This window comes from Stenotrophomonas sp. Ps181 (genome assembly GCF_025697425.1).
Lineage (GTDB): Bacteria > Pseudomonadota > Gammaproteobacteria > Xanthomonadales > Xanthomonadaceae > Stenotrophomonas > Stenotrophomonas sepilia.
In genome coordinates this window covers 677,378-734,071 of the sequence record NZ_JAHWBI010000002.1, presented here as the reverse complement: position 1 = coordinate 734,071, position 56,694 = coordinate 677,378, and the positions used below count along the sequence as shown (strand labels likewise).

Sequence of the window (56,694 nt, the reverse complement as noted above, 5' to 3'; positions counted from 1 at the left end):
CGCCAGAAAGCTGGCCAGGATCGCTTGGGGCGTCTTCAAGAGCGGCCGGGACTTTGACCCGGCCATGCTGAAAGTGGGTCAAACCTGCTTCCAGCAGGCTTGACCACGAACATAGGATCTCGGCTCTACAGCAAGCAGGTCCCGCGAGCAGATCACTCCGCGCCATGCGTGGATGCATGCGTGCCAACCGAGGTTGGCACCTGCCTGAGGCGGTGGCCGTGGACGCCGGGGCATCACGCCCCGGATTCATCGGGCTTCACCCGGAACCACGCCGCGTACAACGCCGGCAGGAACACCAGGGTCAGCACCGTACCGACGATCAGGCCACCCATGATCGAGATCGCCATCGAGCCATAGAATGCGCTGCGCGACAGCGGAATCATCGCCAGCACGGCTGCCAGTGCGGTCAGCACGATCGGGCGGAAGCGGCGCACCGTGGCATCGATGATCGAATGCCAGCGGTCATGCCCGGCATCGATGTCCTGCTGGATCTGGTCGATCAGGATCACCGAGTTGCGCATGATCATGCCGGCCAGTGCGATCGTGCCCAGCAGCGCGACGAAGCCGAACGGCGCCCGGAACAGCAGCAGGAACAGCGTCGCGCCGATGATGCCCAGCGGCGCGGTCACCAGCACCATCGCTGCACGCGAGAAGCTGCGCAGCTGCAGCATCAGCAGCGTGGCCACCACCACCAGGAACAGCGGCATGCCGGCCTTGATTGAGTTCTGGCCACGCGCCGAATCCTCCACGGTACCGCCGGTTTCCAGCAGGTAACCACTGGGCAGCTCGGCACGGATGCCGTCCAGTGTGGGCAGGATCTGATGCACCACGTCCAGCGCCTGCATGCCATCACTGATGTCGGCGCGCACGGTCACCGTCGGCAACCGGTTGCGGTGCCAGATGATGCCGTCCTCGAAGCCGTACTCCATCGTCGCCACCTGCGACAGTGTGATGCTGCCACCGTTGGCGGTGGGCATCGACAGGCTGGACAGCAGCTCCAGCTGGTTGCGCTCATCGGCCGGCCCGCGCAGCAGCATCTCGATCTGGCGATTGCCCTCGCGATACACGCTTACCGATTGCCCGGCCAACGAACTGGACAGGAACTGGCTGACCTGGGCGCTGCTCACGCCCAGCGCGCGGGCGCGCTCCTGGTCGACCACCAGGCGCACCACCTTGCTCGGCTCGCTCCAGTCCAGGTTGACGTTCATCACGTGCGGGTTCTCCCGCACCTTGGCCTCGACCTGGCGCGCGATCGCCTGCACCTTCTCGATGTGCTCGCCGGAGATGCGCATCTGCACCGGATAGCCGACCGGCGGGCCGTTCTCCAGGCGGGTCACGCGCATCTGCACGTCCGGGAACTTCGGGATCACCTCGTGCAGCAGCCAGTCGCGGGTGCTTTCACGCGACGTGATGTCCTTGGCCAGCACCACGAACTGGGCGAAGTTGGTCGCCGGCAGCTGCTGGTCCAGCGGCAGGTAGAAGCGCGGCGAACCGGTGCCCACATAGGACACGTAGTTGGCAATGCCCTCGCGGCTGGACAGCAGCTTCTCCAGCTTCTCGGCCTGGGCCTGGGTCGAGCGCAGCGAGGCGCCCTCGGCCAGCTCGATGTCCACCATCAGTTCCGGCCGGGTCGAGTCCGGGAAGAACTGCTGCGGCACGAAGCGGAACATCATCAGCGAGAACACGAACAGGCCGATGGTCGCCGCGATCACCCACCAGCGATGCCGCAGGCAGGTATCGAGGAAGCGACGGAAGCTACGATAGAACGGGCGCTGGTACGGATCGTGGTCGTGCCCGTGCTGCGGCGGCGCGATCAGATTGGCCAGCGCCGGATAGCGGTCGGCCCACTGCTGGCGCTTGGCGTGCCAGCGCGCGGACAGGCTGCCCGGCTTCGGCGGCTGCGGATTGAACAGGTCCGGCAGCATCTTGTCGCCCAGGTAAGGGATGAACAGCACCGCTGCGATCCACGACACCACCAGCGCGATGGTCACCACCTGGAACAGCGAGCGGGTGTATTCACCGGTACTCGATGCCGCAGTGGCAATGGGCAGGAAGCCGGCCGCGGTGATCAGGGTGCCGGTCAGCATCGGGAACGCGGTCGACTCCCAGGCGAAACTGGCGGCGCGCAGGCGGTCGTAGCCCTGCTCCATCTTGGTGGCCATCATCTCCACCGCGATGATCGCATCGTCCACCAGCAGGCCCAGCGCCAGCACCAGTGCACCCAGCGAGATCTTGTGCAGGCCGATGTCGAAGTAGTGCATGACGAAGAAGGTCATCGCCAGCACCAGCGGAATGGTCACGCCCACCACCAGGCCGGTGCGCAGGCCCAGCGAGAAGAAGCTGACCAGCAGCACGATCACCACCGCCTCGGTCAGCACCTGCACGAACTCGCCGACCGACTCTTCCACCGATTGCGGCTGGTCGGACACCTTGCGCAGCTGCATGCCGGCCGGCAGGGTCTTCTGCAGGCGCTCGAACTCGGCATCGAGGTTGGCGCCGAGCTTGAGGATGTCACCGCCATCCTTCATCGCCACCGCCAAGCCGATCGCCTCTTCGCCCATGAAGCGCATCTTCGGCGACGCCGGATCGGCGAAGCCGCGCTTGACCTCGGCGATGTCGCCCAGGTGCACGGTGCGGTCGCCGGCGCGGATCGGGAACTGGCGGATCGCTTCGATGTCGTTGAACTGGCCGGTCACCCGCAGCTGCACGCGATCGGTGGCGGTCTCGAAGAAGCTGGTGCCGGTCACCGCATTCTGGTCGGCCAGCGCCTGCTGCACCTGCTGCATCGACACACCCAGCGTTGCCAGCCGGGTGTTGGACAGTTCGATCCACACCTTCTCGTCCTGCAGGCCGACCAGGTCGATCTTGCCGACATCGGGTACGCGCTGCAGTTCCAGCTGGATGCGGTCGGCGTAGTCGCGCATCACTGCGTAGTCGAAGCCCTTGCCGGTCAACGCATAGATGTTCCCGTAGGTGTCGCCGAACTCATCGTTGAAGAACGGGCCGACGATCTCGCGCGGCAGCGTCGGGCGGATGTCTCCCACGCGCTTGCGCACCTGGTACCACAGGTCCGGGATCTGCTTGGAACGCAGGCTGTCGCGCGCCATGAAGATGATCTGCGATTCGCCCGGGCGCGAGTACGAGCGGATGAACTCGTACTCGCCGGTATTCATCAGCGCCTTCTCGAGCGGCTCGGTCACCTGCCGCGAGACCTGCTCGGCGGTCGCCCCCGGCCACAATGTGCGCACCACCATCGCCTTGAAGGTGAACGGCGGGTCCTCGGACTGGCCCAGGTGCTTGTACGACCATGCGCCGATCAGCGCGAAGGCCAGCATCGCAAACAGCACCAGCGGGCGGTTGGACAACGCCCACTCGGAAAGATTGAAGCGGCGCACCGGCTTACTCCCTGGCCTTGGCGGCAGCGGCCGGCGTAGCCGGCTTCAGCACGGGACGGTTCTGCCGGTCCACGGCGATCACCGGCTGACCGGCCCGCAGCAGGTGGCCACCCGCAGCAACCACCCAGTCACCCCCGCTCACGCCCGACAGTACCGGTACCGTCTCGCTGCCAAACGCACCGGTGGTAACCGTTGCGGCCTTCAGCGTGCTGTTGGCCGGATCGACCACCCACACGCTGGCGGCACCATTGGCACCGCGCTGCAGCGCGCCGAGCGGCAGCTGCAGGGTGCCGTGGCGGCCGGCGCTGCTGTAGACGCGGGCACTCTGGCCCAGTTCGACGTCGGCCAGCGTATCGGCGGGCAGGCTCACCCGGGTCGCATAGGTGCGTGCCTGCGGATCGGCAGCGGCGGCGATCTCCCGGATCGTGCCCGGCAGGCGCTGGCCGGGGCGGTTCCACAACTCCACCTCGACCGGCTGGCCCACCGCATAGTCGCGGATGGTGGCCTCGGGCAGGTCGATCAGCACTTCGCGGCCACCGTCGGCGGCCAGGTTGAAAATGGTCTGCCCGGCGGACACCACCTGCCCGGCCTCGGCCTCGCGGCTGGCGATCACACCGTCGGCCGGCGCACGCAGCTGTGCGTAGCCGGCCTGGTTGCGCAGCACATCAAGGTTGGCGCGAGCGGCATTGGCCTGGCCCTGCGCGGCCTTGAACGCGGCGGACTGCTGGTCCAGCTGCGAGCGGCTGACCAGCTGCTGGTCGGCCAGCACCTGGTAACGCTTGAGGTCATCGCGGGCGCGCACCAGATCGGCTTCGGCTGCCGCCAGCTGTGCCTGCGAGGCACGGGCCTGCAGCGCGAAGTCGGCCACGTCCAGCTCGGCCAGCACGTCGCCCTTCTTCACCCGTTGCCCGGCATCGACGTGGCGCTTGACCAGGTTGCCGCCAACGCGGAACGACAGCGGACTTTCCTGTCGCGCACGCACCGTACCCGGGAACGCCGCCGGCGCCTGCCCGGCCTGCTCGCCGGGGTGAACCACCAGTACCGGCACGGCCGCCGCCGGCGCCTGTTCCTGCCCCGAACAGGCTGCCAGCGCAGCCATCCACACCATACCGCCCATCCAGCGCACGATCTTCATCGGTCAACGTCCTGAAAACGCAGGGTTGCAACTTAAGGAGGGAGCCGCGACTGCCGGCCCAATTTAATAAACCGGTCGGTATAGTATAAATATCGAACCGCTTGGTCTAGTATTGTCGCGATGAGTTCTCCCACTTCCCGCAAGCCGTCGGCCAAGCCCGCTGCCAAGGCCGCCGGACCCGGGCGCCCCAAGGACCTCGGCAAGCGCGCGGCGATCCTTGAAGCAGCCAAGGCACTGTTCATCGAACAGGGGTATACCGGCGTGAGCATGGACACCATCGCCGCTCAGGCCGGCGTCTCGAAGCTGACTGTGTACAGCCACTTCGGCGACAAGGAAACGCTGTTCTCCGAGGCGGTGCAGTCAAAGTGCATTGAAATGCTGCCCGACGCGTTGTTCGTAGCCGACGCGGACGGCCCGCTGCGCGACCAGCTGATCGGCATCGGTCTGGCCTTCTTTGAACTGATCACCTCCGACGCGGCGATCTCGATCCAGCGCATGATGATGGCGCCGGAGACCGACGAACGCCTGCGCGCGCTGTTCTGGAAAGCCGGCCCCGAGCGTACCTGCGAGGCGCTGGCCGATTTCCTGCGCGCCCGCGCCGAGCGCGGCGAACTGGATATCCCCGACTGTGCTCTGGCCGGCGAGCAGTTCCTGACCCTGGTCAAGGGCGAAGTGCACATGCATATGATGTGCGGCATGCCACTGTCACCCGTGGAATGCGACCCTCTTGCCCACGTGACCGCCAGCATCGACTTCTTCCTGCGCGCCTACGCGCCGCGAGGGGCCGGACCGGCTGAATAACCAAAACTGAACGAACCGGAGGTCGCGATGACTTCCGGCACTGCGACCCCGGCCCCCGGCAGCTGATGCTCTGGGCGCGCCGCCGGCCTCCGGCACCGGTAAAATGGCCGGCCCACTGCGCTGGATTTGAACCTCATGACGATTGATTACGCCCACGCCCGCGAACTGATGGTGGAACAGCAGATCCGTCCCTGGGACGTGCTGGACATCAAGGTGCTCGACGTCCTGGCCCGCCTGCCGCGCGAGGCCTTTGTCGCCGACGCACACCGGGCACTGGCCTACGCCGATGTCGAACTGCCGATCGGCCACGGCCAGAAGATGATGAAGCCGGTCATCGAGGGCCGTACCCTGCAGGCACTGGACCTGCAGCCGGGTGACGAAGTACTGGAAATCGGCACGGGCAGCGGCTTCCTGTCGGCCTGCATCGGCGCGCTGGCGCGCGATGTGCTGAGCCTGGAAATCGACCCGGAGCTGGCCGCCGCTGCGCGTGCCCGCCTGGACGCCTCCGGCCTGGGCAGCAACGTCCGCGTGGAAGTGGCCGATGCCCTGTCCTGGCAGACCGAACGCCGCTTTGACGTGATCTGTGTCACTGGTGCGGTCGACGTGGTGCCGTCACAGTTCGCCTCGTGGCTGCGTCCGGGTGGCCGCCTGTTCGTGATCCACGGCCGCTCGCCGGCGATGGAGGCCCTGCTGGTCAAGGCCGACGGCAGCTCCGAGTCCCTGTTCGAGACCGATATCGATTACCTGCGTGGTGCCGCCCCGGCCCCCCAGTTCCACCTCTGAGTCCAAGGAAGCCGCAATGATCCGCCGATCCCTCGCTGTTGCGCTGGCCACTGCCCTGCTGCCGTTGTCCGCCCATGCCGCCGACCTGCTGCAGGTCTACGAAATGGCCCGCAACGGCGATCCGCAGCTGTCGGCCGCCGAATCGACCCGGCTGTACGACAAGGAAGGCGCCGTGCAGGCGCGTGCCGCCCTGCTGCCGCAGATCAACGGCCAGGCCGCGCTGAACCGCACGCGCAGCGAGCCGAACGCCGACGCCAACTCCGGCTCGTTCACCAACAAGCGCCGCACCTACACGATCGACGGCAGCCAGACGCTGTTCAACTGGACCCAGATCAACAACCTGCGCTCGCAGCGTGAGCTGAGCAAGGCGGCGGACTTCACCCTCGAATCGGCCAACGACAACCTGATCGTGCGCACCTCGGCGGCCTACTTCAACGTGCTGGTGGCGATCGAATCGCTGAACGCCGCACAGACCAATGAAGCGGCCGCGAAGAAGCAGTTCGACTTCGCCGACAAGCGCCTGGAAGTGGGCCTGGCGCCGATCACCGACGTGCACGAAGCACGCGCCCAGTACGACCAGGCGCGCGCCAACACCATCATTGCGCAGAACACCCTGGCCGATAACTACCAGGCCCTGACCGAACTGACCGGCCAGCCGGTGACCAACCTGCGTGGCCTGCCGACGGACTTCCGCCCGGAAGTGCCGGCCAACCGCGGCAACATTGACGAGCTGGTGCAGCAGGCCACCACCCAGAATCCGGCGCTGAAGGCGCAGGAGCTGAAGGTCAGTGCCGCCGAAGCCGGCGTGCAGGCTGCCCGTGGTGGTCATTACCCGACCCTGTCGCTGGGCGGCAGCTGGGGCAAGAGCGCCACCTGGGGCGACAGCACCGGTGCCGGATCGCTGTCGCCGGATGCGCGCACCAACAGCATCGGCCTGACCTTGAGCGTGCCGATCTTCTCCGGTGGTGCCACCCAGTCCGGCGTGCGCCAGGCGCTGGCGCAGCGTGACATCGCCCAGGACGGCTACGAGCAGCAGAAGCGTGCCCTGGATCGCAATACCCGCAATGCCTACCAGACCCTGGTGCAGGGCATCAGCGAGGTGGAAGCGCGCCGCCTGGCGGTGGTCTCGGCGCAGAGCGCGTACGACGCTTCGCAGGTCGGCCTGGAAGTCGGTACCCGTACCGTGCTGGATGTGATCCAGAACCAGCGCATCCTGTTCTCGGCGCAGCTGGACTATGCCCAGGCCCGCTACACCTTCCTGCAGAACCGCCTGCTGCTGAGCCAGTCGCTGGGTGCGCTGGACGTGGCCGAACTGCAGGACGTCAATCGACTGCTGACCCAGGACGCGGGCAACCCGGCCACGACCACGCACTGAGTCGTCGCCCCTGCAACGAAAAAGCCACCCGCGAGGGTGGCTTTTTTGCAGGTGGTGCATCCACGCGCTCGTCCCCGGCGTGGCCCCACGAACCGTCAGCCCGGCCATGCGCGCAGGCGTTCCAACGCCGCAAGCACGCACAGCGCGGCTGCCAAGGGGGCCAGCATCGACATCATCAGCCCGCAGCCGGCTGCGCCTTGCCGGGTGTCATCCCGACGCCGCAGCACCGCCAGGCACAGCGCCGCCATCACCACCAGCGTCGCTGGACCCGGCAGCGCCGGCAAGGTGCCCTGCGGCAGCCACAGCACCAGCATCACCGCCGGCAGCCCAACCACCATTGCGCTCAGGCGCGTGCGGGATCGTCCCGCCGCGTCAGCTGCGCGGAGCCACAACGATGTGGCCAACCGGACGGCCAGCATCAGCAGTACCAACTGCAGGGCGGCCAGGCCCGCTGCACCGGCCAGGGGCAACAATGGCAGCATCCACTGCAGCTGGGGATGCACCTGCAGCGCCACGGCCAGTGGCCGGGTACTGGCGAGCGCGGAGAACTCGACCAGCCCGGCCTGCAATGCTGCCAGCACGATCAGCAGCAGCATCGCCAGCAACGAGACCAGCGCCAGCACCGCCGGCTGCCACATCGCGCCCTGGCGGCGCAGCGCAGGAAAGCCCAGTGCCAGGCCCACGCTGGCAAATATGCCCAGCAGCGGCACCGCAGCCGCCAGCACCCCCCCCAGCCCGAAGCGATATGGCGCCGTCGCCGGAGGCAGCCAGGGAACCCAATGCCCGTAGTGCACGTGACGCGCCGCCAGCGCCAGCAGCAGCACCCCCACACCGATCTTCACCGTCAGCAGCGCACAAGCCGCCAGGGCCACACCCCGCGGCGGCAGCAACGCGAGCGCGGTCAACATCAGCAGACCCACGGCCGCCGCTACCTGCACGGGCAGCCAGTCGTTGGCATGGAGGCCTCCGGTAGCCAGCACGGCATGTACATGGCGGGCCATGGACTGTGCCGCGCCCGCCGTGGTCGCCATCAGCTCAAGCAACAGGATCGCGCCCAGAACGACGGCCACCCGTGGCCCCCAGCTGGCGGCCAGCAGCCCGTACAGGCCATTGGCCACCGGCAGTCGCAGCACCAGATCCTGCAGGCAGCACAGCACCAGGCCAGCCCCCAGTGCGGCCAGCAACAGGCTCAGCACGATGGCGGGGCCCGCCTGTGCCGCCGTGTGCTGGCCCACCAGCGCGATCACACTGCCGCCCACCAGCAGCGTCAGTGCCACCACAGCCAGGTGGTCCATCCCCAAGCGCGCCCCACCGGTGCCGTCCCTGCCCCTGTCGCCGTCCATCGCAAGTTCCCTTGATATCCGCCCAAGCGCGGTCGACAGCAGGCTGGCAGCCTGCGTCGTCCTGCGGAATCGGAATCGGTGCTGCGTGCGCCACGATGTGATGGCAGGCACGCTGCCATCGGCAGGGTCGGTCCAGCAACGACAGAAAAATCGTCGCTAAGCAGAATTGATGAAGTTGATCACGACAACGCTGCGCAGCGCCGCCGACGCAGCAACGCCGGGATCACTCGCGCGGTGGTGGCAGATGCGGTGCGACCAGCGCAAGCGTGCGCTGCAGCGCGCCACGGCCATTGCTGACCAACGTGCAACCCGCACGCGCCATGTCTTCGCGGGCCTGCGCATCTTCAAGCAGATGCTGCAGCAGGTCGCCCACCGCCTGCGCATCTTCGCCGATCAGCAGCGCACCGGCCTCGCGCATGCGCCGGGAGATTTCCGCGAAGTTGTGCAGGTGCGGGCCGGTCACCGCCGCGGTTCCCATCGCAGCGGGCTCCAGCAGGTTGTGGCCACCGATGGCCTGCAGGCTGCCGCCGACGAAGGCGACCTGGGCGCAGGCGTAGAACGGCATCAGCTCGCCGAGGGTATCGATGACGAACACGTCTGTGGCGGCGTGCGGCCACTGGTCCACGCGGCGGGTCGCCACGCTCCAGCCCTGTTCGCGCGCCAGCGCTTCCACCTTCGCGAAACGTTCGGGATGGCGCGGTGCCCACAGCAGCAGCAGATCCGGATGCTGCTGGCGCAGGCGCCGGTGCAGGTCGATCACCGCCTGTTCTTCGCCATCATGGGTACTGGCGGCGATCCATACCGGGCGCGCGCCCGGCACCCGTGCATGGAACTGTTCGACGAAGCCCTGCACGTCCGGCGTGGTGATGTCGAACTTCAGGTTGCCCAGTGCCTGCACCTGGCCGGGCTCCGCCCCCAGCTGCACGAAGCGCTCGGCATCGTCCTGCGACTGCGCGGCCACGCAGGTGACGGTGCGCAGGGCGCGGCGGATCAATGCGGCCAGCAGCCGGTAGCCGCGCAGCGAACGCGCCGACAACCGGGCATTGAGGATGTAGACCGGAACACCACGGTCACGGCAGCCGAACAGCATGTTCGGCCACAACTCGGTTTCCAGGATCAGCGCCAGGCTGGGCTGGAAATGGCCGAGGAAGCGGTTGACGCTGCCCGGCACGTCGTACGGCAGGTAGACATGGTCCAGCGCGTCGCCCCAGAGCGCACGCACGCGCTCGGAGCCGGTCGGAGTGATGGTGGTGATGACCCAGCGGATGTCCGGGCGCTGCTGGCGAAGGGCATTGACCAGCGGCGCGGCGGCATTGACCTCGCCCACCGAGACCGCGTGCAGCCACACCCGCGGCTGGCCGGTCGGCTGCGGATAGGAGGCGTAGCGTTCGTCCCAGCGCCGGAAGTACTCACGGACCCGGAAGCCGCGCCAGACCAGGTGGTACACGGTGATCGGCAGCAGGATGTAGAGCACGACCGAGTACAGGCCGCGCAGGATCCATTCGACAGGGTCTTTACGCATGCGGCAAGGATACGGGAGCCCCCCGGGAAAGACACGCGGCCGCCTTGGTAGAATGGCCCCATGTCAGATGCCTCCACCGCCGTCCGCCCGTCGCTGCGCGATCCGCGCAACTGGCCGATGTTCGCCGCCATGCTCGGCGCCTTCGCCATCGCCCGCCTGCCGTGGATGCTGCAGCGCGCGCTGGGCCGGGGCGTCGGCTGGATCACCTGGCGCCTGCTCGGCAGCCGCCGCCGCGCCGCCGAGGTCAACCTGCAGCTGTGCTTCCCCGAGAAGGACGAAGCGTGGCGGCAGCGCCTGGTGCGCGACAGTTTCGATGCGCTGGGCGTCGGCGTGTTCGAGTGCATCCGCGCCTGGTGGGGCAGCATCGACAGCATCCGCCCGCAGGTACGGATCGAAGGCCTGGAACACCTGCGGCAGATGCAGGCCGAAGGCCGCGGCGTCCTGCTGGTCTCCGGCCACTTCATGACCCTGGAAATGTGCGGCCGCCTGCTGTGCGACTACGTCGATCTTTCAGGCATGTACCGCAAGCACAAGAACCCGGTGTACGAGTGGGCGGTGAAGTTCGGCCGCCTGCGCTATGCCAAGGCGATGTTCGCCAACGAGGACATCCGCGCGACCGTGCGCCACCTGAAGAAGGGCGGCTTCCTCTGGTACGCGCCAGACCAGGACATGCGGGGCAAGGACACCGTGTTCGTGCCGTTCTTCGGCCACACCGCTTCGACCATCACCGCCACCCATCAGTTGGCACGCATGACCGGCTGTGCGGTGATTCCGTACTTCCACCGTCGCGAAGGCGGAAAGTACTTCCTGAAGATCGGCGCGCCGCTGGAGAACTTCCCCAGCGAGGATGTGGAAGCCGATACCACCCGGGTCAACCAGGCCATCGAAGCGATGGTGCGAGAGGCTCCCGACCAGTACCTGTGGATCCACCGCCGCTTCAAGCGCCAGCCGGGCGGCCGGAGCGATTTCTACAAATAGCCGGATGCGGTGGAAGGGCCGGCGTCCTCGCGGTAGTCGCCAACCTTGGTTGGCGCCGGATGAACCGAGGCCGGTCCCGGGGAGCCCACCAAGGTTGGCAACTACTGCATCGGCGGAGATTCGTCCGATTCGCGGGCCAGCAGACTGCCGGCGAACAGGGCCGCCAGCAGCACGGTCAGGCCGCCCCAGAACGCGGAATAGAACGCCAGGTGCGTATTGAGCGGGAACACCGTGACCGCCAGCGCCAGCATCGCCGGTCGGGCCCGATCACGCGCAGCCGCCGGAGCATAGCGCCAGGCCCGCCAGGCCTGCGCCACCGCCGCCAACCACAGCAGCAGGCCCAGAACGCCGGTCTCGGCAAGGATTTCCAGCACGATCTGGTGGGCGTGCAACGCCGGTTGGTTGCCCCACACGGCGGGGCCCTCATCTGACACGCAGGCCGGATACGCATCGCGGAAGCCGCGCGCACCGACACCGTTGACCGGATGCCCCTCGATCATGCACACCGCCGCGGTCCAGATGCGCGCGCGGCCCGAAAGCGCCTCGTCAACGCCCTGCCCGTCTTCGTTCCATGCCTGTGCCGTGCGCGCAACACGCTCGCGCAGCTGCGGCACGCCCGCTGTCAGTGCGGCCGTGCCCAGCGCTGCCACCAGGGCCAGCAGCAGCAGCCGCTTCCAGCCGAACTGGCGCACGCCGCTGTAGGCCAGCACCAGCACAAAGGTGATCCACGAGGCGCGCGAGCCTGCCAGCAGCAGCACGCATCCCAGTGCGGCAGCGGCCAGCAACCACCCTGCATTGCCGAAACGCCGTGCCATCGGCAGCAGCAGGAACGGTGACAGGCTGGCCAGCACCTGGCCGAATTTCAGATTGCAGGGCCCAAGCGCGCCACTGAGGCGGTCGGCCAGTGCGGCTTCGTCGGCCGGGCACAACGCGTGGCCACTCACGGCCAGCTTCAGGTGTTCCAGCGACCAGAACCACGGGCTGGTGCCAGCCAGCGCCTGCACCAGCGCATCCAGCGTCCACGCGCCGGTGATCAGCGCCAGGCCACCGAAGGTCAGGCGCCGCCGTTCCGGCGTGGCCACCGCGATCGCCACCAGCCACATGAAGGGCAGGTAGCGCAGTCCGGCGGCCGCCTTGGTCCACGAGGCCGAAGGGTCGATCGCATCGATGGCCGAAAACGCCTGCGGCAGCCAGTAGCCGAGGAACAGGATCGAGGTCAGCGCCCACGCCGCCGTGCTCAACAGGTGCGGGCGGCGCTGCAGCCGGCGCATCACCATGCGCGCGGCAGCATAGAGCGCGCCAAGGCCCAGCACGGTTTCGGCAATGCCCGGCAGCGGCCACATCGCCACGTACGCCAGCACCCACCAGGGCGCCCAGCGCCCGGCACGGTCGTCGCGCACGATGGCCGCGGGGTCAGCCGGCGAGATCGGCATAGAGGCGGAGGGTATCGCGCTGCATGGCCTGCAGGGTAAACGGGATGCGGGTCGGCAGGGACGGCGGCTGCGCCAGCAGGGCCAGCGCACGTTCACCCAGCGCGCGCGCGTCGCCGAGCGGCACCGCACCGCTGGGCTGCAGCTGCTGCAGCAGTTCGCCGACGCCGCCATGGTCCCAGCCCAGCACCGGGCGGCCGACCGACAGCGCCTCGACCACGGTGCGGCCAAAGGCTTCCGGCTTGTCCGACAGCTGCAGCACCAGATCGCTGGCGGCGTAGGCCTGGGCGATGCGGACGGTAGGTGTGCTGATCTGTACGGCCTCGGCCACGCCCAGTACCGCGGCCTGGCGGCGCAGGTCAGCCACGTAGGCCTCGCGCCCGGGTTCGTCGGTGCCCAGCATCCACAGCTGGGCAGGCACGCCGGCGGCACGCACGTCGGCCAGCAGCTGCAGCGCGTGGGCGTGCCCCTTCAGCCGGGTGCCGCGCCCCGGCAGCAGCAGCAGCGGGCCTTCGACCTGGGCCAGCCACGGGTAGTCGGCCGCCAGGGCCAGCCGCGGGCGGCGGTCGGCGCGCGCCACGCGCGGGAACTGGCCGACATCCACACCCCGCGGTATGACCTGCAGGTTGCCTTCCGGCACCGTCGGGTAGTGGCGCTGCACGTAGGCGCGCACGGTGTTGGAGACGCAGATCACGCGTTCGCCACTGGTCATCACCGCGCTGTAGCGGCTGGGCGAGTTCAACCCGTGCACGGTGGTCACCCAATGCGGGCGCTGTGCGGCGGGCATGGCGCGGATCGCGTACAGGCCCAACCAGGCCGGCAGCCGCGAACGGGCATGCACGATGTCCGCGCCCACTTCGGCAAACAGCCGACGCAGGGTCGGCAGATGGCGCAGGGTCAGCACCGACTTCCGGCCGATGTCCAGGGTGAGGTGCTCGGCACCGCTGTCCAGCAGCGGCTGCACCAGGCGGCCACCGGCAGACACCACCAGCGCGCGATGGCCGGCGGCAACCAGGGCCGCAGCGATTTCCAGGGTCGAGCGCTCGACACCACCGGAGTGCAGCGCCGGCAGCAACTGCACCACGGTCAATCGGCGCATCGAAGGGGCCGCCGTTTAGTCGGCCAGCACGAACACGGAACCGCAGTACGGGCACTGCGCTTCGCCGTTGGGCTCGTCTTCGATCGGCAGGTACACGCGCGGATGCGAGTTCCACAGCGCCATTTCCGGGGTCGGGCAGCTCAACGGCAGATCGCTGCGGTGCACGGTGTAGCGCTTCTCGGCGTTGGCGGGCGCGGTGGCGGTATGGCTCATGGCGGATTCGGTGAACGGGTTGCGAGGCCCGTGATTCTAGCATCTGGGCCGCAACGACATTGCGCCGCAACGGGCCTCTACGCGCTCCTGCGAAGGTCGCGTAGCTGCGCGCGGCACGCGGCGCGATGGCCGCCACGGGAATTCTGCGGCTGTTCCGGCAGGTGGGCTCGCCAGAATCGGCTCCAGCGATATTTCCCGCATTTGGATCGAACTAAATGGCACTTGCCAGCGCGCGGCGGCTGTTGCAGGATCGGGCAAGGTCGCACCCCGACCCACCCAATCCAACCCGATCGCATGGCCCGCCCCCACCGGACCGGCATCGCCTCTTCCACTGCCAGCCTGGCGGGCGGAGCGATGCTGTCCGTGGTATCCGCCGATGCGGGTTCGCCCGCCGCCAGCCCTTCCGGGAGACCCTTGCATGACCCTGTCCGATCCGCGCCGCGCCCTGCTTCCGCTCGCCCTGGCCCTGGCCTGTGCGACCCCTGCGATGCCGGTGCTGGCGCAGGGGCTGCAGACCTCGTTCGAACCGGGCGAACCTGCCCCGGCGCAGGCCACCGGTGCGCTTCAGGTCACGATCGGCAATGGACCGGCCGCGCCCTACGCCGCCAAGCGCAACGCCGGCTACAGCGGCCTGCATGCGCTGCGCTACAGCAGCGAAGGCGGCAGCGCGCGGCGCGAACTGTTCAAAGCCGACCTGCCCATCGAGGCCGATACCACGCTGTCGTGGCTGGTGCTGCCGGAAATCGTCGGCAAGGACACCGTCGCCTCGACCTATGTATCGCTGGACCTGCTGCTGGACGATGGCAGCCGCGTTTCGGCCGGTGCGGCACGCGACCAGCATGGCGTGGCGATCGGCGCGCGCGCGCAGGGCGAATCGAAGACGCTGTACCCGCAGCAGTGGGCCCGCAAGGCGGTGCGGCTGGGCGACGTGCCCACGCTGAAGGGCCGCCGCGTGGTGGCGATCGAGCTGGAGGTGGCCAGTGCCGAGGGCGCGCCGGTCTCTGGCTGGATTGATGACGTGCGCCTGGATGCCCAACCGCGGCAGCGGCCGCAGCGCGTCTCCGACTGGGTGCTGACCACCCGCGGCACCCAGGCCAACGGCACCTTCTCGCGCGGCAACAATTTCCCGGCCACGGCGGTGCCGCACGGGTTCAACTTCTGGACCCCGGTGACCGACGCCGGCGCACTGAACTGGCTGTACCGCTGGAACGAACAGAACGATGCGCAGAACCGCCCGCAGCTGCAGGCGCTGGCACTCAGCCACCAGCCCAGCCCGTGGATGGGCGACCGCCAGACCTTCCAGGTGATGCCCTCGGCCAGCCGTGGCGTGCCGGACGCCGACCGCCGCAAGCGCGCGCTGTCGTTCGACCGCCGTCATGAAAGCGCGCGCCCCTACCGCTACGACGTGCGCTTCGACAATGGCATCGCTGCTGCCATCGCACCGACCGACCATGCCGCGCTGTTCCGCTTCGAGTTCCCCGAGGGCGGTGACGCCAACCTGCTGTTCGACAATGTCGATGCGCGTGGCGGCCTGACCTTGGACACGGCCACGCAGACCCTCAGCGGCTATACCGATACGCGCAGCGGCCTGTCCAACGGCGCCAGCCGCATGTACGTGGTGGCCAGCTTCGACAAGCCGTGGCGCAGCAGCGGCCGCCTCGAGACCGGCCGCCCGACCGGTTACATCAAGTTCGATGCCGGCAGCGACCGGCAGGTGACGATGCGCATCGCCACCTCGCTGATCTCGCTGGAACAGGCGCGTCACAACCTGGCGCTGGAAATCTCCGCCGCCGACACGCTGGAAAGCGTGGCCGGCCGTGCGCAGGATGCATGGGACGCGCGCCTGGCCCGCTTCGACATCGGCGATGCCAGTGACGACCAGAAGACCACGCTGTACTCCAGCCTGTACCGGCTGTACCTGTACCCCAACTCCGGCCACGAGAATGCCGGCAGCGCGGCCGCGCCTGACTGGCGCTACGCCAACCAGGCCAGCGCCAGCGACGACAACACCGAGGGCAGCGCGAACCGCAGCTTCACCGGCGTGCGCGATGGCAAGGTGTTCGTCAACAACGGCTTCTGGGACACCTTCCGCACCACCTGGCCGGCCTATGCACTGTTCACGCCGGACGATGCCGGGCAGATGGTGCAGGGCTTCATCGAGCAGTACCGAGCCGGTGGCTGGATCGCACGCTGGTCGTCGCCGGGCTACGCCGACCTGATGGTCGGCACCAGTTCGGACGTGGCCTTCGCCGATGCGTGGCTGAAGGGCATCGGCGGCTTCGATCCGGCCGAGGCCTACGCCGCCGCGCTGAAGAACGCGACCGTGGTCCCCCCCGACCGCCATGTCGGCCGCAAGGGCATGGACCGTTCGACCTTCCGTGGCTACGCCAGCGCGGACGTGCACGAAGGCATGTCGTGGACGATGGAAGGCGCATTGAATGACTTCGGCATCGCCAACATGGCCGAGGCCCTGGCCAAGCGCGCGACCACGCCGGCCGCACGCGAGCGCTACAGCACCGAGGCCGACTACTTCCGCCATCGCGCCGCCAGCTACGCGACGATGTTCGATCCGGCCGCCGGCTTCTTCCAGGGCCGCAAGGCCGATGGCCAGTGGCGCGTGGACGCCAGGGCCTACGACCCGCGCGTGTGGGGCCACGACTACACCGAATCCAATGGCTGGACCTTCGCCTTCACCGCCGTCCACGATGGCGAAGGACTCGCCGCGCTCTATGGTGGCCGTGACAAGCTGGCAGCGAAGCTGGATACCTTCTTCTCCACGCCGGAAACCGCCGACCCCGCGTTTGCCGGATCCTACGGCGGCACCATCCACGAGATGACCGAAGCGCGCGATGTGCGCATGGGCATGTACGCGCACAGCAACCAGCCGGCGCACCACATCCCATGGATGTACCTGTACGCCGGGCAGCCGTGGAAGACCCAGCAGCACGTGCGCGAGATCCTGTCGCGGCTGTACGTCGGCAGCGAGATCGGCCAGGGCTATCCGGGCGACGAGGACAACGGCGAGACCTCCGCGTGGTACGTGCTGGCCTCGCTGGGCCTGTACCCGCTGCGCATGGGCGCCCCGGAGTACGTGATCGGTTCACCGGCATTCGAACATGCGAGGGTGGAACTGCAGGGCGGCGCGGTGCTGACCGTGAACGCGGCCAACAACTCACGCGAGAACGTCTACGTGCAGTCGCTGAAGATCAATGGCAAGCCGTGGACGAAGACCTGGGTGCCGCACGAGCTGATCGCCAAGGGCGCGACGCTGGACTTCGTGATGGGGCCGCAGCCGTCGCGCTGGGGCAGCGGCGTGGATGACGTGCCGCGCTCGCTGACCGCGCGGGGCCAGCGCCCGCAGCTGCTGCACGACCTGCTCGGCAGTGGCGCCAAGGCGACGCTGGCCGATGGCCGCGCCCTGCCGGCGCTGGTCGATGACGATGCGGCCACCACCGTCGGCCTGGGCGGCGGCGCAACCATCGCACTGACCGGCCTGGGCGACGGCGCGCCGACCATGTATACGCTCACCAGCGGTGACGGTCGCATCCAGGGCGGCGAATGGACGCTGGAAGCGCGCAGTGGCAACGGCCGCTGGATGGTGATCGACCAGCGCAGCGGCGAAGCGTTCGAGTCTGCCCGCCAGACCCGACCGTTCCGCATCGCCAAACCCGGTCGTTACAGCGAGTATCGGCTGCGCCTGGCCGCACCGGGCCGGCTGCCGCTGGCGGAGATCGAACTGTTGGCGCCCAGCGCCGTACAATGAGCCCCATGCGCTACCGTCTGCTGCCTCTGGCCCTTGTTGCCCTTTCCTTCTCCAGCTTCGGCCAGACCCAGGCCTTTGATGCGCAGCTGACCCGCGACGGCGTGACGCTGAACTACCAGGACGCCCGTGGCGCCCTGGCCGCGCCGCAGCGCAAGCGGATCATCGATACGTTCTACTTCGCCTACCTGCGCGAACGTGCGGACTTCCACCCGGCCGCGCCGTCGATGGTGCGCATCGTGATCGACCCGGACTACACCGGGATCGCCTTCGTCGGTGACAAGGACCAGGCCGCAACGATCACCATCAACCCGGGTTGGCTGGCGCAGCACCCCAACGACATCGACCTGGTCACCCATGAGGCCATGCACATCGTGCAGGGCTATCCGGGCTATGGCGACGCACGGGTGCCGGGTTGGCTGGTGGAGGGCATCGCCGACTACGCACGCGACCGCTACGGCATGGACAATGCCGCTGCGGGCTGGGCACTGCCGGGCAAGGTCGAGAAGGGGCAGAACTTCGACAGCGGCTACCGTGTCACCGGTGCGTTCCTGAAATGGGCCGACGCCGAACATCCGGGCCTGGTGCTGGCACTGGACAAGGCCCTGCGCGACGGCCGCTATGCACCGGCGCTGTGGCAGAAGCACACCGGCAAGGCACTGCCGGCGCTGTGGGCGCAGTACGCCAAGCCGCGTTCCGACGCTCCGCCGCCGGCCCCTGCACGCCGCGGCAAGCGGCGCTGACGCCCCCGCTGTCGCCGGCGCCTCAGCGCGACTGCACGAAACCGGCGTACAGCGCGAACAGCTGCTGGAAGTACCGCCGCGCCACTCGATTGCGCATGACACCCTCGCCGATGGGAAGTTGGTCGGGCCCAGGGTGGGAAGGCCGGTCCGGTCCCTTCCCACGGCCGGGCCGCGTGGGCGTATTGGGCCGCAGCGGCGTTGCAGGGAAATGACCGGGCGGCGTAGCGCGTGTGGCACAGACCGGAGTAGGACCGGCCGCTGGCCGGCTGCCGTCGTGTATCTGAACACGATTGGGGTTGCCGGCCAGCGGCCGGCACTACCCGTTTCCGCTGCGCGGAAACAAAAACGCGCCCCGTGGGGCGCGTTTCCGCAGCTGTCGCTGGAAAGAAGGCTTATGCCTTCTTTTCCGCTTCCAGCTGCTTCCTGATCTGCGCATCGACCGCCGCAATGGCGGTCATGTTCAGGATCCGGCGCGAGGTCGCGCTGGTGGTCAGGATGTGCACCGGCTTGTTCACGCCCATCAGGATCGGGCCGATCGCCACGCCGTCGGTGAACACGCGCACCAGGTTGTAGGCGATGTTGGCCGCTTCCAGGTTCGGCAGCACGAACAGGTTGGCGCGGCCCTGCAGGGTCGAGCCCGGCAGCAGCTTCTGGCGCAGCGCTTCATCCCATGCGGTGTCGCCCTGCATTTCGCCATCCACGTTCAGGCGCGGGTTGCGCTTGAGCAGCAGCTCGCGCACCTGGCGCATCTTCAGCGCATCCTTCGAATCATGGCTGCCGAAGTTGGAGTGCGACAGCAGCGCCACCTTCGGCTCGATGCCGAACAGCTTCATGCGATAGGCCGCCTGCAGGGTCGCCTCGCACAGCTGCTCGGCGGTCGGATCTTCCTGCACGTGGGTATCGACGAAGAAGAACACGCCCTGCTGGTTGATCACGCCGGTCATCGCCGAGGTCGAGGTGACCTTCGGCTCCAGCGGCAGCACGCTGCGCACGTAGCCCAGCTTCTTGTGGAAGCGGCCGACGATGCCGGTCAGCATCGCATCGGCTTCGCCACGGGCGACCATCACCGCTGCGATCAGGGTCGGGCGCGAACGCATCAGGTTCTTCGCCGCGGCCACGGTCACGCCACGGCGCCCGGTCAGGCCGTGGTAGTACTGCCAGTATTCGTTGAAGCGCGGGTCGTCGTTGATGTTGGTGACTTCAACGTTCTCGCCGATCTTCAGGCGCAGGCCGAGGCGCTCGATGCGCGACTCGATCACTTCCGGGCGGCCGATCAGGATCGGATGCGCCAGGCCGTCATCGACCACGTTCTGCACCGCCTGCAGCACCACTTCCTCTTCGCCCTCGGCGTACACCACGCGCTGCTTGTCGCTGCGCGCGCGGTCGTACACCGGCTTCATCATCAGGCTGGTGCGGTAGACGAACTGGGCCAGCTTGTCGCGGTAGGCGCCCATGTCCTCGATCGGGCGCGAAGCCACGCCCGAATCCATCGCGGCCTGGGCCACGGCGGCCGACAGTTCCACCAGCAGGCGGCGGTCGAACGGGCGCGGGATCAGGTATTCACGGCCGAAGCTCGGGGTCTCGCCGCCGTAGGCCGAGCCCATGTCGGTGGCCGCGCGGCGCGCCAGCGCGGCGATGGCGCGCACGCAGGCGATCTTCATTTCCTCGTTGATCGCGGTGGCGCCCACGTCCAGCGCACCACGGAACAGGTACGGGAAGCACAGCACGTTGTTGACCTGGTTCGGGTAGTCCGAACGGCCGGTGCCGATGATCGCGTCCGGACGCGCAGCGCGCGCCACCTCCGGCATGATTTCCGGGGTCGGGTTGGCCAGCGCGAAGATCACCGGGTCCGGCGCCATGGTCTTGACCATGTCGGCGGTCAGGATGCCCGGTGCCGACAGGCCCAGGAAGATGTCCGCGCCGTCGACGATCTCGGCCAGGGTGCGCTTGTCGGTGTCGCGCGCATAGCGCTGCTTTTCCGGGTCCAGGTCGGTACGACCGGTGTGGATCACGCCCTCGCGGTCGAAGGCCAGGATGTTCTCCGGCTTCAGGCCCAGCTGGACCAGCATGTTCACGCAGGAAATGCCGGCCGCGCCCATGCCCGTGGTCGCCAGCTTCACTTCCTCGATCTTCTTGCCGGTGATCGCCATCGCGTTGAGCACGGCCGCGCCGACGATGATCGCCGTGCCGTGCTGGTCGTCATGGAACACCGGGATCTTCATGCGCTCGCGCAGCTTGCGCTCGACCACGAAGCACTCCGGCGCCTTGATGTCTTCCAGGTTGATGCCGCCGAAGGTCGGTTCCAGCGAGGCGATGATGTCGACCAGCTTGTCCGGGTCGGTTTCATCCACTTCGATGTCGAACACATCGATGCCGGCGAACTTCTGGAACAGCACGCCCTTGCCTTCCATCACCGGCTTGCCGGCCAGCGCGCCGATGTTGCCCAGGCCCAGCACCGCGGTGCCGTTGGAGATCACCGCCACCAGGTTGCCGCGGGCGGTCAGCTCGCTGGCCTGCTGCGGGTCGGCCTTGATCGCTTCACAGGCATACGCCACGCCCGGCGAATACGCCAGCGACAGGTCGCGCTGGGTCAGCATGGGCTTGGTAGCGGAAACCTTGATCTTTCCCGGCGGGGACATCCGGTGGTAATCGAGGGCGGCCTGTTTGAAATCTTCGTTGGACATCGATGTGGGTTACATGAATGGGCAGAAGGGACAGGGGATCATACCCCCGTTGGAGCGTCTGGACCTGTCGCTATCCTGTCGCAACCATGCTGCGACCGCACAATTCCGTACCGTATGCGACGGGAGCCCAGACCAGCATCGGCGCTGCCCATGACAGCCATGGGACGCCCTGAAACGCCGCGGGGCCGTACCACTGACGTGACCGGCCCCGCGGTACCACACACCTGGATCAGCCCTTGGCCGGCAGCGCCTCGGGCAGCGCATCGACCGGCGGCGGCAGTTCGCTCTCGCGGCCATCCAGCGCCAGCTGCAGGCGGTTGCGGTCCAGCGCGCCTTCCCAGCGCGAGACCACCACGGTGGCCACCGCATTGCCGATGAAATTGGTCAGCGAGCGGCATTCGCTCATGAAGCGGTCCACGCCCAGGATCAGCGCCATGCCAGCCACCGGCACCTCCGGCACCACGGCCAGGGTGGCGGCCAGGGTGATGAAGCCGGCGCCGGTGACGCCGGCCGCGCCCTTGGAGCTGAGCATGGCGACCAGCAGCAGCGCGATCTGGTGGCCCAGGGTCAGTTCGGTGTTGGTGGCCTGGGCGATGAACAGCGCCGCCAGGGTCATGTAGATGTTGGTGCCGTCCAGGTTGAACGAGTAGCCGGTCGGGACCACCAGGCCCACCACCGACTTGCTGCAGCCGGCGCGTTCCATCTTCTCCATCAGCGACGGCAGCGCCGACTCCGACGAGGACGTGCCAAGCACCAGCAGCAGTTCGGCCTTCAGGTAGCGCGCCAGCTTGAACACCGAGAAGCCGCACAGGCGGCAGACCACACCGAGGATCACCGCCACGAACAGGAAGGCGGTGAGGTAGAACGAGCCGACCAGCCAGGCCAGGTTGATCAGCGAACCGACGCCGTACTTGCCGATGGTGAAGGCGATCGCACCAAAGGCGCCGATCGGGGCGGCCTTCATCAGGATATGCACCAGCTTGAACACCGGGGCGACCAGCGCCTCCAGGAAATTCAGCACCGGCTTGCCCTTCTCGCCCACCATCGCCAGCGCGATGCCGAACAGCACGGCCACGAACAGCACCTGCAGGATGTTGCCATCGACAAAGGCACTGAGCAGCGTCTTCGGAATAATGTCCATCAGGAACCCGACCAGGGTCAGGTCGTGCGACTTCTCGACGTAGCTGTGCACTGCAGTCTGGTCCAGCTCGGCCGGGTTGATGTTCATGCCCGCGCCGGGCTGCACCACGTGAGCCACGATCATGCCGACGATCAGCGCCAGCGTGGAGAAGAACAGGAAGTACGCCATCGCCTTGGCGAACACGCGGCCCACCGTGCGCAGGTGGGTCATGCTGGCGATGCCGGTGACGATGGTGAGGAAGATCACCGGCGCGATGATCATCTTCACCAGGTTGATGAAGGCATCGCCGAGCGGCTTCATCTTCTCGCCAACCAGCGGTTCGTAGTGGCCGAGGATGGCACCCAGGACGATCGCCACGATCACCTGGAAGTACAGCTGGCGATAGATCGGCAACGGCTTTGCAGGCACCGCTGCTGCGGTCGGGATGTGCATGGCGGACTCCGGAAGGGGCGTTTTCAGGCACGTACGGTCCCGGGACTGCACGGGAACCGTTACCGTGGAAACTGATCGCAGGTCCTGTACAGCACGCACAGGGGTGCGACCAATGGACGCCTTTGTACGCGCCAGGCACGCCGGCGCAGATAACCTATTGGTACTAGCCCCCCGGTTCAGGTGGCACAGGTGCCTACACTGGCGCCGCACCGCCCATAAACGGGAAGGCCGGTGGCCCGGGCTGAACGGCTGGGCATGTCCCTGCGAAAGTTTCGGCCCCTGCGGCCGTTGATGTCCTGTCCACACGCAATCTGAGAGAGCCGCACCCAACATGCGCCCGAATCCCACCTTGCTGGCCCTGTCGCTGGCCGCCCTACCCGCCTTCGCTTCGGCTGCGGATTTCGACAACTGGCCGACCAGGTACACCTTCGGGGATGGCACCGAACTGGCGGCCACCGCCAACATCGCCTACGACTACAACGACTTTTCCTCGGCCAGTGGCCTCGAGGACGACGACGCCGTGCGCCGCAAGGAATTCGGTGCGACGCTGAAGAAGAAGGGCGTGTACGACGCGATGGTCTACTACGACTTCCAGGCCGATACCTGGCTGGACGTGTTCGTGCGCTTCGAGAGCAAGGCCTTCTTCGACCGCGACATCGGCCGCTTCCGCTTCGGCTACATGAAGACCCCGGTCGGCCTGGACGCGAACACGTCCTCGCGTGCCGGCAGCTTCCTGGAAACCTCGCTGCCGGTGCAGGCCTTCTACGAAGGTCGCCGTACCGGTGTGGAATGGGTGCTGGAGCGCCCGCAGTACCTGCTGCAGGCCGGCGCCTATGGCGGCAAGGACCTGCAGGGCGACAACCCCGGCACCACTCAGGCGGTGCGTGCGGTGTGGACGCCGGTGAAGGCACCGGGTGACGTTATCCACCTGGGCCTGGCCTACTCGCAGGAGAACCCACGCGGCTACAGCGATGGCCGCGACGTGCACCACGAGGCCAGCGCCCGCCTGCGCGCGCGCCCGGAAGCCGGCCTGACCGACATCCGCTACGTCGATTCCGGCGCGCTGGTCACCGCCGACCAGATCCGCCGCACCGGCCTGGAAGGCATCTGGATCCATGGCCCGTTCTCGCTGCAGGCCGAAGCGCTGCGCGCGACGGTCACCCGCCATGACGGCAAGCCCGACTTCACCGGCAGCGGCCAGTACGCGATGGCCAGCTGGGTGCTGACCGGCGAATCGCGCCCGTACAACGCTGGCGCGGTGGCCAACATCAAGCCGGCGCACAACTACGGTGCAGTGGAACTGGTGGCGCGCTACAGCCGCCTGGACCTCGACGATGGCGACATCCTCGGTGGCCGCCAGCACGACCTGACGTTGGGTGCGAACTGGTACCTGACCAGCCACTTCAAGTTCCAGGCCAACTACGTGAAGGTCGACGCCAGCCGTCGTGGCGTGCACAGCACGCCGGAGATCTTCGAGCTGCGCGCGCAGATGCACTTCTGACCCCTTCCACGTCAGACCCCGGCGGGCGTGCACGCCACGCCCGCCGGCCCTGCGTAGACTGCCGCCATGTACTGGCTCAGCCGCCACCGGATGCTGTTGCTGACGATCCTGGTGATGGTCGGTGGCACCGTGCTGTGCGCGGTCGCCGCTGGCCATTACGCCTGGCGGCGCGCGCTCGGCGACGAAAGCAGCCAGGTGCAACGCCAGCTGCAGCTGTATGGCCAGGGCCTGCAACAGCGCATCGACCGCTTCGGCACCTTGCCGCAGGTCATGGCGCTGGATCCGGATCTGCTGCACGCACTGCGTGTGCCGCCCTCGCCCGGCGAACGGCAGCGACTGAACCTCAAGCTGCAACGTGCCAATGAAGTCACCCGGGCCTCGACCCTGACGCTGGTCGGCCACGATGGTGTGGCGGTGGCCGCCAGCAACTGGGACCAGCCGACCAGCAACGTCGGCGAGAACTACAGCTACCGTCCTTATTACCGCCAAGCCCTCGCCCAGGGCCGTGGCCGCTTCTACGGCATCGGCATGACCACCGGCGTGCCCGGCTATTACCTTTCGCAGGCCATTGAGGATGACGGCAAGCGGCTCGGCGTGGTGGTGATCAAGGTCGAGCTGTCCGCGCTGGAACAGGAGTGGTTGAGCAGCCCTGACGTGGTGCTGGCCAGCGACGACCATGACGTCGTGTTCCTGGCCAACCGGGACAGCTGGCGCTACCGGCTGCTGCGTCCGCTGCGTGCCGGTGAGCGCCGCGAAATGCTCGATGCCCGTCAGTACGCCGACCGTGCCCTGCAGCCCTTGCGTGCACGTACCGAAGACGTGCTGTCCGATGGCGGCCGCATGGTGCGGCTGCTGGATCCTGCGCTGCCGCAGCCGATGCTGTGGCAAAGCCTGCCGCTGCCCGCCGAGGGCTGGAACCTGCACCTGCTGCACGACGCCAGCGCCGCTACTGCTGCCGGTCGCGCGGCGGCACTGACCGGCGGTGCCGCGTGGCTGGCCCTGGGCTTCCTGGTGCTGTTCGTGCAGCAGCGCAGGCGCCTGGCCAAGCATCGCCTGCGCAGCCGCCGCGAACTGGAAACCCTGCTCAAGCAGCACGCACAGGAACTGCGCACCGCACAGGATGGCCTGCTGCAGGCCGCCACCGATGCCGACAGCGGCCTCAGCCGCAGCCTCGAACACCTGCCACAGGGTGTGGTGGTGATCGACCGGGAACTGCGCCTGGTCGCGTGGAATTCGCGCTACCTGGAACTGTTCCGCTTCCCCGTGGACCTGGTGCGCGTTGGCCGGCCGATCGAGGAACTGTTCCGCTTCAACGCGCGCCGTGGCCTGCTCGGTCCCGGCCCGGTGGACGAGGCCATCGAGCGCCGCCTGAACCACCTGCGCAGTGGCCGCCCGCATATGCGCGAGAGCGAGAAGGACGACGGCACGGTGCTGGAGATCCGCGGCAACCCGCTGCCCGACGGCGGCTTCGTCACCAGCTATGCCGACATCACCAGCTACAAGAACGCGGCGCGCGAACTGCGCTCGCTGGCCGATGCGCTGGAACACCGCATCGCCGAGCGCACCCGCGACCTGGACGAAGCGCGCCGCGAGGCCGAGCAGGCCAACCGCTACAAGACCCGCTTCGTCGCCTCGGCGGTGCACGACCTGCTGCAGCCGCTCAACGCTGCGCGCATGTTCGTCTCGGTGCTGCGCGGCAAGCTGGGCGACCCGGCGCAGCAGCAGACTGCGGACCATATCGACGCTGCGTTGGCCGCGCAGGATGCGATCCTCAACAGCCTGCTGGATATCGCGCGCCTGGAATCGGGCAGCCTGCCCACGCGCGTGCAGGCGTTCCGACTTGGGCCGCTGCTGCAGACGCTGGCGCGCGAATTCGGCATCGCCGCACAGTCGCGTGGGCTGATGGTCGACTGGGTTGATACCGATGCGGTGGTGGTCAGCGATGAAGCGCTGCTGCGCCGCATCCTGCAGAACTTCCTGTCCAACGCACTGCGCTACAGCGAACGCGGCCGCGTGCTGCTCGGCTGCCGCCGCCGCGACGGACTGCTGTGGATCGAAGTGCACGACCAGGGCCCGGGTATTCCCGACGCGTTGCAGGGCGAGATCTTCGAGGAATTCCGCCGCCTGCACGATGGCCAGCAGCGCGGCGCGGGTCTCGGCCTGGCGATCGTCGACCGCATTGGCCGCCTGCTGGGTCATCCAATCCGACTGCGCTCGCAGCTGGGCAAGGGCAGCGTGTTCGCGGTGGGCGTGCCGTTCGGCGAAGCCAGCGCGATTCCGGCCACCGCACCTGCGCCGGCACTGGCGCAGGAACCGGCTGCGGACAATCCGCTGCGTGGGCGCCGGGTGTGGGTGATCGACGACGATCCGCACGTGTGCGCGGCCAGCCGCGCACTGCTGGAGCGCTGGGGCTGCGAGGTGGCGCTGGCCGACGGCCCACCAGCGGCGCTGCTGATGGCGGCAACAGGCTCGGTACCGGAGCTGGTGCTGCTGGACGTGCGCATGGGCGATCACCACGGGCCGGTGCTGTACGAGACCTTGGCCGAACAGTGGCAGACCCGCCCGCCGGTGGTACTGGTCACTGCCGAGCGCGATGCGGGATTGCGTGAGATGGCCGCCGAGCGCGGCTGGGGAATGATGGCCAAGCCGGTGAAGCCGCCGGCGCTGCGGGCACTGATGAGTCAGTTGCTGATCCGGCATCGCGGGTAGTTTCCAGCCAACGGCGCAGCCCCTCGTGGGTGGCCACGCAAAGCAGTTCAGCGGTGGGGCCGGGTAGATGGGCTGCACAGGGGACGCTGCAAGTACGTCCCTGTAAGCTCGGTCGCCGCATCCATGCGGCTCACGCCCCTGCGCAGCCCATCTACCCGGCCACGGACACGTTCCGTGCACGTCCACCCCGGAGAAGAAAAAAGATCAAAAGCGGGTCGCGCGCTGCGCTTGCTCGTGTAGAGCCGAGTCCATGCTCGGCCTCGCGGACCGGCCGCAAAGCAGCCGAGCGTGGGCTCGGCTCTACAACAGGCCGCCTGCCAGGCTGCCTTTGCTTTTGATCTTCTTTTCTCTTCCGTGGGTGAGGAACACCCGGAATCTGTCAGCGGCCGGGTGGGTGGGTAGTGCGGGGTGTCCGCGGCATGGATGCCGCGGCCAAGCCCCCAAGGACGGGTTTACGGCGTCCCCGCACTACCCACCCACCCGGCCAGCCCTCAGCAATCCGGCTTTCCACGACCAACCAGACACCACCCACGAGGGGCTGCGCCGTTGGCTGGAAACTACAACCCGATGCCGGCGTCGCCTTCAGGCTCCAGCGCCTTCACCAGCACCGCGGCCTGGGTGCGGCTATGGCACTCGAGTTTTTTCAGGATGGCGGTGACATGCACCTTCACCGTGTTCTCCGCCAGCCCCAGCGTGTAGGCGATCTGCTTGTTGAGCAGGCCATCGGCCAGGCACAGCAGCACGCGGAACTGCTGCGGGGTCAGCTGGGCCAGTCGACTGGCCAGCAGGGCGTCGGCTTCCGAACGCTCGGCGGCCATCGCCGGAAACCACAGGCCGCCATCGAGCACCGCCTGCACGGCCTCGCCGATGGTCTCGGCCGGGGCCGACTTCGGGATGAAGCCGGCGGCGCCGAACTGCTGGGCGCGGCGGATCACCCGCGGATGGTCGTTGGACGAGAGGATCACCACCGGGATGTCCGGATGCGAACCACGCACGTGCAGCAGCGCGGAAAAACCGTGTGCGCCTGGCATCGTCAGGTCGAGCAGCACCAGGTCCACGTCCGGCTGTGCGTCGAGCGCCTCAGCCAATGCCTCGGCACTGGCCACCTCGCGCACCTGCGCCAGCGGCAGGCTCTGCCGCAAGGACTGCACCACCGCCGAACGCAGCAGCGGGTGGTCATCGGCGATCAGGATGGTGTATTCGCTCATGCCGCCATTGTACGGGCAGGTCGCCGCCTCAGCGCCCGGCCGGCTCGACGCTACTGCGCCAGGCATCGAGGAACTGGCGACGCTTGAGCGCGTCCAGGTACACCAGCAGGCCCGGGCCGAGCTGGATCGGGCGACGGCTGCGGCCGGGTGCATCGTCGCCCCGTGCGTTGCCGGTCACGATCGGCATCAGCCGCGCCTCGCGCGACAGCACCTGCTGGCCGCGTGGCGACAGCAGGTAGTCGAGGAAGCACCGCGCTTCTTCGGGGTGCAGGCCGGTGCGCGGGATCACCGCGGTGCGCAGCACCACCAGCGTGTAGTCCTCAGGCTCGATGATGGCCAGTGGCGCGCCGGCATCGACACGTGCCTGCGCGTAGGAGCCGAGCACGTTGTAGACCAGCGACAGTTGGCCACTGGTCACCTGGTCCAGCAGCACGCCAGTACGCTCCTCGCGCACCACGTCGTTATCGCCGAGCGCGCCCAGCAGCGCACCGGCGATGCTGCCGCGCTGCGCGTCCTGGGTCGCCAGCAGGTAGCCGACACTGCTGCGCTCGATGTCATAGGTGCCGACCCTGCCGCGCAGCGGTGCACCTTCCGCACGCAGCCGGTCGAGCAGCTGGCGGCGCGTGTGCGGCACCTTCGCCACCGGCAGTGCGCGGGTGTTGTAGACCATCACCACCGGCTCGTAGCTGATGCCGAATGCTTCGTTGCGCCATTGCGCCCACGCCGGCAGCGCGGCAGTCTGCGCCGAGCGGTGCGGCAGTGCGTGGCCATCGTTGACCAGCTTGGTCTGCAGGTCCATGCCGCTGGAGATCAGCAGGTCCGGTGATGCCGGCCCGCCGCGGTCGTGCAGGTACCGCGCGTACAGGTCCTGGGTGATGATGTCCTCGTACACCACTTCGGTGCCGGGGTGCAGGCGCTGGTAGTCGGCGATGACCACCGCGAACACTTCGATGTCGGTAGTGCCGTGGATGCGCAGCTGCGCCGTGGCCGCCCCCTTCGCAGGGAAGCGGCGCACGTCGCCCGGCGCGGCCAGCACCGGCAGGGCCAGCAGCAGGGCAACGGCCGTGGCAAACAGGCGGATCATGGACTGCTCCGTGGCAAGCGGATGGTGGCGATAAGCCCGCCCTGCGGGCGGTTGCTGAGGTCGATGCGGCCGCCATGGCTGTCGACCACGCGCTTGACGATGGCCAGGCCCAGCCCGGCACCGCCGGACGGCGCGCCCTCGCCACGCGCGAAGCGCTCGAACACGCGCTCGGCATCGGCCGCAGCGATGCCAGCGCCATGGTCGGCGATGGTCAGCACGGCCTGCCCGCCCTCCACGGTCAACGCGATCTGCAACGGGCCATCACCGCCATACTTCATTGCGTTGTCCACCAGGTTCTTGATCGCCTCGCGCAGCAGCAGCGCGTCGCCATGCACCTGCACCGGCTCGGCGGTCATCGCCAACTGCACGCGCGGTGCCGGGCTTGCCTGCGGCAGCGCTTCATGCAACGCCTGGTGCACCGTCTCGGCCAGGTCCACCGCCGCAAAGCGCTGCAGGTGCGAACGATGGATCACGCTGGCATCGCTGAGCAGCTGGTTGAGCAGCCGGCTCATGTGCGTGGCGTTGCGCTCGATCGCCTGCAGGCTGCGCCGCATGTCCTCTGGATCATCGTCATCCAGCGCCAGCTGCGCCTGCGCGCGCAGCGCGGCCAGCGGCGTGCGCATCTGGTGTGCGGCCTCGGCCATGAACGCGCGTAGTGTCTCGTTGCTGCTGGACAGGCGTTCCATGAAGCGGTTCAGCGCAGCCACCATCTGGTCCATCTCGCGCGGCACGCGGGCATCCAGCGGCTTCAGGTCGGACGGTTCCCGTCGCGACAGCTCGCGCTCCACCCGCACCAGCGGCCGGAATGCGCGATGCACGCCGAACGCCACCAGCGCCAGCAGCAGCCCGGACAGCACGCCGATCGCCAGCAACGCGCGGTTGACCATGTCCTGCGCGACCGCTTCACGCGCACGCCGGGTCTGACCGACCTGGACCTGCACCTCGCCCTGCGCCGAGGCGGCGGCGAAGCTGCGGCTGACCACCACGAAGCGCACGGTCTCGCCGCTGTAGGTGGCATCGAACAGCTGCGGCTGGGTGCCGGGCCGACGCGGCGGTGCCGGCAGGTCATCGTAGCCGGTGATCAGGGTGCCGCGGCTGTCGGCCACGCGATAGAACACGCGGTCCTCGGGCGCCATCGCCAGCAGGTCCAGCGCCGCATACGGCAGATCCACCTGCCACTGTCCATCGACCAGCGCCACCGAATCGGCGATGGACAGCGCCGAGGACACCAGCAGGTGATCGTAGGAACGGTTGGCGGCACGCTGGCCGTAATCGCGTGCGGCGAACACAAGGGCCACCGCGAACACTGCCAGCAGCACGCCGAGATAGAGCAGCAGCGTGCGCCGCAGCGAACCCGGCGCCGCAGTCGCAGCGCGCACGTCAGCCATCGGCGTCGGCATCGGTATCGCTGGCTTCCAGCAGATAGCCAACGCCGCGCACCGTAGTGATGCGCAGCGGCGCGCCCGCCAGCTTCTTTCTCAGGCGGCCAACATACAACTCGATGGCATTCGGGCCCGCTTCGTCATCGAAACCGAACAGGCCGTTGCCGATCTCATCCTTGCCGACGACGTGGCCGAGGCGCCCGACCAGGATCTCCAGCAGGCGGTACTCACGATTGGGCAGTTCGATCGGTTCGCCGTCGAGGCTGACCCGGTGCGCAGCGTTGTCGAACTGGAAGCCGCCGATCTGCACTACTTCGCTGGCCTGCCCGCGTGCACGCCGCAGCAGCACGCGGCAGCGCGCTTCGAACTCGCGGAAATCGAACGGCTTGCCGAGGTAGTCGTCGGCGCCGACGTCCAGCGCCTGCACGCGATCTTCAATGCCATCACGCGCGGTCAGCATCAGCACCGGCGTGCTGTCGCCGCGCTCGCGCATGCCGGCCAGCACGCGCAGGCCATCGAGCTTGGGCAGGCCGATGTCCAGCACCACCAGGTCGAAGCTCTGGTAGCGCAGCACGCTGGCGGCGGCCAGGCCATCAGCCTGCCAGTCCACGGCGTGCCCGCTACGGCGCATCCGGCGGATGATCGCATCGGCCAGATCCGGGTTGTCTTCGACCAGCAGCAGGCGCATGGGCACACGGGTGGGAGGGGAACCGAATGCTACCGCATGCCGCCGCCGAGCTCGCCGGGCACGGCGCGGCGAGATCGCCGGCACGCTTTTCGCTGCACCGCACAAACCGCTGACAGGACGATGACAGCTACGGCAACCCAGACTGCGGCCGCGCACCGTCCGGTGCCCACGATTGCCGCGCGCCTGGCGCGCACCTGGGAGGGTTTGTGGAATTCACGTTTGCCTGGCGGCGTGCTGCCGCCATGATGGCGCTGGCTGCCCTGTCGGCGCCGGCCTACGCCGCCGAAGACGACCGTCCGGTCACCGCCACCCTCGGTGGTCGCCTGCACCTGGATTTCGCCACCTTCGACAACGACAACCGCGGTACCCCGAACAAGGACGACACCGAGATCCGCCGCGCGTGGCTTGATGTGTCGGGCAAGTTCTTCGTGGTCGACTACAAGCTGGAAGCCGACTTCTCCGGCGACCGCGTCGAGGCCAAGGACGTGTACCTGGCACGCAGCTTCGGCAAGGCCGGCAAGCTGACCGTGGGCCAGTTCAAGCAGTACTTCTCGCTGGATGACCGTACCAGCTCCAACTACGGCAGCTTCCTGGAGCGCGGCAACGCCGGCACCACGCTGGCGCCGCTGTATCGCCTGGGTGCGTCCTGGCAGGCCAATCCGGGTGACTTTACCTGGGCGGCCAGCATCTACAGCCTGGAGAGCATCGACGCCTGGCAGGTGAAGGGCCGCGCAGCGGGGGGGCGCGTCACCTGGGCGCCCTCGCCCAGCGACGGTGACGTGCTGCACCTGGGCCTGTCGCTGGCCCGCGAGGCCTATGACAACCCGGGTGCCAACGGCGTGCCCGGCCTGCGCATCCGCCCGCGCCCGGCCGGCCACCTGTCCGACAACAGCCGCCTGACCCTGGTCGACTTCTCCGCCGGCCGCGATACCGACGTCAACAAGTGGTCGCTGGAATACGCGCAGGTGCGCGGCCCGCTGTCATGGCAGGGCGAGTTCAGTGGCGCCACCTTCGATGATGGCGCCCAACGCGGCGACGTGATGGCGGCCTACGGCATGCTCAGCTGGTTCGTCACCGGCGAAAGCCGTGCCTACGACCGCAAGACCGGCCGCTTCGCACGGGTCAAGGACATCCGCCACAAGGCTGGGGCCTTCGAAGTGGCGCTGCGTTACGACCAGATGTGGGGCGCGCAGCACCTCGATGGCGCGCCGGACCTGCGCCGTGGCAGCACTGAAGCGTGGACGCTGGGTGGCAACTGGTACCTGCGTGACAACCTGCGCTTCATGCTCAACGTGATCGAAAGCCGCAATCGCGACCGCCTGGCCGGGGTCACGGTGGACCGCACGCGCGCGGTCACCGGCCGCCTGCAGTACGACTTCTAAGCCAGCTGTCCCGGGCAAACCGCCCGACCCCCTTCCACTCCCCCACGTCCTGTTTTCGCAAGGAGTCCGCAGATGATGCTGAGCATCCTCGGCTTTGGCATGGTCATTACGTTCATGTACTTGATCATGAGCAAGCGGTTGTCGCCGCTGGTGGCCCTGATCACCATCCCCATCCTGTTCGCGCTGATCGGCGGCTTCGGCGCCGGCATCGACGAGATGATGCTGGAGGGCATCAAGAAGATCGCGCCGACCGGCGTGATGCTGATGTTCGCCATCCTCTACTTCGGGGTGATGATCGACGCCGGCCTGTTCGATCCGCTGGTACGGGTGATCCTGCGCTTCGTCAAGGGCGACCCGATGAAGATCGTGCTTGGCACTGCGGTGCTGGCGATGCTGATCTCGCTCGATGGCGACGGTTCGACCACCTACATGATCACCGTCTCGGCGATGCTGCCGCTGTATCAGCGCCTCGGCATGAACGCGCTGAACATGACCTGCGTGACCATCTTGGCCGGCGGCGTGATGAACCTGACCCCGTGGGGCGGCCCGACCGCACGCGCGGCCACCGCGCTGCACGTGGACCCGGCCGATGTGTTCGTGCCGCTGATCCCGTCGATGGTGATCGCCTGTGCCGGCGTGCTGCTGCTGGCCTGGTACCTGGGCCTGAAGGAACGCCGTCGCCTCGGCGTGGTGACCCTGCCCAAGGGCGGCAGCTGGATGGACAACAGCGTGTCCGATGACAACAACGCGCTGCCGTCGGTAGAGGACGCCGAAGACATCAAGCGGCCGAAGCTGCTGTGGGTGAACCTTGCGCTGACCGTAGCGCTGATGACCGCGCTGATCATCGGCGTGCTGCCGATGCCGGTGCTGTTCATGGTCGGCTTCGCCATCGCCCTGGTGATCAACTACCCGAACCTGGCCGAGCAGCGCCGCCGCGTGGTCAACCATGCCGGCAACGTGCTGTCGGTGGTGTCGCTGATCTTCGCCGCGGGCATCTTCACCGGCATCCTCAACAACACCGGCATGGTCGAAGCGATGTCGCACAGCTTCCTGGCGGTGATTCCGGAGTCGTGGGGCCCGTACCTGGCGGTGATCACTGCCGTGGCGTCGATGCCGTTCACCTTCTTCATGTCCAACGACGCGTTCTACTTCGGCGTGCTGCCGATCCTGTCCGAGGCCGCCGGCAACTACGGCATCACCCCGGTGGAAATGGCGCGCGCCTCGCTGGCCGGCCAGCCGGTGCACCTGCTCAGCCCGCTGGTGCCGTCGACCTACCTGCTGGTGGGCCTGGCCAAGGTCGAATTCGCCGACCACCAGAAGTTCACCCTGAAGTGGGCCATCGCCATCTCGATGCTGCTGATGATCGGCAGCCTGCTGTTCGGCCTGTACCCCCTCGCCGCCTGACCCTTTGCCTAGGAGCCTTCTGCAATGACGCTTCGAATCGCTTACGTCACCAGTGGAATGGGCAGTGTCGGTACTGCCATCTGCCAGAGCCTGGCCCGCAGCGGCCACACCGTGGTCGCCGGCTGCGCGCCCAATTCGCCGCGCAAGGCCAACTGGCTGCGCGAGCAGCGCGAACAGGGCTTCGACTTCATCGCCTCCGAAGGCAACGCCACCGACTGGGCTTCGACCAGCGCCGCGTTCGCCAAGGTGCGTGCGGAAGTGGGCGAGGTCGATGTGCTGGTCAACAACTCCGGCGGCAGCCGCGACCTGCTGTTCCGGCAGATGACGGTGGAAGACTGGAACGCGGTGATCGCCTCCAATCTCAATGCGCTGTTCAACCTCACCAAGCAGGTGGTGGACGGCATGGCCACGCGTGGCTGGGGCCGCATCATCAACATCGGTTCGGTCAGCGCCCACAAGGGCCAGATCGGGCAGGTGAACTACGCCACCGCCAAGGCCGCGATGCACGGTTTCAGCCGTGCACTGGCTGCCGAAGTGGCCTCGCGCGGCGTCACCGTCAACACGCTGTCGCCGGGCTACATCGCCAGCCAGGCGATCAGCAGTTTCCCGCCGGATGTACTGGATCGACTGGCGGCTTCGGTGCCGGTGCGCCGCCTGGGTCGCCCCGAGGAAGTGGCCGGCCTGTGCGCGTGGCTGGCCTCGGATGAAGCCTCGTACGTGACCGGTGCCGACTATCCGGTCAACGGTGGCCTGTACATGGGTTGAGCCCTCCCCCACGGAGTGTGCGGGGCCGGTGAACCTTCGCTCGCGAGGAGGATCCGGCCCTTTTTTTATCTGGTTGCAGGACGCGCACGGGGCCTGCATCGTTCGTTGGTTTTTCGTAAAGAAGGTTTCATGTTCCGTTCGCATAGTGGGCCTGCACCGCGCACGCGTGCCGGTGATCACTCCCCATGCAACGGACCACCATGCAGACCCGACACCTGACGATCGCCGTAGCGATCGCGCTCTCCGCCGCCGCCAGCGCCCATGCCGCCACCGCCGCCGATACCGGCGCCAGCACCGATGCCGCGCTGAGCGCGCAGACGCTGGACACCGTCTCCGTGATCGGCCAGGGCGAGACCCGCCAGGTGCAGCGCATCACCACCGTCGACAAGCAGGTGCTGCCGCCGGGCACCAGCGGCCAGAAGATCCTCGACCGCCTGCCGGGCGTGTCGGTGCAGTCCAACGACGCCTTCGGTGCCAACGAAGAATCGCAGACCATCAGCCTGCGCGGCTTCGACAAGAGCCGCCTCGGCTATACGCTGGACGGCATCCCGCTGGGTGACAACAGCTACGGCAACTACAACGGCCTGAGCATTGCCCGCGCGATCATCGCCGAGAACCTGGCCGGCGCAGAGTTGTCGCAGGGCATCGGCTCGCTGGGCGTGGCGTCGACGAGCAACCTGGGCGGCACCATCCAGTACTTCTCGATGGACCCGTCCACCGAATTCGGTGGACGCGCCAGCGTCACCGTGGGTGACAACAACCAGCGTCGCGGCTACCTGCGCGTGGATACAGGCGACATCAATGGTTTCTCGGCCTACGTGTCCGGCGTGCACCAGGACCAGGACATGTGGGCCGCGCCGTACCAGAACCAGACCACCCGCCAGTTCAACGCCAAGGCCGTGTGGAACGTCGGCGACCACCGCTTCGGTGCGTTCGTGGCCACCTCGCGCGCCAGCCAGGCCAACTATGCCTACCTGTCCAAGGACATGCTGGCACGCGGACTGGGGTATGACTGGAACATCTACGCGCCGGACTGGGATCGCGCCGTCGCCGCCGCGTACTGCGCGCCGGGCACCTACAACAAGGCGCGCTGCAAGTTCAGCGGCGGCGTCAACAGCATCGACGATGCCTACTACCAGAGCCGTGCACTGCGCGACGACAATCTGTATTCGGTCGATGCCGACCTGCGCCTGGGCGAGCAGGGCCGCCTGAAGCTGCTGGCCTACCACCACGACAACCGTGGCCAGGGCCACTGGTGGGCACCGGGCCAGCCGTCCTACCCGGGTACCGACAGGATGCTGCCGATCTCGATCCGCAGCACCAACTACACGATCAACCGCGATGGTCTGACCGCCGCGCTGTCGTGGACGGTGGGTATCCACGAACTGGAGGCCGGCCTGTGGTACGAGCAGAACGACCATAACGTGTCGCGCAACTTCTACTACATCAGCGGACCGTTCCTGGACGACCTTTACCTGAAGAACCCGGACCGCCTGCTGTTCAACCAGGACTTCGACATCCGCACGCGCCAGTTCTACGTGCAGGACCGCATGCGCTTCCTCGACCAGCGCCTGACCGTCGACGTGGGCATCAAGAGCCCGAACACCCGCATGCGCGCCACCGCCCAGCCGGGCGTGGAAACCAGCATCGCCTCGGGCACGCTGACCGCCAAGAAGTCGGTGCTGCCGCAGCTGGGCCTGGGCTTCAAGCTCAACGCCAACAATGAGCTGTTCGCCTCGTACGCCGAAAACATCGCCGCCTTCGTCGGCGGCGGCAGCGGTGGCCCGTTGCAGGTGTCGCCGGAATCGTTCGCGGCCAGCGCCGGGCTGGAACCGGAGAAGTCCAAGAGCCTGGAAGCCGGCTTCCGTACCTTCGGCGAGAAGTACCAGGCGTCGATTGCGGCCTACAACGTGAAGTTCGACAACCGCCTGCTATCGCTGAACCCGTGCTCGAGCATCGAGGTCGGCACGCGTCCGGAGTGCGTGACGCGCTTCATCAACGTCGGTTCGGTGAAGAGCCATGGTGCGGAGCTGACCTTCATCCTCAAGCCGATCGACGGCCTGCAGTGGTACAACGCGCTGTCCTGGAACAAGACCACCTACGAGGATGACTACACCTCGGGCGGCGCGATCGTGCCGGTGGCGGGCAAGATCACGGTGGATACGCCGCAGCGCATGGCCTCCAGCGAAATCAGCTGGAACCGCGATGGCTTCTTCGCCAGCCTGCGTGCCAAGTACACCGGCAAGCGCTACTACACCTACACCAACGACCAGTCGGTGCCGGGCGTGACCACCTTCGACGCTGGTGCAGGCTACGACTTCGGCCCCGGCCTGGGCCTGCGCAACGTGCGGGTGTCGTTGAACGCGACCAACCTGACCAACAAGCGCTACGCCGGCCAGCTGAGTTCGTTCGCACCGACCGATCCGAAGGGCACGCGCTATGCGATCCATGCGAGCGCGCCGCGGCAGCTGTTCATGACGGTGGCGGCGGAGTTCTAAGTCAGAAGCGGGCGCTGCGGCGCGTTGATTGTTCCTGCATGGCGCGGGTAGGCAGGCCCATGCAGGACACGCCGTAAACCCATCCATGGGGGCTCGATCGGCGCATCCATGCGCCTCACGGTCCTGCATGGGCCTGCCTACCCCCGCTGGACACTTCCCCGCGCCGGCGCGGAGGCAATGGAAAGCAAGAGCAAAATCAAAGAGCCGGGCAATGCCCGGCTCTTTGATTTTCAAGCGCAATCCCTCTGGTGGACCTGCTACCGCGCCCGCAGGAATCTGTCTGGAGGAGGCGGGGCACCCTGGCCAGGACCGTTGGCGCCATGGATGGCGCCATCGAGCACCATGGATGGGCTTTTGCGTGTCCTGGCCAGGGTGCCCCGCCTCCTCCCCACTGATAGCAGGCAGGCGCTGGAGGATCCGCCAACGCATTTCATTCCGGCGCCAGCTGGTCCATCCGTATCCGGTTGGCAAACAGCGAGAACGCCAGCATCCCGGCCAGGCCGTTCGCCCGGCTCACCCAGTGCGGCAGCCAGCGCGGCGGCTTCAGTATTCCCGCCTCGAACAGCGGTGCGAACGCGATCGCATCGGCCAGGCTCATCTTGCCGGCAAACAACCAGCGGCAGACCTGCAGGCGGTCCTCGGCCAGCATGTGCCGGAAGAAGGTGTGCACCGACACCAGGCCGCGCAGGTACACCGTGTCCTTGGTGAAGGCCAGGCCGCCGCTCGGTGGCACGCCGCGGAACACGCGCTGCGCCGAGGCGAAGCTCTCTTCCGGGTTCTGCCCGGCATCGCAGAAATAGCGGAACACTTCGATGAAGTCGGCGCCTTCGCGTGCCATCGCGATCGCTTCGGTACGCAGGCTGATGCGCTTGAGGCGCTCGATGTCGATGCTGCCGGTGATCTGCTCGGCAAACGTCGCCAGCCCTTCCTGGGTTGCCGTCACCCGTGGCGAGGACAACGCCAGGCTGGGCAACACCGGTTGTTCGCGGCCGTTCAATGCGGTCAGCGAGTGCACCAGCGCTTCATGGTGGAACAGCTGCGCGCGGTCATAGGCGCTGAAGCGCGCACTGGTACGCAGACGGATGCGGGTCGGGCCGGCAGCCGCCTTGGACACCAGCTCCGGGTCCAGCTGTACCTGGATGATGCGCGATTCGAAGAAAGCATCCAGGTCGTTCTGCAACTGCAGTTGCAGGGCAATGGCCGAGACCGGCACCTGCTCTTCCGGTGCCAGCAGTTCGTGGTCCAGTTCGGCGGCAATCTGGATGAAGTGGCGCGCCGCGTCGCGCGTGCTCGGGCCATTGCCCGGCAGTGGCTGCTCGGGCGCGCCGAACAGCTGCACCGAACAGGTATCGACGGCGGCGGTGCCCAGCCCCTCAAGCAGCTGCGCGGCCAGGTCCCAGCTCTGTGCCGACTGCCGCACGTAGTGGCCCAGCGGATGGCTGTCATCGCAGTCGGCAGCGATCGCGGCCAGGGCGCGGCGCTCTTCGCTGAAGTCGAGCCGAGGGTAATCCACCTTCGGCAGCACCGGCTGGCCACGTGCCACGCTGTCCAGGAACGGTGCCTGCAGCGTGGCCGGCCAACTGGTCAGCCCCAGCAGGCGGATGCCTCCCACGGCCTCGACCAGGCGCGCATCGAGCGCTGCATGGTGGGCCACCTCACGGTCCAGCGTCGCGGTCGGTTCCATGCGCGGACTATAGCGCCCTGCCGTATCCGGCGCAGTGCGCCGCCGCCCGAGCATTGGCTCGGGCGCTACAAGGTGTGCCGGGATACAACCGTTGTAGAGCCGAGCCCACGCTCGGCTGCACTGTCAGCGCCGACGCGGCTTGGCGGCCGGGCGGAATTGCTGGCCTTTGCCCTTCTTGCCGCCACGTTCCTGCGCGGTCTCGGCCTGGCGTACCGCCAGTTTGGCGGCAGCGGCAGCCACTTCTTCCTTCAGCTTGAAGTAGTTCAGCAGCCGGCTCTCTTCGATCTCGCCAGCGTCGATCGCTGCACGAACAGCGCAGCCCGGTTCCTGCTGATGCTTGCAGTCGTTGAAACGGCACTGCGTGGCCAGCGCTTCGATGTCGGCGAAGCCACCTTCGGACAGCGTTTCTTCGCCGGTCGGCTTCAGCTCGCGCATGCCGGGGGTGTCGATCAGGCAGGCGCCCATCGGCAGCGGCATCAGCGCGCGATGGGTGGTGGTGTGGCGGCCGCGCGAATCGTTCGCGCGCACCGCGTTGGTCTTCATCCGCTGCTCGCCGAGCAGGGTGTTGGTCAGCGTGGATTTGCCGGCACCGGAGGAGCCCACCAGCACCACCGTGCGGCCCGGGCCCAGCCACGGTTGCAGCACCGCCACGCTGTCGGCATCCAGGCCGTTGATTGCATGCAGCGCGATGCCCTGCATCTCCAGCTCTTCCAGCACCGCCAGCGCATCCTCGCTGTACTCGGTCTGGTCGGCCTTGGTCAGCACCACCACCGGTTCTGCACCACCACCGCCGACCAGCAGCAGGTAGCGCTCGATGCGGCGCGGATTGAAGTCGGCATCCAGGCCACAGACGATGAACACCGTGTCGATGTTGGCCGCGATCACCTGCTGGTGGTAGTGCTCGCCGGCGGCGCCACGCTTGATCGCGGTGCGGCGTGGCAGCAGCGCGACAATGCGGATGCCGTCCAGCAGCACCCAGTCGCCCACTGCAGGCCGCTCGTGGCTGGGGAAGCGCGGGCGCTGCCATTCCGGCAGTGACTCGGCCTTGATCGCCGCATCCGGGCCATCAGCCACCACGTAGTGGGTGCGGTGCTGTTCGATCACCCGCGCCGGGCGGGCCTGCGGGTGCGCGGCCATCACGGCCTGCCAGTCGGCCTGCTGCGCCGGGCCCGGCCAGGGCCAGCCGATGGTCTGCAGGGCGATGAAATCGGGGGTCTGGGTCATCGCCGCCATTCTACCTGTGACGGCCCCCGGCCAGCCCAGCAATGGCAAGCCCGGAGCCGTTGCCATGCATTGCAGCAATTCCGGTAGGATGGAATCCCCATGCCTCTTGACGGCCCAGCCTCATGTCCACCATCTCGCCCAAGCCCCTGGCCATCCGCGAGCGCCTTTCCGAAGTGCGCTACGAGATCCGCGGAGAACTGGCCCGGCGAGCGCGGGAGCTGGAGGCGCAGGGCCGCAAGCTGATCAAGCTCAACATCGGCAACCCGGGCAACTTCGGTTTCCGCGCACCCGAGCACCTGCAGCGCGCGATCGCCGACGACATGGGCCGCACCGACCCGTACACCCACCAGCAGGGCCTGCCGGTGGCACGCGAGGCCATCGCCGGTTACTACGCCCGCCGCGGCGCACCGGATGCACACCCGGACCGCGTGTTCGTCGGCAACGGTGTCAGCGAGCTGATCGACCTGTCGCTGCGCGCACTGCTCAATCCCGGCGATGAGGTGCTGGTGCCGTCGCCGGACTACCCGCTGTGGTCGGCCTCCACCATCCTCAACGATGGCCGACCGGTGTACTACCGCTGCGCCGCCGAAAACGGCTTCCAGCCGGACCCGAGCGAGATCGAGACACTGGTGTCGTCACGCACCCGCGCCATCGTGCTGATCAACCCGAACAATCCCAGCGGCGCCAGCTACCCGCGCGAACTGCTGGAGCGCGTGGTCGAGATCGCACGACGCCACAACCTGCTGTTGCTGGTCGACGAGATCTACGACCAGATCCTGTACGACGATGCGGTGTTCCAGCCGGTCGCGCCGCTGGCCGGCGACCATCCGTGCCTGACCTTCAGCGGCCTGAGCAAGGTGCACCGTGCCTGCGGCTGGCGCGTGGGCTGGGCCCACCTCAGCGGCGACGACGCGCGCCTGGGCGACTTCCGCGCCGCGCTGGACCTGCTGGGCGCGCTGCGCCTGTGCGCCAACGTGCCGGGCCAGTACGCCATCGAGGCCGCAGTGAACGGCCCGGACACCATCTCCGAACTGTGCACCCCGGGCGGCCGCCTGTATGAAACCCGCCGCGCGGTGATCGACGCCTGCGAAGCCAGCGAGCACCTGTCGCTGGTCGCGCCGGCCGGTGCGCTGTATGCGTTCCCGGCCGTGGTCGGTGCCGCTGCCAAGGGCTTTGACGACCACGACTTCGCGCTGGACCTGATGAACAACGAAGGCGTGCTGGTGGTACCGGGTTCCAGCTTCAACGTGCCCTACCGCCATCATTTCCGCGTGACCCTGTTGCCGGAAGCCTCGGCGATGCGCGATGTGTTCGCCCGCATCGACCGCGTGCTGGCCCGGCGTGCCGAGGACGCGACCAAGGTCGTGCCGCTGAAGCCGCGCCGTTCGGTGGCCTGAGCGGTGGCGCTGTCCTACCTGGCGCTGGGCGACTCGTACACCGTCGGAGAAGCCGTTGCCGTCGACGGTCGCTGGCCGCACCAGCTGGCCGCCGCCCTGCGTGCGCAGGATGTGGCGCTGGCCGACCCACAGACCATCGCCACCACCGGCTGGACCACCGACGAGCTGGACGCCGGCATTGATGCAGCCGCACCCCAGGGCCCGTTCGATTTCGTCAGCCTGCTGATCGGCGTCAACAACCAGTACCGCGGCCGGCCGCTGGACGAGTACCGCGTACAGTTCCAGGCCCTGCTGCAGCGGGCGATCGGCTTTGCCGGTGACCGCCCCGGGCGTGTGCTGGTGCTGTCCTTCCCCGACTGGGGCGCGACGCCGTTCGGTGCCGGCAGCGGCCGCGACCTGGCCACCATCGAGATCGAGACCGACGAGTTCAACGCAGCTGCCGAGGTGATCAGCGCCCAGCAGGGCGTGGCCTTCGTCGACATCACCGACATCAGCCGTGACCAGGGCGGCAACCCGGCAATGATCGCCGAAGACGGCCTGCACCCGTCGGCGCGGATGTACGCACTGTGGAGCGCGCGCGCGCTGCCGGTCGCCGCACACCTGCTCGGTGGAACGGACTGACACGATGGATGGTACGCCACGGAACGGCCCGCCCCTGCCCTGCACACCGCTGACCACACCGCAGGCCCGCGCGATCGCCGAAGCGTTCCGCCCGGCACGGGCTTGGGGCAGCCGTCGCGACTACTATTACGCCCGCGGCAAGCTCGGCAGCGACCCGCTGTATGACGGCGTGCTGCAGCATCTGCCCGACGACGGGCAACCACTGCTGGACCTGGGCTGCGGGCTGGGCCTGTTCGCCCATGTGCTGCGCCAGCGCGGCGGCACCCACCCCTACCTCGGCGTGGACGTGGATGCCGGCAAGATCATCCGTGCCCAGCGTGCCGCCACCGGCCTGCACGCTGTGCGCTTCGACTGCCTGGACGTGCAGGCGCCACTGCCGGCTCAGCCTGGACACGTTCTGTTGCTGGATGTGCTGCAGTACCTGGACGCGGGCCCACAACTGGCATTGCTGCGTGCGGCCAGCGCGCGGGTGGCCGCCGGCGGCCGCCTGCTGCTGCGCACGCCGCTGGCCACCGGCGATGGTCGCGACCGCACCACGCGGGTGGCGGACCGGCTGGCTTGGCTGGTCGGCTGGATGGGCACGCGGCCGCGCCACTACCCCGACCCGCACGTGCTGCAAGCGACACTGGCCGAGGCCGGATTGCAGGTGACGGCGCCGCGTCCCCTGCATGGGCGCACGCCGTTCAACAGCTGGTTGCTGGTGGCCGAACGCCCCGCGCTGTGATGGCGGGCCCCTCCGGTGCTGCGCACTGCCCGAGCATCGGCTCGGGCGCTACAGTAGCGCGCCCCTTGTAGAGCCGAGCCCATGCTCGGCTGCTCTACATCACCAGGGCCGGCGTTATGGGGCCGGCAGCCGCGCTTTCAGCCCGCGCTCGTCCAGTGCCTGCAGCACGCCCTCGATGATCACCAGATTGTGGCCGTGGGCGGCCCCCTCATGCAGCAGCACGATGGCCCCCGGGCGCAGATCCGGCAGCAGGCGGTCGAGCACCCCCTGCGCCGTGCAACCGATACCGTCGAAGCCGCGCGCGCTCCAGCCGACCCGGACCAGGCCCAGCCGCTGCAGCACCGGCGCCACGAACGGATTGGTCATGCCCACCACCGAGCGGTACCAGCGCACCGGGCGACCGCCTACCGCCTGCAGCGCGTGCTGGCAGCCCTCGATCTCGGCACGCATCGCCGCCGGGCCCAGCCGCCAGAAGCGCGCCTGCGGATGGCTGTGGCTGTGGTTGCCCAGGTCGTGGCCGCGGCGCAGGATCTCCTGCACCAGTTCCGGCTGCGCCAGCGCGCGCTCGCCCACCAGGAAAAAGGTGGCATGGGCCTGGTGGCGGTCCAGCAGATCGAGCACGGCACGGGTTTCCGGGCCAGGACCGTCATCAATGGTCAACCAGACGCTGTTGCCGGGATCAGGCATCCGGCTCAGCACCGGCGCATAGAAGCGGCTGTTGGGCAGGAACACCGGCACCATGAACAGTGCGTGGCTGGCCACCATCAGCGGCAGCCCCCAGTGCCAGCCCGCCAGGGCCCAGACCAGGATCACCAGCAGCTGCGACGCCACCAGCCAGGGCAGCCAGCGCCAGGGCCGGGTCGGGATGCGATGCAATGTTCCTGCGTTGCTCATCCCCCATGATGCCATGAGGGGTAGAATCGATGGTTCGAATTCCCGGAACCCCGACGTCCATGTCCCTCGATCCCGCCCTGCGTTCGCGCATCGAATCCATCCTCAACGCCAACCGCGTCGTGCTGTTCATGAAGGGCCAGCCGTCGATGCCGCAGTGCGGTTTCTCGGCCAAGGCCGTGGGCGCCCTGCAGGACCTGGGCGTCGAGTTCGCCCACGTCAACGTGCTGGCCGACCAGGAAATCCGTGAAGGCATCAAGGCCTATGGCGACTGGCCGACCATCCCGCAGCTGTACATCGACGGCGAACTGGTCGGCGGCAGCGACATCGTGCTGCAGATGGCCGCCAGCGGCGAGCTGAGCAGCGTCCTGGGCCTGGCCGCGCCGGACCGCACCCCGCCAAGCATCACCGTCACCCCGGCCGCCGTGGAAATGCTCAAGGGCGCGCTGACCGATGCCCCGGGCGCTGCGCTGCAGCTGACCATCGACGCGCGCTTCCAGCCGAACTTCCAGCTGGCCCCGCACGATGAAGGCGCGATCGCCGCAGAGTCCAATGGCCTGCGCGTGCAGTTCGACCTGGCCAGCGCGCGCCGCGCCAACGGCATCACCATCGACTGGGTGGACGACATCCGCGGCAAGGGCCTGGCCATCGACAACCCGAATGCGCCCAAGCCGGTGCAGGAAATCAGCGTGCGCGATGCCGACGACCTGGTGCGTGCCGGCAACATCACCCTGGTGGACGTGCGCCCGGCCGACGAACGTGAAATCGCCGCCGTCGGCGTGCCGTTCAAGACCTTCGACGGCAACGGCCGTGCCGCGCTGGAAGCCCTGCCGAAGGACACCGCACTGGCCTTCATGTGCCACCACGGTGGCCGCAGCGCGCAGGCCGCCGAGCAGTTCCGCGCCCTGGGCTTCACCAAGGTGTTCAACGTCACCGGCGGCATCAACGCCTGGTCGGAAGACGTCGACAACGGCGTGCCGAAGTACTGATTGACGGCGCGGGGTCAGAGCCCTTTCCTGCGGAAAGCGGATCTGACCCCCGAGGAAAGGGGACGGAGGGGATTAAGTCGTTTATGCCACAAACGACTTAATCCCCTCCGTCCCCTTTTCTCAGCCGGCGAATCCGCCTTCGGCCAGGTAGTCCAGTTCCTCCGGCGAGGGAATGCGCCCCAGCACGGCGTTGCGGTGCGGGAAACGGCCGAAGCGGCGGATGATGTCGCGGTGCAGCTCGGCGTACTGCAGGTATTCCTTGTCGCCCAGCACGTCGAACATCGCCACCGAACGGTCCTGGTCCAACGGGTCCTCGGAGTGCTCGAACGGCAGGTAGATGAAGGCGCGCAGCTTCGGCACCAGCTGCAGGTCCAGGCCTTCCTCGATGGCGCGCATGGCGTAGTGCCGGGCCAGGCCATCGGTGGCATAGGAATGGGCAGTACCGCGGAAGCAGTTGCGCGGGAACTGGTCCAGCAGCAGCATCAGCGCCAGTGCGCCCTCGGCACTGCCCAGCCAGTGTTCACGCCCGCGCGAAGCGGCGGCGAAATGCTCATCCAGGAACAACTGGCGGAACTGCGCGTCGAACGCATCATCGCGGGCGAACCACTTCGCAGGGCCCGCCTCTTTCCAGAATTCCACCACTTGCGCGGCAACGTCCATCACCTACTCCCCAGGGCCGGCGCGCCGCGCCAGGCCATCATCATCATTCGTCGAAGCGCAGGTGGCGGACCGACTTGCCGTTGCGCCGGATAAGCTTAAGCGCCTCGATACCAATCTGGATATGGTTTTCCACGAACTGGGAGCTGACCTTGGCATCGGAGGCCTCGGTCTTGACCCCGTCGGGGATCATCGGCTGGTCCGAGACCAGCAGCAGCGCGCCACTGGGAATGTGGTTGGCGAAACCGGCCGCGAACACGGTGGCGGTTTCCATGTCGATGGCCATGCAGCGCATCGCCCGCAGCCGCTCCTTGAAGGCCTCGTCGTGCTCCCAGACCCGGCGGTTGGTGGTGTAGACGGTACCGGTCCAGTAGTCGTGGCCGAGGTCGCGGATCATGGTCGAGACTGCACGCTGCAGCGCAAACGCCGGCAAGGCTGGCACTTCCGGCGGCAGGTAGTCGCCCGACGTACCCTCGCCGCGGATCGCCGCGATCGGCAGCACCAGGTCACCCAGCTGGTTCTTGCGCTTGAGGCCACCGCACTTGCCCAGGAACAGCACCGCCTTGGGCATCACCGCCGACAGCAGGTCCATGATGATGGCGGCATTGGGGCTGCCCATGCCGAAGTTGATCATGGTGATGCCATCGATGGTGGCGCTGGCCATCGGCCGGTCAAGGCCGATGATGGGCGCACCGGTCAGCTCGGAAAAGGTGTGCAGGTAGCCGCCGAAGTTGGTCAGCAGGATGTGCTGGCCGAACTGGTCCAGCGGCACGCCGGTGTAGCGCGGCAGCCAGTTGTCGACGATTTCCTGCTTGCTCTTCATGGGCGGTCCGGTACGGCGTGGGGGCCGCCATTGTAGGCGTGCACAGGCCAACCCACACCTGGTCCAGCAACGAAGAAGGGCGGCCCTGCGGCCGCCCTCCTGGTTTCCCTGCGGTCACCGCTGGCTTAGAAGCGCACCGACCAGCGCAGGTTGGCACTGTGGTCACGGCTTTCGTCGCCATACTGGCCGCTATAGCCCAGTTCCAGCTGCTGGCGTGCGGTCAACCATGCCGACAGCCCCAGTTCGGCCACCACCGTCCTGTCAGCCATCGGGGCACCGCTGACCACGAAGCTGTCGCTGCCGGTGGCGAAGGCGAAGCGGGCCGCCGGGTCGTGATCCCCGCTGGCATGGCGGTACCCCACGCCACCGCGCAGGTGCAGCCAGCTGTCCTGCTGGAACGAAGCCTTCAGGCCCTTGTCAAAACGCAGGCCAGCCGTGGCCACGGTGGTACGCAGATCGTCCACCTCACCCTGCAGTGCAGCCGCACCGCCGCGTTCGTTGACGCGCTTCATGTCCACTTCCACACGTGCGAGCTGCAGGTAAGGCTCAAGCCCCGCCTCGCGGCCGCCGAAGCGATAGCTCGCCTCGACGAACGCCTGGCGGGTGCGGCCGTCATAGCGTGCCGCCAGCGTATCGCTGTAACCGGAGAAGGCCAGCTCGCGGGTGCTCTTTACCTCATGCTCGCTCCAGGCCAGGCCACCACGCAGGCCGAAGGCGCCCCAGTCGTGACTGGCATAGGCCCCCAGGTGCGTATTGTCGACCTTGGCACGCGCACGGCGTCCTTCCTGCTGCTTGGCATCGGTACGGCCGGTACCGGCCAGCACGCCCACCTGCCAGCCGTTGATCTCGCGGTCCACGCCTACCAGCAGGCCGCTGCTGTTGGCTTCGGTGCGTGCGGCGTTGGCATTGCCGTCCAGCGTGGTGCTGCCACCGATGGCCTGTACCCAGACCCCCGTGGCGGCGTCGCCGTCTGCTCCCGGCGCGCGCAGGCCGACACGGCGCGACAGTGCGGCATCACGCACGTAACGGCTGCCCTCGACCAGGGCCATCGCGGTGGCCGCATGCAGCTCGCCGCTGAGGCCGTCCAGTGCAGCGCCTACCTGTTGAGGGAACAGCAGGGTCAGTGGGCGTGGCAGGCCCTGGTTGACCGCCAGCCGGTCGGCCACAGTGGCCACCGCGCGCTGGTTGTCGGTACTGGCGGCACTGGCGAGCGGATTGCCACGGGTAACTTCAATGCGCGCGCCACCGGTGCCATAGGACAGCCCGAATTTCAGGAACGGCGAGAACGCACTGAAGTCGGTGGTGGCGAACTGGCCACGGATTCCGCCGTCGGCACGGATGAAGTTGAACTGCTCACCCAGGTAATAGGTGCCCGCCTCCGGCAGGGCGATCAGGGTGCCGCCCAGGGTGGCGGTACCGGTGACGCGCAACTGGTCACTGTGCCCGCCCGGGGCCAGCTCGGCCTGGTACACACCGGTGGCGGTCTGCACATAGTCGCCGTTGATGGTCAGCGTGCCGATCGAGTTGCCCGGTGCAACGATACCGGCCACGGTGGTATCGCCCAGCTGGCCGATGCCCTTCAGCGTGCCGTTCGGGCCAACGAGGGTGTGACCACCGGTCTGCGTGCCGTTGAACGACAGCACGCCGCCGTTGACGGTCAGGTCGGAGCCTGCGAGTACCCCGCCAGCATTCACACGGCTGTTGCCCAGGCTGGTCAACGCGCTGTTTTCCAGCCTTCCGTTCAATTCGAACGTCCCCTGCGCGGCGACCGAGGTATGGGCGCCGCGCTGCACACCGTCGAAGATGACCACGCCACCGTCGACGTTCAGGTCGGAGCCATCCAGCACACCGCGTGCGTTGATATGGCTGGATCCCCCCTGACTGTTCAGCGCAGTGTTCTTCAACGTGCCATTGAGCAGGAAGCTGCCGCCGGCCACGTCCACCGCTCCGGTGAGCGTATTGACGCCATCCAGTTCCAGCACGCCCTCGCGCACCAGCGCACCGTTGAAGCTGTTGTCGCCGCTCAAGCGCAGCCAGCCGATGCCGCTCTTGGTCAGCTTGCCGGGGCCGCCGATGTCGTTGGTCCAGTTGTCCCAGGCATCGCCTTCCCACACTTTCAGGCCACCGGCACGCTGGTTCATCACCACGTTGGTGTCCACGCGCAGCGAACCGTAACCCTCGATGGCCTTGGCCAGGTTCAACAGGCCCCAACCGTAGATGTCGTCGATGCCGGGCGCGCCCAGATCCGTGGTCGTGGTCAGCAGTACATCGCGCACCTGAGCGCTGTCCAGATAGGGGAAGCGTTCAAACAGCAGGCCCAGCGCGCCGGTGACGTGGGGCGCGGCCATGGACGTTCCACTCAGCAGTGCATAGCCATAGGTAGGCACGCGCTGCTGGATGTCCAGGCTGACATTGCCGTTGGCGTCGATGCCGACGCTGCCGGCCAGGCTGGAATCATCACCATAGGCGGTCGATACGATGTCCGAACCCGGTGCGGCAAGGCACCAGTTGGCACTCAGGCCGCACCTGTTGGAGCGATTGCTCAGGGTCAGATTGGTACCGACGTTGACCACGCTCAACCAGTACGGCTCGATGTCGGCGAATGCGCGCGGCAGCGTGGCGTAGAGGCCGGCGATGGGGCTCTGCGCAGGCGTCGGAATGACCGAACTGGTATTGCCGGCCGCCCACACCTGGATCATCCCGCGCGCACGCGATCCGTCGGCAAAGGTGTTCAGGTACTGGCGGTCGTCCGGGTCGTTGTAGATCGCGTCCATGTCCGTCGCTGTCGTCGGTTCCGTGACCAGGCCCCAGCTATGGTTGATGGCACGCACGCCCTGCGCGTTCATCTGGGCATAGAGGTCCTGGAAGGCGCTGACTTTCGGGCCGATCGCGCCCAGCGTCACGACCGAGTAGCCGGTCGCCGTGCGCTGCCACTCGCGGATGCTGTCGGAGAACAGCCGGCCAACGGTCAGGTCCGAACCGAAGGACACACCGTGCATGCCGCTTCCGTCCCGGTTCGCCGCGATGGTGCCGGCAACGTGCGTGCCATGGATCTCGAACTGCATCCCCGGCTGCACATAGGGGCCCGACTCGATGATCCTGCGGATGTTGTCGGGCACGTTGGCGTTGTACCCGACATAGCTGATCTGGACGTCATCGCCATCACTGGCGAAGCAGGCCGCCGGCCCACGCACTGCGGTGGTGTTGGTGCAACGCGTGCCGTCAGCCATCAGATCGGCGATGCGGATACTGCGGTTGTCCTTGCCGGCGAATTCCGGATGGTCCAGACCCGTGCCACTGTCGAATACGCCCAGGCGGATGCCCGCACCGGTCAGCCCGCGCGCATAGGCCACGTCGGCATTGATCGCAGCCAGGCCCCAGTCGAGTTCGAATTCACTGGTACGCCAGCTCGCAGCATCGCCGGGCTTGCCCATGACCGGCTCCGCGGAAGCACCGACGCTGGGAGCCAGCGCTGCCGTCGGCATCGCTACCGAGGGAGCGATCATCGCGGGAACGGAGGCGTTCACCCCGCTTTGCACGGCGAACGCCGACTGCAGGCTGCGCTGCAGCTGGTAACGGGCCAGGGCGTCGTCACTGTCCTGGGCCAGTACCGGCAGTGCGGTGGCCACCAGCAACGAACCGGCAATGGCCGACGCCAGCGGCGAGGGGAGGAAGGAACGGCGAGAAACGGTCAAACGGCGGAGCTTTGCAGCAGTCATCGGTTGCGTCCTTGATTCCATGAGAGGTACGGGCCCGGCTCCCTCGTTGGAGCAGGTGCGTAAGCTGGTGACACAGGTCAGCGCAAGACGTAATCAGCCCATCGCTTCATCCAACGTTAATATTTCCTTCACAAATCCTCCATCAGAAAATTCCTACCCCCCACGCCCCTGTCCAAGGTCACTTGGCAAGCCACACCGGCCCCGGCTAGCGTCGGTGGATTCATGTTTCTGGCGAGGGGAACTGCATGGCATCGACGTTGTTGCGCACCGGGGTGGCACTGGCGCTGCTTTCATTGAGCACGGCACCGGCGACAGGCGCCTCGCGCTTCGTCGCCGATCCCTACCCCAGCACCTACCAGGCACACCCCGATGCACCGGTGCTGATCCAGAACGCCACCGTGCTGACCGGCACCGGCCAGCGCCTGGACAACGCCGACGTGCTGCTGCGCGAGGGCCGCATCGTTGCCGTCGGCCGCCAGCTGCAGGCCGATGCCGGTGTCACCCGCCTCAATGCGCAGGGCAAGTGGGTCACACCGGGCCTGATCGACGTGCACTCGCACCTGGGCGTGTACCCCAGCCCGGGCGTCGGCGCGCACAGCGACGGCAACGAGATGACCGCACCGGTCACCGCCAACGTCTGGGCCGAGCACTCGGTGTGGCCGCAGGACCCGGGTTTCGCCACCGCACTGGCCGGCGGCGTGACCAGCATGCAGGTGCTGCCGGGCTCGGCCAACCTGGTCGGTGGCCGCGGCGTGACCCTGAAGAACGTCCCCGCCATCACCTACCAGGCGATGAAGTTTCCCGGCGCACCGTGGGGGCTGAAGATGGCCTGCGGCGAGAACCCGAAGCGGGTCTACGGCGGAGGCAAGGGCGTCGCTCCGGCCACGCGGATGGGCAACGTTGCCGGTTACCGCGCCGCCTTCATCGATGCCGCCGACTACATCGCCAAGAACAAACCGAAGCCGGCCAAGCGCAAGGGCTGGTTCGGCAGCGACAAGGGCGACAGCGCCGGTGATGCCGGCGGCAAGCGCGATCTCAAGCTGGACACGCTGGCCGGTGCGATCGAGGGCGACATCCGCGTGCATATCCACTGCTACCGCGCCGACGAGATGGCCACCATGCTCGACCTGGCCAAGGAATTCGGCTTCAAGGTGGCCGCCTTCCACCACGGCGTGGAGGCCTACAAGCTGGCCGACCGGCTGGCCGCCGACGGCGTCTGCGGCGCGCTGTGGGCCGACTGGTGGGGCTTCAAGATGGAAGCCTTCGACGGCATTCCGGAGAACATCGCACTGGTCGACCGGCCGAAGAACAGCTGCGCCATCGTCCACTCCGATTCACCCGAGGGCATCCAGCGCCTGAACCAGGAAGCGGCCAAGGTGATCGCCGCCGCGCGCCGCGCGCACATGCCGGAGATCACCCCCGAACACGCCATCACCTGGATGACCGCCAACGCCGCCAGGGCGCTGGGGATTGAAGGCCAGACCGGCACCCTGGAGGCCGGCAAGATGGCCGACGTGGTGGTATGGAACGGCAACCCCTTCAGCTCGTACGCGCTGGCCGAGCAGGTCTTCATCGACGGGCGCCGCCTGTACGACCGCGGCGCACCTGCGGCCACGCCCCGTTCCGACTTCCAGCTTGGCCAGGAGGTGCACTGATGGGCGCGTTGAACAAGCGTCGCCGGGCATGGCTCGGCGCTACGGTCATGGTGCTGGCCTGCCTCTCCGCATCCGCGCAGGCGCAGGACCTGCTGGTGCGCAACGCCACCGTGCATACCGCCAGCGCGCGCGGCAGCCTGCAGCACGCCGATGTGCTGGTGCAGGGCGGCATCATCCGCGCAGTCGGCAGCGGGCTGTCCGCCCCGGCCGGGGCCCGCGTGGTCGAGGCCGATGGTCGCCCGCTGACACCGGCGCTGTTCGGGGGCATCACCGAGATCGGCATCGAAGAAGTCTCCGGTGAAGCGAGCACGGTCGACAGTACGTTGAAGATCGACGAACAACCGCTGCGCCCCGAGTTCGATGTCACCCTGGCCTACAACCCGGCCTCGGTACTGATCCCGGTGGCACGCCTGGACGGCATCGGCTTCACCGCCCTGGGGGCTGCCACCGGTGGCGGCTTCGTTGCAGGCCAGGGTGGCGTGATGCGGCTGGACGGCAGCGCCGATCCCCTCGGGCCGCGCGCGCTGTTCCTGCGCCTGGGGTCGGCGGCAGTGGAGCTGACCGGCCATTCACGCGCGGCGCAATGGATGCTGCTGCAGCAGATGGTGGACGAGGCGCGCGGCCAGGTCGCCGCGGACTCACCACATGCGCTGCTGACCCCGGCCGGGCGCCGCACGCTGGGCCGCTACCTGGCCGGCCAAGGCCGCATCGTGGTGGAGGTGGACCGCGCGGCGGACATCCGCCAGCTGCTGCGCTGGGCCGCCCGCGAAAAGGTGAAGATCGCCATCGCCGGTGGCAGCGAAGCCTGGCAGCTGGCGCCGGAGCTGGCCGCCGCACAGGTACCGGTGTTCGTCGATGTGTTGTCCAACCTGCCGGCCAGCTTCGACCAGATCGGTGCCACGCTGGAAAATGCGGCACGCCTGCAACGTTCCGGCGTGGCGGTCTCGTTCGTGCAGCGTGGCGACGCCTCGCACAACGCACGCAAGATGCGCCAGCTGGCCGGCAATGCCGTGGCCAATGGCCTGCCCTGGGCCGACGGCCTGGCCGGCCTGACCCGGGTACCGGCGCAGGCGTTCGGCGTGGCCGACCAGATCGGCAGCATCGAGCCGGGCAAGCGTGCCGACCTGGTGCTGTGGGAGGGCGACCCGCTGGACGTGGCGCACTATGCCGAGCAGGTCTGGCTGGGCGGCCGGGCGATGCCGATGCGCTCGCGCCAGACCGAACTGCGCGACCGCTACCTGCAGCGCAACGCGCAGCCCTGACCTCCAGTTATCCAAGGAAACCTGCATGGCCACCCTGCGCTGGTACTTCGACTTCGTCTCGCCCTATTCCTACCTGCACTGGCAGAAGTTGAAGCAGCTGTCCCGGTTTGCCCAGATCCAGACGGTGCCGATTGCTTTCGGTGCCGTGCTGCATCACCTTGGCAACCTCGGGCCGGCCGAGATTCCGGCCAAGCGCCGCTTCATGTACCGCCAGCTGCTGTGGACCGCCCAGGCCGAGGGCACACCGCTGCGGTTCCCGCCGGGCCACCCGTTCAACCCGTTGTCGGCGCTGCGCCTGTGCCTGGCTGCCGGTGCCAGCGTGCAGGCGGTGGACGTGCTGTTCGACTGGATCTGGCGCGACGGCAATGCCGCCGATAGCGCCGAGGCCCTGCGCGAACCGGCCGCCCGGCTCGGTATCGACGATGTCGCCAGCGCCATCGCCGACCCGGCAGTCAAGGAACAGCTGCGGCGCAACACCGAGGCCGCCATCGCCGCTGGCGTGTTCGGCGTACCGACCCTGGCCATCGATGACGAACTGTTCTGGGGCAACGACGCCCATCCGTTGATGGCGGCAGTGCTGGACGACCCCGACCTGCTGCGGCAGCCCGAATGGCAGCGCCTGGCCGAACTCCCGGTGGCCGTGCAGCGCAGTCGCTGAACAGGGGTGACGCGTTTCCCTCGCGCGCCACGCCAAAATTTGAGATAGATTTCACGTTTCCGAACTACAACCGCCCTGGAGGGGGAGCCGCGGATGCGCATCGGAATCGTCGTCGACTCGGCCTGCGACCTGCCGCAGGACTTCATCGCCGAGCACAACATCGTGCTGCTGCCGATCACCGTCCGCATCGGCGAAGCCGTGCTGGCCGATCATCGCGATGAGCAGGCCACCCTGAGTTTCCTGCACGCGCATGTGGCCGAGCACGGTGCCGAGGCGGAGACCATCCCCTTCAGCGTCAACCAGATCCGCGACCTGTTCCTGCAGCAGCTGGTGATCGATTACGACCACGTGTTCTGCATGACCATCACCAAGACCCGCAGCCCGATCCACGACAACGCGCTGCAGGCCAGCTTCGCCATCCTCAACGATTACAAGCCAGTGCGGCAGGCAGCGGGCTACAACTCGCCGTTCGCGCTGCGCGTGCTCGACACCCAGAACCTGTTCGCTGCGCAGGCCGTGACCGCAGTGGAGGCGGTTCGCCTGCGTGACACTGGTGCCAGCGTGCAGCAGATCCGCGAACGGCTGGAAGAACTGGCCGGCAACGTGCACGGCTACATGATTACCCGCGACCTGTACTACATGCGCGCGCGTGCACGTCACAAGGGCGACCGCAGCGTCGGCCTGCTCAGCGCCGCCCTGGGCAGCGCGCTGGACATCAAGCCGGTGCTGCACGGCTACCGTGGCCAGACCGGGCCGGTAGCCAAGATCAAGGGCTTCGACAGTGCCGTGCAGAAGCTGTTCGCGGTGGTCGGCCAGCGCGTACGTGCCGGGCTGATGACGCCGACGGTGTGCGTCAGCTACGGCGGTGAGCTCGACGAGCTGCGCAGCCTGCCCGGCTATGCACAGATGAAGGAGGTCTGCGCCGGCCATGGCGTGACCGTGTACGAATCGGTGATGAGCCTGACCGGCATGGTCAATGTCGGCAAGGGTGCGGTCACCGTGGGTTTCGCCGATGGGCCACATCGGTTCGAGTGATGCCCCCCACGCGGCGCGAATCTGCACATCGATTCCACCGCGATTGTGCCAGTCTTGCCGCACTTCAAGGAGAACACCATGCCTGCGCAGTACCACATCAGCCTGCCCGATCCGTCCAAGGCCCGCGGCAACGACCCTGACCTGTCCTTCCATTCGCAGGGCGCGGCCGGTTTCGCCGAAGAGCTGCAGGACGCCCTGCGCAGCGGCACGCTGTTCGAGCGCTGGAAGGCCAAGCAGCCCGACCCGGATGCGGTGGAACCGCAGTGGGGCGTGACCGATCCGGAGGCCACCGTGACCGGCGAGCAGAAGGACCTGCGCATCAACCTGGTCGCCACCACCCGCATCGACAGTGACGTGTTCAAGCAGCGCCTGCGCCTGCTGGCCGGCAGCCATTGGGAACTGCGCGACGTGCGTTGAGGCCCTCTACCCCGCCGGGCACGGCGCGGCGCTAACGTGCCCGTGTCGTGATCGACCCGGTGCGGATGACCATGCTCGGGTAGACGCCAACCTTGGTTGGCGCTTGCACAAACGACTGCCAACCAAGGTTGGCAATTACCGAACCGCCGATACCATCCAGCGATATCCTGCCGGCCGCTGCCCAGCGGATGGGCGGCACCCCCAACAGGCTGGTCCTGTACGACCAGCGGCGAGCCGGATTGGCGTGGCCGAACAGGATGAGGCGGTTTTGCGGCAATGGGCAGCAGCGCGTGACGGGCGGGTCTGCTCAGCAGTCCATCGTTCCGTGCGTGCTGCCCTCGTCGTCCAGCACGTGCGCATGCAGGATCACCTGGTTGCGGCCGGCACGCTTGGCGGCATACAGGCCGGCATCGGCGTCTGCCAGCAACTGATCGGCACTGGCCAGCGCCGGCGGATGCAGGTAACCCACGCCGACGCTGATGCTGACCGGGCCTTCCGGCAATGGCAGCGCTTCGACCGCTTCGCGCAGCCGTTCGGCCAGCGCCAGCACCCCCGACAACGGGCTTCCAGGCACGATGACGGCGAATTCTTCACCGCCATAACGCGCAACGCTGTCACCACCGCGACCGGCTATGGCCTTCAGCACCCCGGCCACCGCCTGCAGGCAACGATCACCGGCCGGATGGCCGTGCTGGTCGTTGAAGGCCTTGAAGTGGTCGATATCAACCAGCAGCAGGCCCAGCTCGGTGCCGCTGCGCCGCGCGCGATTCCATTCGGAGGTCAGCCGCGCGTCGAACTCGCGGCGATTGGCCACGCCGGTGAGGCCATCCTGCCGCGCCAGTTGATCCAGTGCTGCCTGGCGCTCCAGAAGATCGGTCTGCAGCAGGACGCTGCGCAGGCCGAAGCCCAGCGTGGCCACCACGAAACCCGCCACTGCCAGCGGTCGGGCATGGTCGACCACCAGAGTACCCACCACCAGCAGCAGCAAGGGCAGGATCATCGGCCCGGCAGCCTGCACCGTGCGCGACAGCCGCGGATGCGGCACTGCGCCCGTGACGGGCGCCCGGTCCAACGCCAGCACCGCCACCAGCAGGAACGGCAGGTCGATCAACAGATCATTGAAGGCTCCGAATGCATCTTCCGAGGTGTAATGGTTGATGTAGTAAGCCACCAGCAGATAAGCCAGTGCGTACAGCGCCAGCACCCGGAAGAAACCGCGCCGCTCGGGGACGTCACCGGCCAGCCAGCGCACCACCGCAAAGCCAGCGATGCACAGGTTCTGGATGTCGAACATACGCTGCATGTTCGACATCGCATGGGCATCGACATCGATGCGGGCGGCAAACGATTCGGTATGCACGAAGAACAGCACGCCCAGCAGCGCGGCCATTGCCGCATCGATCAGGCTGATGCCCGACCGCTCGCGGCGTGCGCGCGCCAGGATGAACACCAGTGGCACGCCGTACAGTACGTACAACAGCAG

At 67.7% G+C, this 56,694-nt stretch carries 41 protein-coding genes (1 of these 41 running past the window's edge); 21 read left to right on the top strand and 20 right to left on the bottom strand.

From position 1 onward, the window contains the following. Positions 1-233 precede the first annotated feature (233 nt). Both KXV01_RS07000 and KXV01_RS06995 read right to left on the bottom strand, forming a co-directional pair. Positions 234-3,395: an efflux RND transporter permease subunit gene (locus KXV01_RS07000; protein ID WP_049440949.1), complete on the bottom strand. Its 3,162-nt coding sequence runs from the start codon at positions 3,393-3,395 to the stop codon at positions 234-236. Positions 3,396-3,399: 4 nt separating this feature from the next. Further along, a complete protein-coding gene (locus KXV01_RS06995; protein WP_099495281.1) occupies positions 3,400-4,530 on the bottom strand; it encodes an efflux RND transporter periplasmic adaptor subunit in 1,131 nt (376 codons plus the stop codon). 120 nt (positions 4,531-4,650) lie between these two features. Between KXV01_RS06995 and KXV01_RS06990 the strand changes: the two genes are divergently transcribed. From KXV01_RS06990 to KXV01_RS06980, 3 genes are all read left to right on the top strand, one after another. Next, positions 4,651-5,331, top strand: a complete 681-nt coding sequence (locus tag KXV01_RS06990; RefSeq protein WP_049416696.1) for a TetR/AcrR family transcriptional regulator — start codon at positions 4,651-4,653, stop codon at positions 5,329-5,331. Between the two features lie 135 nt (positions 5,332-5,466). Beyond that, the gene (locus KXV01_RS06985) at positions 5,467-6,114 is read left to right on the top strand and encodes a protein-L-isoaspartate O-methyltransferase (RefSeq protein WP_049416694.1); all 648 of its coding nucleotides are present in this window, start codon (positions 5,467-5,469) and stop codon (positions 6,112-6,114) included. A gap of 16 nt (positions 6,115-6,130) precedes the next feature. Next, the gene (locus KXV01_RS06980) at positions 6,131-7,489 is read left to right on the top strand and encodes a TolC family outer membrane protein (protein WP_049416692.1); all 1,359 of its coding nucleotides are present in this window, start codon (positions 6,131-6,133) and stop codon (positions 7,487-7,489) included. A 95-nt stretch (positions 7,490-7,584) separates the two neighbouring features. Here the strand turns inward: KXV01_RS06980 and KXV01_RS06975 are convergent, their stop codons facing one another. Continuing rightward, the gene (locus tag KXV01_RS06975) at positions 7,585-8,832 is read right to left on the bottom strand and encodes an amino acid transporter (RefSeq protein ID WP_099495282.1); all 1,248 of its coding nucleotides are present in this window, start codon (positions 8,830-8,832) and stop codon (positions 7,585-7,587) included. A gap of 223 nt (positions 8,833-9,055) precedes the next feature. Then, the gene (gene waaA, locus KXV01_RS06970) at positions 9,056-10,354 is read right to left on the bottom strand and encodes a lipid IV(A) 3-deoxy-D-manno-octulosonic acid transferase (RefSeq protein WP_049416687.1); all 1,299 of its coding nucleotides are present in this window, start codon (positions 10,352-10,354) and stop codon (positions 9,056-9,058) included. A gap of 60 nt (positions 10,355-10,414) precedes the next feature. On the opposite strand from waaA, the gene KXV01_RS06965 reads away from it, so the two are divergent. Continuing rightward, complete coding sequence (locus KXV01_RS06965) at positions 10,415-11,332, top strand: LpxL/LpxP family Kdo(2)-lipid IV(A) lauroyl/palmitoleoyl acyltransferase (RefSeq protein WP_099485843.1); 918 nt, start codon at positions 10,415-10,417, stop codon at positions 11,330-11,332. A 101-nt stretch (positions 11,333-11,433) separates the two neighbouring features. Here KXV01_RS06965 and KXV01_RS06960 read toward each other — a convergent pair whose 3' ends face one another. The 3 genes from KXV01_RS06960 to KXV01_RS06950 are packed head-to-tail and all read right to left on the bottom strand — an operon-like array spanning position 11,434 to position 14,074. Then, complete coding sequence (locus tag KXV01_RS06960) at positions 11,434-12,765, bottom strand: O-antigen ligase family protein (RefSeq protein WP_049440945.1); 1,332 nt, start codon at positions 12,763-12,765, stop codon at positions 11,434-11,436. Beyond that, positions 12,746-13,861 carry a glycosyltransferase gene (locus tag KXV01_RS06955; RefSeq protein ID WP_100478739.1) on the bottom strand — a complete coding sequence of 372 codons (1,116 nt, stop codon included), beginning with the start codon at positions 13,859-13,861 and terminating at the stop codon, positions 12,746-12,748. The genes KXV01_RS06960 and KXV01_RS06955 overlap by 20 nt, the downstream gene beginning before the upstream one ends. A gap of 15 nt (positions 13,862-13,876) precedes the next feature. After that, complete coding sequence (locus KXV01_RS06950) at positions 13,877-14,074, bottom strand: zinc-finger domain-containing protein (protein ID WP_005410967.1); 198 nt, start codon at positions 14,072-14,074, stop codon at positions 13,877-13,879. 418 nt (positions 14,075-14,492) lie between these two features. Between KXV01_RS06950 and KXV01_RS06945 the strand changes: the two genes are divergently transcribed. Further along, positions 14,493-17,837 carry a GH92 family glycosyl hydrolase gene (locus KXV01_RS06945; protein WP_099485838.1) on the top strand — a complete coding sequence of 1,115 codons (3,345 nt, stop codon included), beginning with the start codon at positions 14,493-14,495 and terminating at the stop codon, positions 17,835-17,837. After that, on the top strand, positions 17,834-18,577 hold the full coding sequence (locus KXV01_RS06940; RefSeq protein ID WP_099495284.1) for a basic secretory protein-like protein: 744 nt from the start codon (positions 17,834-17,836) through the stop codon (positions 18,575-18,577). Before KXV01_RS06945 ends, KXV01_RS06940 begins: the two co-directional genes overlap by 4 nt. Before the next feature lie 392 nt (positions 18,578-18,969). Here the strand turns inward: KXV01_RS06940 and KXV01_RS06935 are convergent, their stop codons facing one another. Both KXV01_RS06935 and KXV01_RS06930 read right to left on the bottom strand, forming a co-directional pair. Next, positions 18,970-21,261: an NADP-dependent malic enzyme gene (locus KXV01_RS06935; protein WP_005419150.1), complete on the bottom strand. Its 2,292-nt coding sequence runs from the start codon at positions 21,259-21,261 to the stop codon at positions 18,970-18,972. A gap of 229 nt (positions 21,262-21,490) precedes the next feature. Next, the gene (locus KXV01_RS06930) at positions 21,491-22,834 is read right to left on the bottom strand and encodes a dicarboxylate/amino acid:cation symporter (protein ID WP_099495286.1); all 1,344 of its coding nucleotides are present in this window, start codon (positions 22,832-22,834) and stop codon (positions 21,491-21,493) included. 331 nt (positions 22,835-23,165) lie between these two features. Here KXV01_RS06930 and KXV01_RS06925 point away from each other — a divergent pair, with 331 nt between their 5' ends. Both KXV01_RS06925 and KXV01_RS06920 read left to right on the top strand, forming a co-directional pair. Beyond that, the gene (locus KXV01_RS06925; protein WP_263467624.1) at positions 23,166-24,335 is read left to right on the top strand and encodes a porin; all 1,170 of its coding nucleotides are present in this window, start codon (positions 23,166-23,168) and stop codon (positions 24,333-24,335) included. 66 nt (positions 24,336-24,401) lie between these two features. Next, positions 24,402-27,044, top strand: coding sequence for a PAS-domain containing protein (locus KXV01_RS06920; protein WP_263467623.1), 2,643 nt, complete (start codon positions 24,402-24,404; stop codon positions 27,042-27,044). 557 nt (positions 27,045-27,601) lie between these two features. Here the strand turns inward: KXV01_RS06920 and KXV01_RS06915 are convergent. The 4 genes from KXV01_RS06915 to KXV01_RS06900 are packed head-to-tail and all read right to left on the bottom strand — an operon-like array spanning position 27,602 to position 31,406. Beyond that, positions 27,602-28,252: a response regulator transcription factor gene (locus KXV01_RS06915; protein WP_049415316.1), complete on the bottom strand. Its 651-nt coding sequence runs from the start codon at positions 28,250-28,252 to the stop codon at positions 27,602-27,604. Positions 28,253-28,280: 28 nt separating this feature from the next. Next, positions 28,281-29,336, bottom strand: a complete 1,056-nt coding sequence (locus KXV01_RS06910; RefSeq protein ID WP_263467622.1) for an ABC transporter substrate-binding protein — start codon at positions 29,334-29,336, stop codon at positions 28,281-28,283. Then, complete coding sequence (locus KXV01_RS06905) at positions 29,333-30,724, bottom strand: sensor histidine kinase (RefSeq protein WP_263467621.1); 1,392 nt, start codon at positions 30,722-30,724, stop codon at positions 29,333-29,335. Before KXV01_RS06905 ends, KXV01_RS06910 begins: the two co-directional genes overlap by 4 nt. After that, positions 30,717-31,406 (bottom strand): response regulator, encoded by a 690-nt coding sequence (locus KXV01_RS06900; RefSeq protein ID WP_049415305.1) that lies wholly within the window; start codon positions 31,404-31,406, stop codon positions 30,717-30,719. The genes KXV01_RS06905 and KXV01_RS06900 overlap by 8 nt, the downstream gene beginning before the upstream one ends. Before the next feature lie 242 nt (positions 31,407-31,648). On the opposite strand from KXV01_RS06900, the gene KXV01_RS06895 reads away from it, so the two are divergent. The 4 genes from KXV01_RS06895 (at position 31,649) to KXV01_RS06880 (ending at position 37,455) form a co-directional block, all read left to right on the top strand. Beyond that, the gene (locus tag KXV01_RS06895; protein WP_049440196.1) at positions 31,649-32,788 is read left to right on the top strand and encodes a porin; all 1,140 of its coding nucleotides are present in this window, start codon (positions 31,649-31,651) and stop codon (positions 32,786-32,788) included. Between the two features lie 75 nt (positions 32,789-32,863). Then, positions 32,864-34,192, top strand: a complete 1,329-nt coding sequence (locus KXV01_RS06890; protein ID WP_049415311.1) for a CitMHS family transporter — start codon at positions 32,864-32,866, stop codon at positions 34,190-34,192. Between the two features lie 24 nt (positions 34,193-34,216). Then, a complete protein-coding gene (gene phbB, locus KXV01_RS06885; RefSeq protein WP_005419193.1) occupies positions 34,217-34,957 on the top strand; it encodes an acetoacetyl-CoA reductase in 741 nt (246 codons plus the stop codon). Between the two features lie 200 nt (positions 34,958-35,157). Continuing rightward, positions 35,158-37,455, top strand: a complete 2,298-nt coding sequence (locus KXV01_RS06880) for a TonB-dependent receptor (protein ID WP_262223619.1) — start codon at positions 35,158-35,160, stop codon at positions 37,453-37,455. Positions 37,456-37,885: 430 nt separating this feature from the next. Here the strand turns inward: KXV01_RS06880 and KXV01_RS06875 are convergent, their stop codons facing one another. Together KXV01_RS06875 and rsgA are read right to left on the bottom strand one after the other, a co-directional pair. Then, positions 37,886-39,139 (bottom strand): flavohemoglobin expression-modulating QEGLA motif protein, encoded by a 1,254-nt coding sequence (locus KXV01_RS06875; protein ID WP_049438371.1) that lies wholly within the window; start codon positions 39,137-39,139, stop codon positions 37,886-37,888. Between the two features lie 123 nt (positions 39,140-39,262). Then, the gene (gene rsgA, locus KXV01_RS06870; protein ID WP_049438372.1) at positions 39,263-40,372 is read right to left on the bottom strand and encodes a ribosome small subunit-dependent GTPase A; all 1,110 of its coding nucleotides are present in this window, start codon (positions 40,370-40,372) and stop codon (positions 39,263-39,265) included. Between the two features lie 113 nt (positions 40,373-40,485). Here rsgA and KXV01_RS06865 point away from each other — a divergent pair, with 113 nt between their 5' ends. From KXV01_RS06865 to KXV01_RS06855, 3 genes are read left to right on the top strand one after another with little or no spacing between them, the layout of a single operon-like run. After that, on the top strand, positions 40,486-41,760 hold the full coding sequence (locus KXV01_RS06865; RefSeq protein WP_049415290.1) for a pyridoxal phosphate-dependent aminotransferase: 1,275 nt from the start codon (positions 40,486-40,488) through the stop codon (positions 41,758-41,760). A gap of 3 nt (positions 41,761-41,763) precedes the next feature. After that, on the top strand, positions 41,764-42,381 hold the full coding sequence (locus KXV01_RS06860) for an SGNH/GDSL hydrolase family protein (RefSeq protein WP_164284408.1): 618 nt from the start codon (positions 41,764-41,766) through the stop codon (positions 42,379-42,381). A gap of 4 nt (positions 42,382-42,385) precedes the next feature. Next, the gene (locus KXV01_RS06855) at positions 42,386-43,105 is read left to right on the top strand and encodes a class I SAM-dependent methyltransferase (protein ID WP_111097260.1); all 720 of its coding nucleotides are present in this window, start codon (positions 42,386-42,388) and stop codon (positions 43,103-43,105) included. Positions 43,106-43,219: 114 nt separating this feature from the next. Here the strand turns inward: KXV01_RS06855 and KXV01_RS06850 are convergent, their stop codons facing one another. After that, positions 43,220-43,999 (bottom strand): polysaccharide deacetylase family protein, encoded by a 780-nt coding sequence (locus tag KXV01_RS06850; protein WP_049415284.1) that lies wholly within the window; start codon positions 43,997-43,999, stop codon positions 43,220-43,222. A 59-nt stretch (positions 44,000-44,058) separates the two neighbouring features. Between KXV01_RS06850 and grxD the strand changes: the two genes are divergently transcribed. Then, positions 44,059-44,985, top strand: coding sequence for a Grx4 family monothiol glutaredoxin (grxD, locus tag KXV01_RS06845; protein WP_164284406.1), 927 nt, complete (start codon positions 44,059-44,061; stop codon positions 44,983-44,985). Between the two features lie 120 nt (positions 44,986-45,105). Here grxD and KXV01_RS06840 read toward each other — a convergent pair whose 3' ends face one another. From KXV01_RS06840 to KXV01_RS06830, 3 genes are all read right to left on the bottom strand, one after another. Next, on the bottom strand, positions 45,106-45,645 hold the full coding sequence (locus KXV01_RS06840; protein ID WP_049415281.1) for a DUF924 family protein: 540 nt from the start codon (positions 45,643-45,645) through the stop codon (positions 45,106-45,108). Between the two features lie 43 nt (positions 45,646-45,688). Beyond that, a complete protein-coding gene (locus KXV01_RS06835) occupies positions 45,689-46,465 on the bottom strand; it encodes an AMP nucleosidase (protein ID WP_049415280.1) in 777 nt (258 codons plus the stop codon). Positions 46,466-46,590: 125 nt separating this feature from the next. Continuing rightward, on the bottom strand, positions 46,591-50,184 hold the full coding sequence (locus tag KXV01_RS06830) for an autotransporter domain-containing protein (RefSeq protein ID WP_262223617.1): 3,594 nt from the start codon (positions 50,182-50,184) through the stop codon (positions 46,591-46,593). 245 nt (positions 50,185-50,429) lie between these two features. Here KXV01_RS06830 and KXV01_RS06825 point away from each other — a divergent pair, with 245 nt between their 5' ends. The 5 genes from KXV01_RS06825 to KXV01_RS06805 all read left to right on the top strand — a co-directional run bounded on the left by KXV01_RS06825 (position 50,430) and on the right by KXV01_RS06805 (position 55,211). Beyond that, positions 50,430-51,839, top strand: coding sequence for an amidohydrolase (locus KXV01_RS06825; protein WP_134709856.1), 1,410 nt, complete (start codon positions 50,430-50,432; stop codon positions 51,837-51,839). Further along, a complete protein-coding gene (locus KXV01_RS06820; RefSeq protein WP_049415274.1) occupies positions 51,839-53,101 on the top strand; it encodes an amidohydrolase family protein in 1,263 nt (420 codons plus the stop codon). The genes KXV01_RS06825 and KXV01_RS06820 overlap by 1 nt, the downstream gene beginning before the upstream one ends. 25 nt (positions 53,102-53,126) lie before the next feature. After that, entirely contained in the window at positions 53,127-53,759 is a 633-nt protein-coding gene (locus KXV01_RS06815; RefSeq protein WP_111097256.1) for a 2-hydroxychromene-2-carboxylate isomerase, read from the top strand. A 93-nt stretch (positions 53,760-53,852) separates the two neighbouring features. Beyond that, a complete protein-coding gene (locus KXV01_RS06810) occupies positions 53,853-54,794 on the top strand; it encodes a DegV family protein (protein ID WP_099495296.1) in 942 nt (313 codons plus the stop codon). A 78-nt stretch (positions 54,795-54,872) separates the two neighbouring features. Further along, entirely contained in the window at positions 54,873-55,211 is a 339-nt protein-coding gene (locus KXV01_RS06805) for a hypothetical protein (protein WP_005410998.1), read from the top strand. Positions 55,212-55,518: 307 nt separating this feature from the next. Here the strand turns inward: KXV01_RS06805 and KXV01_RS06800 are convergent, their stop codons facing one another. Continuing rightward, on the bottom strand, positions 55,519-56,694 hold the 3' portion of the coding sequence (locus KXV01_RS06800) for a GGDEF domain-containing protein (RefSeq protein WP_049415267.1). It continues 270 nt past the right edge of the window; only the last 1,176 of its 1,446 coding nucleotides appear in the window; its start codon lies beyond the right edge, outside the window — the gene reads right to left on this strand; it ends in the stop codon at positions 55,519-55,521.

Coding starts and splice junctions, on each gene's coding strand:
- grxD (WP_164284406.1), top strand. CDS start 44,059: ATGTCCCTCGATCCCGCCCTGCGTTCGCGCATCGAATCCATCCTCAAC.
- KXV01_RS06975 (WP_099495282.1), bottom strand. CDS start 8,832: ATGGACGGCGACAGGGGCAGGGACGGCACCGGTGGGGCGCGCTTGGGG.
- rsgA (WP_049438372.1), bottom strand. CDS start 40,372: ATGGCGGCGATGACCCAGACCCCCGATTTCATCGCCCTGCAGACCATC.
- KXV01_RS06985 (WP_049416694.1), top strand. CDS start 5,467: ATGACGATTGATTACGCCCACGCCCGCGAACTGATGGTGGAACAGCAG.
- KXV01_RS06840 (WP_049415281.1), bottom strand. CDS start 45,645: ATGGACGTTGCCGCGCAAGTGGTGGAATTCTGGAAAGAGGCGGGCCCT.
- KXV01_RS06950 (WP_005410967.1), bottom strand. CDS start 14,074: ATGAGCCATACCGCCACCGCGCCCGCCAACGCCGAGAAGCGCTACACC.
- KXV01_RS06915 (WP_049415316.1), bottom strand. CDS start 28,252: ATGAGCGAATACACCATCCTGATCGCCGATGACCACCCGCTGCTGCGT.
- KXV01_RS06945 (WP_099485838.1), top strand. CDS start 14,493: ATGACCCTGTCCGATCCGCGCCGCGCCCTGCTTCCGCTCGCCCTGGCC.
- KXV01_RS06830 (WP_262223617.1), bottom strand. CDS start 50,184: ATGACTGCTGCAAAGCTCCGCCGTTTGACCGTTTCTCGCCGTTCCTTC.
- KXV01_RS06805 (WP_005410998.1), top strand. CDS start 54,873: ATGCCTGCGCAGTACCACATCAGCCTGCCCGATCCGTCCAAGGCCCGC.
- KXV01_RS06995 (WP_099495281.1), bottom strand. CDS start 4,530: ATGAAGATCGTGCGCTGGATGGGCGGTATGGTGTGGATGGCTGCGCTG.
- KXV01_RS06825 (WP_134709856.1), top strand. CDS start 50,430: ATGGCATCGACGTTGTTGCGCACCGGGGTGGCACTGGCGCTGCTTTCA.
- waaA (WP_049416687.1), bottom strand. CDS start 10,354: ATGCGTAAAGACCCTGTCGAATGGATCCTGCGCGGCCTGTACTCGGTC.
- KXV01_RS06925 (WP_263467624.1), top strand. CDS start 23,166: ATGCGCCCGAATCCCACCTTGCTGGCCCTGTCGCTGGCCGCCCTACCC.
- KXV01_RS06940 (WP_099495284.1), top strand. CDS start 17,834: ATGAGCCCCATGCGCTACCGTCTGCTGCCTCTGGCCCTTGTTGCCCTT.
- KXV01_RS06865 (WP_049415290.1), top strand. CDS start 40,486: ATGTCCACCATCTCGCCCAAGCCCCTGGCCATCCGCGAGCGCCTTTCC.
- KXV01_RS06980 (WP_049416692.1), top strand. CDS start 6,131: ATGATCCGCCGATCCCTCGCTGTTGCGCTGGCCACTGCCCTGCTGCCG.
- KXV01_RS06935 (WP_005419150.1), bottom strand. CDS start 21,261: ATGTCCAACGAAGATTTCAAACAGGCCGCCCTCGATTACCACCGGATG.
- KXV01_RS06850 (WP_049415284.1), bottom strand. CDS start 43,999: ATGAGCAACGCAGGAACATTGCATCGCATCCCGACCCGGCCCTGGCGC.
- KXV01_RS06855 (WP_111097260.1), top strand. CDS start 42,386: ATGGATGGTACGCCACGGAACGGCCCGCCCCTGCCCTGCACACCGCTG.
- KXV01_RS06835 (WP_049415280.1), bottom strand. CDS start 46,465: ATGAAGAGCAAGCAGGAAATCGTCGACAACTGGCTGCCGCGCTACACC.
- KXV01_RS06910 (WP_263467622.1), bottom strand. CDS start 29,336: ATGATCCGCCTGTTTGCCACGGCCGTTGCCCTGCTGCTGGCCCTGCCG.
- KXV01_RS06900 (WP_049415305.1), bottom strand. CDS start 31,406: ATGCGCCTGCTGCTGGTCGAAGACAACCCGGATCTGGCCGATGCGATC.
- KXV01_RS06920 (WP_263467623.1), top strand. CDS start 24,402: ATGTACTGGCTCAGCCGCCACCGGATGCTGTTGCTGACGATCCTGGTG.
- KXV01_RS06965 (WP_099485843.1), top strand. CDS start 10,415: ATGTCAGATGCCTCCACCGCCGTCCGCCCGTCGCTGCGCGATCCGCGC.
- KXV01_RS06905 (WP_263467621.1), bottom strand. CDS start 30,724: ATGGCTGACGTGCGCGCTGCGACTGCGGCGCCGGGTTCGCTGCGGCGC.
- KXV01_RS06815 (WP_111097256.1), top strand. CDS start 53,127: ATGGCCACCCTGCGCTGGTACTTCGACTTCGTCTCGCCCTATTCCTAC.
- KXV01_RS06810 (WP_099495296.1), top strand. CDS start 53,853: ATGCGCATCGGAATCGTCGTCGACTCGGCCTGCGACCTGCCGCAGGAC.
- KXV01_RS06960 (WP_049440945.1), bottom strand. CDS start 12,765: ATGCCGATCTCGCCGGCTGACCCCGCGGCCATCGTGCGCGACGACCGT.
- KXV01_RS06895 (WP_049440196.1), top strand. CDS start 31,649: ATGATGGCGCTGGCTGCCCTGTCGGCGCCGGCCTACGCCGCCGAAGAC.
- KXV01_RS06880 (WP_262223619.1), top strand. CDS start 35,158: ATGCAGACCCGACACCTGACGATCGCCGTAGCGATCGCGCTCTCCGCC.
- KXV01_RS06990 (WP_049416696.1), top strand. CDS start 4,651: ATGAGTTCTCCCACTTCCCGCAAGCCGTCGGCCAAGCCCGCTGCCAAG.
- KXV01_RS06955 (WP_100478739.1), bottom strand. CDS start 13,861: ATGCGCCGATTGACCGTGGTGCAGTTGCTGCCGGCGCTGCACTCCGGT.
- KXV01_RS06890 (WP_049415311.1), top strand. CDS start 32,864: ATGCTGAGCATCCTCGGCTTTGGCATGGTCATTACGTTCATGTACTTG.
- KXV01_RS06930 (WP_099495286.1), bottom strand. CDS start 22,834: ATGCACATCCCGACCGCAGCAGCGGTGCCTGCAAAGCCGTTGCCGATC.
- KXV01_RS06875 (WP_049438371.1), bottom strand. CDS start 39,139: ATGGAACCGACCGCGACGCTGGACCGTGAGGTGGCCCACCATGCAGCG.
- KXV01_RS06820 (WP_049415274.1), top strand. CDS start 51,839: ATGGGCGCGTTGAACAAGCGTCGCCGGGCATGGCTCGGCGCTACGGTC.
- phbB (WP_005419193.1), top strand. CDS start 34,217: ATGACGCTTCGAATCGCTTACGTCACCAGTGGAATGGGCAGTGTCGGT.